The 55,637-nt window shown below is 60.2% G+C and carries 58 protein-coding genes (1 of these 58 only partly in view); 20 read left to right on the forward strand and 38 right to left on the reverse strand.

The genetic code is table 11. The features are described 5' to 3' along the window. The 8 genes from CHR90_RS04260 to ispH form a co-directional block, all read right to left on the reverse strand. Nucleotides 1-449: the 5' end (the start) of an aldo/keto reductase gene (locus CHR90_RS04260; RefSeq protein ID WP_094407744.1), read on the reverse strand. 562 nt of this gene lie to the left of the window's left edge; the window shows 449 of its 1,011 coding nt (coding positions 1-449); it begins with the start codon at nt 447-449; its stop codon lies off the left edge, out of view. Nucleotides 450-526: 77 nt separating this feature from the next. Further along, nucleotides 527-1,396 carry a DUF4743 domain-containing protein gene (locus CHR90_RS04265; protein WP_094407745.1) on the reverse strand — a complete coding sequence of 290 codons (870 nt, stop codon included), beginning with the start codon at nt 1,394-1,396 and terminating at the stop codon, nt 527-529. Next, nucleotides 1,393-2,403, reverse strand: coding sequence for a ribosome small subunit-dependent GTPase A (rsgA, locus tag CHR90_RS04270; protein WP_170941286.1), 1,011 nt, complete (start codon nt 2,401-2,403; stop codon nt 1,393-1,395). Before rsgA ends, CHR90_RS04265 begins: the two co-directional genes overlap by 4 nt. A gap of 10 nt (nt 2,404-2,413) precedes the next feature. Continuing rightward, a complete protein-coding gene (gene rnhA / locus CHR90_RS04275; protein ID WP_094407747.1) occupies nt 2,414-2,881 on the reverse strand; it encodes a ribonuclease HI in 468 nt (155 codons plus the stop codon). Continuing rightward, nucleotides 2,868-3,413, reverse strand: a complete 546-nt coding sequence (locus CHR90_RS04280) for a hypothetical protein (protein ID WP_141210864.1) — start codon at nt 3,411-3,413, stop codon at nt 2,868-2,870. Before CHR90_RS04280 ends, rnhA begins: the two co-directional genes overlap by 14 nt. A 1-nt stretch (nt 3,414) precedes the next feature. After that, nucleotides 3,415-4,518, reverse strand: coding sequence for an AAA family ATPase (locus CHR90_RS04285; RefSeq protein WP_094407749.1), 1,104 nt, complete (start codon nt 4,516-4,518; stop codon nt 3,415-3,417). Next, entirely contained in the window at nt 4,515-5,486 is a 972-nt protein-coding gene (locus tag CHR90_RS04290; RefSeq protein ID WP_094407750.1) for a homoserine kinase, read from the reverse strand. Before CHR90_RS04290 ends, CHR90_RS04285 begins: the two co-directional genes overlap by 4 nt. A 4-nt stretch (nt 5,487-5,490) precedes the next feature. After that, nucleotides 5,491-6,441 (reverse strand): 4-hydroxy-3-methylbut-2-enyl diphosphate reductase, encoded by a 951-nt coding sequence (gene ispH, locus CHR90_RS04295; protein WP_094407751.1) that lies wholly within the window; start codon nt 6,439-6,441, stop codon nt 5,491-5,493. Between the two features lie 139 nt (nt 6,442-6,580). Between ispH and CHR90_RS04300 the strand changes: the two genes are divergently transcribed. From CHR90_RS04300 to CHR90_RS04310, 3 genes are read left to right on the forward strand one after another with little or no spacing between them, the layout of a single operon-like run. Continuing rightward, nucleotides 6,581-7,129, forward strand: a complete 549-nt coding sequence (locus CHR90_RS04300) for a hypothetical protein (RefSeq protein WP_141210865.1) — start codon at nt 6,581-6,583, stop codon at nt 7,127-7,129. Next, nucleotides 7,102-7,377, forward strand: a complete 276-nt coding sequence (locus CHR90_RS04305; RefSeq protein WP_094407753.1) for a hypothetical protein — start codon at nt 7,102-7,104, stop codon at nt 7,375-7,377. Before CHR90_RS04300 ends, CHR90_RS04305 begins: the two co-directional genes overlap by 28 nt. Before the next feature lie 21 nt (nt 7,378-7,398). Next, nucleotides 7,399-8,199 (forward strand): BglII/BstYI family type II restriction endonuclease, encoded by an 801-nt coding sequence (locus tag CHR90_RS04310; protein ID WP_094407754.1) that lies wholly within the window; start codon nt 7,399-7,401, stop codon nt 8,197-8,199. Nucleotides 8,200-8,203: 4 nt separating this feature from the next. Here CHR90_RS04310 and CHR90_RS04315 read toward each other — a convergent pair whose 3' ends face one another. The 5 genes from CHR90_RS04315 to mnmG all read right to left on the reverse strand — a co-directional run bounded on the left by CHR90_RS04315 (nt 8,204) and on the right by mnmG (nt 13,141). Continuing rightward, nucleotides 8,204-8,860 (reverse strand): MT-A70 family methyltransferase, encoded by a 657-nt coding sequence (locus tag CHR90_RS04315; RefSeq protein ID WP_094407755.1) that lies wholly within the window; start codon nt 8,858-8,860, stop codon nt 8,204-8,206. Between the two features lie 97 nt (nt 8,861-8,957). Continuing rightward, nucleotides 8,958-9,881, reverse strand: coding sequence for a ParB/RepB/Spo0J family partition protein (locus CHR90_RS04320; protein WP_229671596.1), 924 nt, complete (start codon nt 9,879-9,881; stop codon nt 8,958-8,960). After that, nucleotides 9,866-10,672 carry a ParA family protein gene (locus CHR90_RS04325; RefSeq protein ID WP_094407756.1) on the reverse strand — a complete coding sequence of 269 codons (807 nt, stop codon included), beginning with the start codon at nt 10,670-10,672 and terminating at the stop codon, nt 9,866-9,868. Before CHR90_RS04325 ends, CHR90_RS04320 begins: the two co-directional genes overlap by 16 nt. Next, on the reverse strand, nt 10,662-11,270 hold the full coding sequence (gene rsmG / locus CHR90_RS04330; RefSeq protein WP_094407757.1) for a 16S rRNA (guanine(527)-N(7))-methyltransferase RsmG: 609 nt from the start codon (nt 11,268-11,270) through the stop codon (nt 10,662-10,664). The genes CHR90_RS04325 and rsmG overlap by 11 nt, the downstream gene beginning before the upstream one ends. Then, on the reverse strand, nt 11,267-13,141 hold the full coding sequence (gene mnmG / locus CHR90_RS04335; protein ID WP_094407805.1) for a tRNA uridine-5-carboxymethylaminomethyl(34) synthesis enzyme MnmG: 1,875 nt from the start codon (nt 13,139-13,141) through the stop codon (nt 11,267-11,269). Before mnmG ends, rsmG begins: the two co-directional genes overlap by 4 nt. A 65-nt stretch (nt 13,142-13,206) precedes the next feature. Between mnmG and fabI the strand changes: the two genes are divergently transcribed. Then, on the forward strand, nt 13,207-14,004 hold the full coding sequence (fabI, locus tag CHR90_RS04340) for an enoyl-ACP reductase FabI (RefSeq protein WP_170941287.1): 798 nt from the start codon (nt 13,207-13,209) through the stop codon (nt 14,002-14,004). Nucleotides 14,005-14,036: 32 nt separating this feature from the next. Here fabI and CHR90_RS04345 read toward each other — a convergent pair whose 3' ends face one another. From CHR90_RS04345 to CHR90_RS04360, 4 genes are all read right to left on the reverse strand, one after another. Then, nucleotides 14,037-14,651 carry a DUF4276 family protein gene (locus tag CHR90_RS04345; RefSeq protein WP_212668609.1) on the reverse strand — a complete coding sequence of 205 codons (615 nt, stop codon included), beginning with the start codon at nt 14,649-14,651 and terminating at the stop codon, nt 14,037-14,039. Further along, entirely contained in the window at nt 14,648-15,889 is a 1,242-nt protein-coding gene (locus CHR90_RS04350) for an AAA family ATPase (RefSeq protein ID WP_212668610.1), read from the reverse strand. Before CHR90_RS04350 ends, CHR90_RS04345 begins: the two co-directional genes overlap by 4 nt. A gap of 104 nt (nt 15,890-15,993) precedes the next feature. Next, the gene (gene mnmE, locus CHR90_RS04355; protein ID WP_094407758.1) at nt 15,994-17,331 is read right to left on the reverse strand and encodes a tRNA uridine-5-carboxymethylaminomethyl(34) synthesis GTPase MnmE; all 1,338 of its coding nucleotides are present in this window, start codon (nt 17,329-17,331) and stop codon (nt 15,994-15,996) included. Next, nucleotides 17,328-17,678: a (2Fe-2S) ferredoxin domain-containing protein gene (locus CHR90_RS04360; protein ID WP_094407759.1), complete on the reverse strand. Its 351-nt coding sequence runs from the start codon at nt 17,676-17,678 to the stop codon at nt 17,328-17,330. Before CHR90_RS04360 ends, mnmE begins: the two co-directional genes overlap by 4 nt. 131 nt (nt 17,679-17,809) lie before the next feature. Between CHR90_RS04360 and CHR90_RS04365 the strand changes: the two genes are divergently transcribed. Further along, entirely contained in the window at nt 17,810-18,505 is a 696-nt protein-coding gene (locus tag CHR90_RS04365; protein ID WP_094407760.1) for a dienelactone hydrolase family protein, read from the forward strand. An 11-nt stretch (nt 18,506-18,516) separates the two neighbouring features. Beyond that, a complete protein-coding gene (locus tag CHR90_RS04370; RefSeq protein WP_094407761.1) occupies nt 18,517-19,494 on the forward strand; it encodes a quinone oxidoreductase family protein in 978 nt (325 codons plus the stop codon). Nucleotides 19,495-19,543: 49 nt separating this feature from the next. Here the strand turns inward: CHR90_RS04370 and CHR90_RS19505 are convergent, their stop codons facing one another. From CHR90_RS19505 to trpD, 7 genes are all read right to left on the reverse strand, one after another. Next, nucleotides 19,544-19,882, reverse strand: coding sequence for a hypothetical protein (locus CHR90_RS19505; protein WP_094407762.1), 339 nt, complete (start codon nt 19,880-19,882; stop codon nt 19,544-19,546). A 98-nt stretch (nt 19,883-19,980) separates the two neighbouring features. After that, nucleotides 19,981-20,349: a hypothetical protein gene (locus CHR90_RS04380; RefSeq protein ID WP_141210866.1), complete on the reverse strand. Its 369-nt coding sequence runs from the start codon at nt 20,347-20,349 to the stop codon at nt 19,981-19,983. Between the two features lie 178 nt (nt 20,350-20,527). Then, nucleotides 20,528-21,139 (reverse strand): phosphoribosylanthranilate isomerase, encoded by a 612-nt coding sequence (locus CHR90_RS04385; RefSeq protein ID WP_094407764.1) that lies wholly within the window; start codon nt 21,137-21,139, stop codon nt 20,528-20,530. Between the two features lie 25 nt (nt 21,140-21,164). Next, on the reverse strand, nt 21,165-21,485 hold the full coding sequence (locus tag CHR90_RS04390; protein WP_094407765.1) for a HigA family addiction module antitoxin: 321 nt from the start codon (nt 21,483-21,485) through the stop codon (nt 21,165-21,167). Continuing rightward, nucleotides 21,457-21,735: a type II toxin-antitoxin system RelE/ParE family toxin gene (locus CHR90_RS04395; protein ID WP_094407766.1), complete on the reverse strand. Its 279-nt coding sequence runs from the start codon at nt 21,733-21,735 to the stop codon at nt 21,457-21,459. The genes CHR90_RS04390 and CHR90_RS04395 overlap by 29 nt, the downstream gene beginning before the upstream one ends. A 64-nt stretch (nt 21,736-21,799) precedes the next feature. Continuing rightward, the gene (gene trpC / locus CHR90_RS04400; protein ID WP_094407767.1) at nt 21,800-22,591 is read right to left on the reverse strand and encodes an indole-3-glycerol phosphate synthase TrpC; all 792 of its coding nucleotides are present in this window, start codon (nt 22,589-22,591) and stop codon (nt 21,800-21,802) included. A gap of 1 nt (nt 22,592) precedes the next feature. Beyond that, on the reverse strand, nt 22,593-23,606 hold the full coding sequence (gene trpD, locus CHR90_RS04405; RefSeq protein WP_094407768.1) for an anthranilate phosphoribosyltransferase: 1,014 nt from the start codon (nt 23,604-23,606) through the stop codon (nt 22,593-22,595). A 168-nt stretch (nt 23,607-23,774) separates the two neighbouring features. Between trpD and CHR90_RS04410 the strand changes: the two genes are divergently transcribed. Beyond that, on the forward strand, nt 23,775-24,416 hold the full coding sequence (locus tag CHR90_RS04410; RefSeq protein WP_094407769.1) for a DsbA family protein: 642 nt from the start codon (nt 23,775-23,777) through the stop codon (nt 24,414-24,416). On the opposite strand, the gene CHR90_RS04415 is transcribed toward CHR90_RS04410, so the two are convergent. Genes CHR90_RS04415 through CHR90_RS04425 form a run of 3 tightly spaced genes read right to left on the reverse strand, consistent with a single transcriptional unit; the run spans nt 24,413 to nt 25,335 of the window. After that, entirely contained in the window at nt 24,413-24,793 is a 381-nt protein-coding gene (locus CHR90_RS04415; RefSeq protein ID WP_094407770.1) for a type II toxin-antitoxin system HicB family antitoxin, read from the reverse strand. The genes CHR90_RS04410 and CHR90_RS04415 overlap by 4 nt on opposite strands. Nucleotides 24,794-24,797: 4 nt before the next feature. Continuing rightward, nucleotides 24,798-25,112 (reverse strand): type II toxin-antitoxin system HicA family toxin, encoded by a 315-nt coding sequence (locus tag CHR90_RS19865; protein WP_308421794.1) that lies wholly within the window; start codon nt 25,110-25,112, stop codon nt 24,798-24,800. Continuing rightward, on the reverse strand, nt 25,045-25,335 hold the full coding sequence (locus CHR90_RS04425) for a 4a-hydroxytetrahydrobiopterin dehydratase (RefSeq protein WP_094407772.1): 291 nt from the start codon (nt 25,333-25,335) through the stop codon (nt 25,045-25,047). Before CHR90_RS04425 ends, CHR90_RS19865 begins: the two co-directional genes overlap by 68 nt. A 117-nt stretch (nt 25,336-25,452) precedes the next feature. Here CHR90_RS04425 and CHR90_RS04430 point away from each other — a divergent pair, with 117 nt between their 5' ends. The 4 genes from CHR90_RS04430 (at nt 25,453) to moaB (ending at nt 30,558) form a co-directional block, all read left to right on the forward strand. Further along, nucleotides 25,453-27,114, forward strand: a complete 1,662-nt coding sequence (locus CHR90_RS04430) for a DUF6311 domain-containing protein (protein ID WP_141210867.1) — start codon at nt 25,453-25,455, stop codon at nt 27,112-27,114. Nucleotides 27,115-27,159: 45 nt separating this feature from the next. After that, nucleotides 27,160-27,996 (forward strand): uracil-DNA glycosylase, encoded by an 837-nt coding sequence (locus CHR90_RS04435; RefSeq protein WP_094407774.1) that lies wholly within the window; start codon nt 27,160-27,162, stop codon nt 27,994-27,996. Nucleotides 27,997-28,106: 110 nt separating this feature from the next. Then, nucleotides 28,107-29,996: a lytic transglycosylase domain-containing protein gene (locus CHR90_RS19745; RefSeq protein WP_094407775.1), complete on the forward strand. Its 1,890-nt coding sequence runs from the start codon at nt 28,107-28,109 to the stop codon at nt 29,994-29,996. Nucleotides 29,997-30,018: 22 nt separating this feature from the next. Continuing rightward, a complete protein-coding gene (gene moaB, locus CHR90_RS04445) occupies nt 30,019-30,558 on the forward strand; it encodes a molybdenum cofactor biosynthesis protein B (protein ID WP_094407776.1) in 540 nt (179 codons plus the stop codon). A 76-nt stretch (nt 30,559-30,634) separates the two neighbouring features. Here moaB and CHR90_RS04450 read toward each other — a convergent pair whose 3' ends face one another. Then, on the reverse strand, nt 30,635-34,519 hold the full coding sequence (locus CHR90_RS04450; RefSeq protein WP_094407777.1) for a beta strand repeat-containing protein: 3,885 nt from the start codon (nt 34,517-34,519) through the stop codon (nt 30,635-30,637). A gap of 438 nt (nt 34,520-34,957) precedes the next feature. On the opposite strand from CHR90_RS04450, the gene CHR90_RS04455 reads away from it, so the two are divergent. Further along, nucleotides 34,958-36,553: an isocitrate lyase gene (locus CHR90_RS04455; RefSeq protein WP_094407778.1), complete on the forward strand. Its 1,596-nt coding sequence runs from the start codon at nt 34,958-34,960 to the stop codon at nt 36,551-36,553. A gap of 95 nt (nt 36,554-36,648) precedes the next feature. On the opposite strand, the gene CHR90_RS04460 is transcribed toward CHR90_RS04455, so the two are convergent. Further along, nucleotides 36,649-37,047 carry a metallopeptidase family protein gene (locus CHR90_RS04460; RefSeq protein WP_094407779.1) on the reverse strand — a complete coding sequence of 133 codons (399 nt, stop codon included), beginning with the start codon at nt 37,045-37,047 and terminating at the stop codon, nt 36,649-36,651. Between the two features lie 167 nt (nt 37,048-37,214). On the opposite strand from CHR90_RS04460, the gene CHR90_RS04465 reads away from it, so the two are divergent. Continuing rightward, nucleotides 37,215-38,846, forward strand: a complete 1,632-nt coding sequence (locus tag CHR90_RS04465; RefSeq protein WP_094407780.1) for an electron transfer flavoprotein-ubiquinone oxidoreductase — start codon at nt 37,215-37,217, stop codon at nt 38,844-38,846. A gap of 43 nt (nt 38,847-38,889) precedes the next feature. Here CHR90_RS04465 and CHR90_RS04470 read toward each other — a convergent pair whose 3' ends face one another. The 4 genes from CHR90_RS04470 to CHR90_RS04485 all read right to left on the reverse strand — a co-directional run bounded on the left by CHR90_RS04470 (nt 38,890) and on the right by CHR90_RS04485 (nt 44,306). Further along, nucleotides 38,890-40,110 carry a hypothetical protein gene (locus CHR90_RS04470; RefSeq protein ID WP_141210868.1) on the reverse strand — a complete coding sequence of 407 codons (1,221 nt, stop codon included), beginning with the start codon at nt 40,108-40,110 and terminating at the stop codon, nt 38,890-38,892. Between the two features lie 723 nt (nt 40,111-40,833). Continuing rightward, nucleotides 40,834-42,954 (reverse strand): DUF6311 domain-containing protein, encoded by a 2,121-nt coding sequence (locus CHR90_RS04475; protein ID WP_141210869.1) that lies wholly within the window; start codon nt 42,952-42,954, stop codon nt 40,834-40,836. Between the two features lie 22 nt (nt 42,955-42,976). Next, entirely contained in the window at nt 42,977-43,369 is a 393-nt protein-coding gene (locus CHR90_RS04480) for a GtrA family protein (protein WP_094407783.1), read from the reverse strand. Beyond that, entirely contained in the window at nt 43,353-44,306 is a 954-nt protein-coding gene (locus CHR90_RS04485; RefSeq protein WP_229671597.1) for a glycosyltransferase family 2 protein, read from the reverse strand. The genes CHR90_RS04480 and CHR90_RS04485 overlap by 17 nt, the downstream gene beginning before the upstream one ends. A 194-nt stretch (nt 44,307-44,500) precedes the next feature. Between CHR90_RS04485 and CHR90_RS04490 the strand changes: the two genes are divergently transcribed. From CHR90_RS04490 to CHR90_RS04505, 4 genes are read left to right on the forward strand one after another with little or no spacing between them, the layout of a single operon-like run. Next, nucleotides 44,501-45,352, forward strand: a complete 852-nt coding sequence (locus CHR90_RS04490; protein WP_094407785.1) for a decaprenyl-phosphate phosphoribosyltransferase — start codon at nt 44,501-44,503, stop codon at nt 45,350-45,352. Further along, a complete protein-coding gene (locus tag CHR90_RS04495) occupies nt 45,342-46,346 on the forward strand; it encodes a lysylphosphatidylglycerol synthase transmembrane domain-containing protein (RefSeq protein ID WP_094407786.1) in 1,005 nt (334 codons plus the stop codon). Before CHR90_RS04490 ends, CHR90_RS04495 begins: the two co-directional genes overlap by 11 nt. Further along, nucleotides 46,343-47,671, forward strand: a complete 1,329-nt coding sequence (locus CHR90_RS04500) for an FAD-binding oxidoreductase (protein ID WP_094407787.1) — start codon at nt 46,343-46,345, stop codon at nt 47,669-47,671. Before CHR90_RS04495 ends, CHR90_RS04500 begins: the two co-directional genes overlap by 4 nt. Before the next feature lie 7 nt (nt 47,672-47,678). Then, nucleotides 47,679-48,446, forward strand: coding sequence for an SDR family NAD(P)-dependent oxidoreductase (locus CHR90_RS04505; RefSeq protein ID WP_212668611.1), 768 nt, complete (start codon nt 47,679-47,681; stop codon nt 48,444-48,446). Here the strand turns inward: CHR90_RS04505 and CHR90_RS04510 are convergent. Beyond that, on the reverse strand, nt 48,427-48,828 hold the full coding sequence (locus CHR90_RS04510; RefSeq protein WP_094407788.1) for a group III truncated hemoglobin: 402 nt from the start codon (nt 48,826-48,828) through the stop codon (nt 48,427-48,429). The two genes, CHR90_RS04505 and CHR90_RS04510, sit on opposite strands and share 20 nt — an antisense overlap. 106 nt (nt 48,829-48,934) lie before the next feature. Here CHR90_RS04510 and CHR90_RS04515 point away from each other — a divergent pair, with 106 nt between their 5' ends. The 3 genes from CHR90_RS04515 to CHR90_RS04520 all read left to right on the forward strand — a co-directional run bounded on the left by CHR90_RS04515 (nt 48,935) and on the right by CHR90_RS04520 (nt 51,510). Further along, on the forward strand, nt 48,935-49,387 hold the full coding sequence (locus tag CHR90_RS04515; RefSeq protein ID WP_094407789.1) for an RrF2 family transcriptional regulator: 453 nt from the start codon (nt 48,935-48,937) through the stop codon (nt 49,385-49,387). Between the two features lie 212 nt (nt 49,388-49,599). Further along, the gene (locus tag CHR90_RS19125) at nt 49,600-50,064 is read left to right on the forward strand and encodes a globin family protein (RefSeq protein WP_141210870.1); all 465 of its coding nucleotides are present in this window, start codon (nt 49,600-49,602) and stop codon (nt 50,062-50,064) included. 207 nt (nt 50,065-50,271) lie between these two features. Then, nucleotides 50,272-51,510 (forward strand): NO-inducible flavohemoprotein, encoded by a 1,239-nt coding sequence (locus CHR90_RS04520; RefSeq protein ID WP_170941288.1) that lies wholly within the window; start codon nt 50,272-50,274, stop codon nt 51,508-51,510. Nucleotides 51,511-51,606: 96 nt separating this feature from the next. Here CHR90_RS04520 and rho read toward each other — a convergent pair whose 3' ends face one another. The 4 genes from rho to hemE form a co-directional block, all read right to left on the reverse strand. Then, nucleotides 51,607-52,863: a transcription termination factor Rho gene (gene rho / locus CHR90_RS04525; protein WP_094407791.1), complete on the reverse strand. Its 1,257-nt coding sequence runs from the start codon at nt 52,861-52,863 to the stop codon at nt 51,607-51,609. 146 nt (nt 52,864-53,009) lie between these two features. After that, nucleotides 53,010-53,459, reverse strand: a complete 450-nt coding sequence (gene hemJ / locus CHR90_RS04530; protein WP_094407792.1) for a protoporphyrinogen oxidase HemJ — start codon at nt 53,457-53,459, stop codon at nt 53,010-53,012. Between the two features lie 9 nt (nt 53,460-53,468). Then, entirely contained in the window at nt 53,469-54,500 is a 1,032-nt protein-coding gene (gene hemH / locus CHR90_RS04535) for a ferrochelatase (RefSeq protein ID WP_094407793.1), read from the reverse strand. Between the two features lie 48 nt (nt 54,501-54,548). After that, nucleotides 54,549-55,559 (reverse strand): uroporphyrinogen decarboxylase, encoded by a 1,011-nt coding sequence (gene hemE, locus CHR90_RS04540; RefSeq protein WP_094407794.1) that lies wholly within the window; start codon nt 55,557-55,559, stop codon nt 54,549-54,551. Between the last annotated feature and the right edge of the window lie 78 nt (nt 55,560-55,637).

A 55,637-nucleotide genomic window follows, 5' to 3' on the forward strand; every position in this document is an offset into this window, starting at 1 on the left:
TACCCTGCCTGAATAAGATCGGCGACTGCCCCAACCGTCTCTTCAATCGGCACGGCAGGATCAAGGCGCGCGGGCTGGTAGAGGTCGATATAATCGGTCTTCAACCGGCGCAGGGAATAGGCAACGAAGTTCTTAATCGCGGCGGGGCGCCCATCGAAGCCCAGAAACGCCCCAGCCGGGTCGCGCAGCGCGCCGAACTTGACTTGGATGAAGGCTTTGTCGCGTCGGCCTTTCAGGGCATCGGCCAACAGCATTTCATTATCGCCCATCCCATAGAAATCGCCGGTATCGAAGAGGGTTATCCCAGCCTCCAGCGCGGCATGGATGGTCGCAATACTCTCCGTCCGATCCGCTGGACCATAGACGTCGGACATGCCCATGCAGCCGAGGCCAAGGGGGAATTGCGCGGGCAGGCGGGGGGAGAGGGTCCGAAAAGTGGGGGTGGTCATAGCAAGCCTCCAGGGCGTCAGGAACCAGTGCCCTGACCCTATGCTTACGAATGACAAAAATCAATATCTGTTATTTGCTAATCGTCAAACTTCCCACGCCAGCCCCCCGCCAGCGCCAAAGCAAGATCCTCATACCCCGGCGCGTCGCTGGAAATCCGCCCAACCCGGCGGAAATAATCGACGATGACCAAGGGAATGTTGAATTTAAACACATCCTCCACCCGCAGCAGATCATCGACGTAATCGAGCGGCCAGCGGTAGAACGCCTCGTGCTCGCCATCGCCGCTGACCGGCCTAAAATCGGCTGGAACGGTCAGGTCGAAGGTAAACAGAATATGGTCGCGCAGCCCCTTATCGCTGGCCATACGATAGAGGATAGCCCCGGTCGGCTTGGCTTGCTCCGATAAGGCGCTGGGCATGGAGGCTTCTTCGGCGCATTCCTTGATCAAATTTTCCATCGGGCTCAGCCCATAGGGCTGTCCGCCCGCGACGAGGTTATCGAGCTTGCTGGGCGCCACTGCCTTATCGCGGGCGCGGCGGGCAATCCACATTTCCCCCTCACTGATCACATTGAGGTGAACGCCATAGGCGCGAATGCCGAAATAATCCGCCGCCCCCCGGTCCAACAGCGCCACCGGTTCCTGCCCCCAGCGCCGCACAACCGGGTAAAGCTCGCGGCGCACCTTCGGCAGATCGCCGCTGGCGACCAGCCGCTGCACCAGATCGGCCAAAGCGGCGCTCCGCGCGAGCCGGTCAGGCTTAGCGATCAATGCCACCCAATCGGGGGTGACGGTCAAAAGATCATCTTCCACCGCCAACCGGTCCAGCCGGTCGCGGCGAATCGCGCCATAGCGCTGATGATCAATGCGAAAGGGCACATAGTCGGCCGGCGACCAGCGGTTGCAGGCCCCGATATGGTCGAGATAGGCGTCCAGCGTGCGCATCATGATTTCGATCCCCTCTCCCGGCGCAGCTTTTCCGCCTGGTCTTGTTCCTCGCGCAGCTTATGAAAGGCAGCGAGGCGGGCGGGGTCAAGCGCCCCTAAAGTCACAGCGGCGCGCACGGCACACTCGGGTTCTGACTGATGACGGCAATCGCGAAAGCGGCAGTCGGTTGCAAGCGTTTCTATATCGGGGAAGCCTTCGGAAACCTCGGCCTCCCACAGATGAAACTCGCGCATCCCCGGTGTGTCGATCAACACACCGCCGCCGGGCAGCGGCAGCAACTCGCGCCGGGTCGTCGTATGCCGCCCCTTGCCCTGGTCGGAGGTTGCGCCGACGGAGAGTTTCGCCTCCCCCAGCAGCGCATTGGCGAGGGAGGATTTACCAACGCCGGAGGAACCGACGAGCGCCAGACTCTCCCCCGGCCCAATCAGCGCGCGGACCTCGGCGATCCCCGCGCCGCTGATCAAGCTCAGCGGCACACAGGGAAGTTCCGGCGCCACCGCCCGCACCGCCGTTAGCCGCACGTCAAGATCGTCGGCCAGATCGGCTTTGGTCAGCAGCAGGATCGGCGCCACATCGGCATTGGCGCAGGCGGTCAGATAGCGTTCCAACCGGCGCGGGTTGAAATCCTCGCTCACCGCCATCGCGATGAAAATCTTATCGAGATTGGCGGCCACGATCTGCCGCACCGCCCGGTCACCCGCTGTCTTGCGCACGAAGGCCGAGCGGCGGGGCAGCAGCGCCGCAATCGGGTGTAGGCCCTTATCGGCGGGCCGCAGCGCCACCCAATCGCCGACCGCGAGGCTCTCCCCCTGCGCCGCTAGATCGCGCCGCAACCGCCCCGGCAGAACCGCCGCAACGGGGCGCAGCCCGCCCTTCATCTCGCATAGCGCGTCATAGCCGCGCCGATGTTCGACGGCAAGGCGGGCGGGGATGAGGCCCGAGGCGCCAAGATCCCGAAAGGCTTGGGCGAGGACGGGGGTCCAGCCCAGGGCGGCGAGGGCGGTCATCGCCCCGGCCTCACAGGGCCATGCCTTTATTCTGCTCCGCCCCTGCGCGCGCCAGCGCATCGGCGCGCTCGTTTTCCGGGTGGCCGTTATGGCCCTTGACCCAGTTCCAAGAAAGCTGATGCGGCTTCATCGCCGCCAGCATGCGTTCCCAGAGATCGACATTCTTGACCGGCTTCTTATCGGCCGTGCGCCAGGAGTTTTTTTTCCAGGTCGGCATATATTTGGTGATGCCGTCGATCACATATTTACTGTCGGTAAAAATATCGACCGTCACGGGGCGCTTCAGCGCTTCGAGCCCCTGGATGATCGCCATCATCTCCATACGGTTGTTCGTCGTATCCGGCTCGCCGCCAAAAAGCTCCTTCTCGACGCCCTTAAACCGCAAGATCGCCCCCCAGCCGCCCGGGCCGGGATTGCCGCTACAGGCGCCATCGGTGAAAAGGTGGACGGTTTCGGGGGGAGGGTTAGAGTCGGTCACGGATTTTCTCGAATTCTTGGCAGGCGGCGGCGAGGGAGGGGGGCATATTCTCGATTTTTTGCCGTGTTTGGCATTTTTGCGCGAAGGTCTTGATCTCACTTACGTATTTTTCAATTTTAGGATGATTTTTTTTGTAATCTACTTTTTCATCGACCGCCGCACCCGTTAAAAAATGAAGCCAACTTTCTATATTCCGTGCCGGAATAAATACTCCCACACCATCTTCATCAGGCAAGGCTTGATTGTTTAACTCTTTGCGCAGAAGGTTGATTTTTTGATCCACCTCAATCACATCGGCATCAAAAATAGCGATTAGAATATTGGATTTGCTATGATTTTTGCGGCTTTCCCAATATTTTAGCTCGCTTGGAAAGGATCGAATGACAGCGCTGTCCCCTGCCCCGGCGCCCTTTTCTTTCATCCGAAAGTCCATTTCGCGGTTACCAACGCCAAAGACTTCAAGGATTCTGCGAACGAAATACCTCTGTGCTTTATCCTCACATAAAATGATAATCCGGTTATCTCCTGGCATTTTAAGCCTCGCGCGAAAAACGATCAGACAGCAACAACCCATACCCCGCCGCAATATCTTCGCGGGATTTTAGGCGGGTCGGCCCACCATTCTCACGCTCAAGCCAGACAAGAGAGTCATCCCCTTCGTAGTTCATGGTTTCGGGATGATGGGAAATGAGAATAATTTGGCCATTCCCTTCTTCAACCCAATCTTCGACTTTGCGAAGCCAAGGTTGGATTTCTTTGAGAGAGATAAAATTTTCGGGCTCATCAAAAACTAAAACTTTCCTAAGTACATCTTTTGCCGCGTTAAAATTTAGAAGGGAATATAGCAAGATAAGACATTTTTGACCTTCGGAGAGATAATCAAAATCAATGGAAGCACCATTCGAAAAATCACACATGAGCGCGCGCCGACCCTCTTCGCCACTAAGACGAAACTGGGTAAAGCCAGGCATAAAATCAGCAATCTCAGAAAATAGCCCCGGTAGTATCAGTGGATTTTCAGCAGCATAATGCCGATACCATGCCGAAAAATTATCTCCTTGGCGATTTAAAAAGCGGCTTTCCTCTATTGAAAACCCATTTACAGAAAAAGGATTTATTTGATGGGTGTTTATTCTTGTCGCCATTGTCTCAAAAACTCTGGCAGTTTTATCTTCTGGCGTAAACCCCATAATATAATAGAGAGCAAGCTTCTCTTCCAATCTTGCCATCCCCGCTATAACCGCATCACGATTTTTATCAATATGCTTTATTGTATCATCGTTTCTTTCGAAAAAAACCTCCCCATTTACAATTAAAATCTCTCTAATACGAGAAAAACCATCTCCTGAGAGTTTGTGGTGCAACTCAAGACGGTACTCATATTTATCATTATCTATATCAAAAAACACCCCAATGGCCTGTTGTTGTTTTTTATTAATAGATTTTGATAAAGTTTCTTTTGGAAAAAAAGAGCGCAGTTCTGCTTTCCCTCGCGCAAGTAAGCTAAGCGCGTTCAATATCTCCGTAATCGCACTCTTTCCAGTCCCATTCCCCCCCACAATCAGGGTCAGGGGCTCGAACTCAACCGTGAAATCAACAAGCGTCTTATAGTTATCAACATAGAGCTTCGTAATCATACCGCCCCCTCCAGCCCATAGGCCGCCGCATCGGTCACCAACCGGTGAAAGCGCAGCTTAGTCCAATATTCCATCGGGTCTTTAGGCTTCACCAGCGCCCCCGGCGGTACGTTCAGCCAATCATAGAGCCGGGTGAGCAGGAAGCGCAGGGCGGACCCCCGGCAGAAGATCGGCAGGGCAGCAATCTCCGCCGCGCTTAGGGGGCGCACGGCCTGATAGCGGCGCAGAAAGCCCATCGCCTTGGTCATATTGAAGCTGCCGTCCGCCTCGAAGCACCAGGCATTCAGGCAGATCGAAACGTCATAGACCAAGGCATCGGTGCAGGCGAAATAGAAGTCGATCAGCCCGCTGACCTTATCGCCGATAAAGAAGACGTTATCGGGGAAGAGATCGGCATGAATCACCCCGCGCGGCAAATCCTGCGGCCAATGGGCTTTGAGAAAGGCGAACTCCTCCGCTAGCGCCGCCGAGAGACCGGGGCGGACGCTATCGGCGCGCGCCGCCGTCGCCGCGACCAGCTTTTCCCACCCATCGACCGATAGAGCATTCACCCGCTGCATCGGAAAATCGGCCCCCGCCAGATGCAGCTTCGCCAGCGCCTCGCCCAGTTCCGCCGTATGCACCGGCGCAATGCGGCGCGGCCAGACGCCGGGCAGGAAGCTGACCATCGCGGCAGGCCGGTCGCGCAGGGTGCGCAGGCGCTGCCCATCTTGCGTGGTCAGCGGGATCGGGCAAGAGAGACCCTGCGCCGCCAGATGATCCATCAACCCAATGAAGAAGGGCAGATCGTCCGGGTTCACCCGCTTTTCGTAGAGGGTCAGGATATAGCGGCCCTCGGTCGTGTAGATCAGGAAGTTGGAATTCTCCACCCCCTCGGCGATGCCCATATAGGACGTAACCTCGCCGATGCCGTACTCGGCCACAAAGGCGCGCAATTCTTCGTCGGGAATATCGGTATAAACGGCCATCGGATCAGTCTGCCAGCGCTTTAGGGAGTTTGAAGACCACGGTTTCGTCGGTGACGCGGATCTCGCGGATGGTGACCGTGCGATGGACGCGGGCGGCGGCGATTACCTCGTCCACCAGCACTTCCGGCGCCGACGCCCCGGCGGACAGGCCAAGGGTCTCGACATCCGCATAGGCTACCCAATCGATCTCGCTGGCCCGCTGGATCAGCCCGGCGCGCGCGCAGCCCGACCGTTCCGCCACCTCCACCAACCGGCGGGAGTTGGAGGAATTGGGCGCGCCGATCACCAGCAGCGCTTGGCTCTGTTCGGCAATCGCCTTCACTGCCGCCTGCCTGTTGGTCGTGGCGTAGCAAATATCGCCCTTGCGCGGCCCCTGGATCGCCGGGAAGCGGCTTTCCAGCACCGCGACGATGTCCTTCGTGTCATCGACCGAGAGGGTGGTTTGCGTGATATAGGCGAGGCGCGCGGGATCGGGCACCGCAATGGCTTCCGCCTGCGCCCGATCCTCCACCAGCGTCACCGAGCCCGCAGGAAGCTGGCCCATCGTGCCGATCACTTCCGGGTGGCCCTTATGGCCGATCAACAGGATATGCAGCCCCTCGGCATGGTGGCGCTCGGCTTCCAGATGCACTTTGGAGACCAGCGGGCACGTGGCGTCGAGGTAGATCATCTGGCGCCGTTCCGCTTCCGCCGGAACCGCCTTTGGCACCCCATGCGCCGAAAAGATCACGGGCCGGTCATCCGGCACCTGATCCAGTTCCTGCACAAAGACGGCGCCCTGCGCCTCCAGGCTTTCGACGACAAAGCGGTTATGCACGATCTCGTGCCGCACATAGACCGGCGCCCCGAATTTCTTCAACGCTTGCTCGACAATCTGAATGGCCCGGTCCACCCCAGCGCAGAAACCGCGTGGGCCGGCCAGCAGCAAGGTAAGGGGGGCAAGCGTCTCGGTCATCCGTCTCTTCCTTTGAACCCGCGCGCACCGTAAAGCCGTTTTTCGCCAAACGGAAGCCCGCCCTTCGTTCGCGGCAGTAGGAAGCGGGCGCCTGGGCTGCTATGTAAGGGGCCTTGGTTTTTTGGAAAGGGTTCTGAGAATGCGGATGGGTTCGGCGGTGCGGCTCGGGGCGACGGGTCTTAGCGCAGCGCTTCTTCTGGCGGCCTGTAGCGGCCAGAGCGAGACGGCGACGATCCCGCCATGCCCGCGCGTTGGCATTCTGGCCGATGCCGCGCGCCTGACCGTCTTCCGCGACGGGCCGGGCCGCGATGTGACCGACGTGCAATCGATCTCCAACGTCAGCGGCTTTTCCGGCTCCTGCTATTATGAAAACAAGCAGCGCACCGTCGTCGTCGACCTGCGCATCGAGCTGACGTCCGAACGCGGCCCGGCGGCGGGCGGCCCACGCTTTGCCGACCTGCCCTATTTCGTGTCGATCCTCGATAAGAACCGCAATATCCTGGTGCAGCAGGATTTCACCCTGCGCGCCGATTATCCCGCCAATAGCGCCCGCGTCGGCCTGTTCGACGAGTTGGAGCAGCGCATCAATCTGAAGGACGGCGAGTTCGGCAACGCTTACGAAGTGCTGATCGGCTTCCGCCTGACGCCGGACCAGTTGGAATGGAACCGCCAGAACCGCCGCCGCTAGTTTTGCTGGTCTGCACCAACCGCCGCTTCGGCTGGGACCGCCCGTCCTGCGCCGGGCGGGGGGCGCGGAAACTTCTGAAAGCCCTGCGTGCCGAAGCGGCAGCGCGCGCCTTGCCGATCACCATCACCGAAGCCCCCTGCCAAGGCCGATGCAGCCGGGGGCCGGTGGTCCGTCTGCCGGATGGGGAAGTCCGATCTATCCCAAAGGTTGTTCCTGACGCGATTGCGCATCTATTATTGGGCTTTTAACGCTGCACTGCGAGTTTTCGAATGTCTAGTCCCGGTTCTGAGCGCGAGCTGTCCGCAAAAGATGTTCGGATCAGTGAAATTTTTACGTCGGACTTCCTGGAACGATTTGAGGTCCATAGCTACCGCAATGCCAGCCATATTCTTGCAGCAGCCAATCCGGTGGAAATTGCCGAGCTGATCTATGCCCTCACCCGGTTTCATATTGATATGGCGGATATTTTAACGCCGGGTGGTAATAAATCAGACATTGCAAAGCGTATGGATAAATTATTGAACCCGTTGGGATGGTGGGAAACCCGAGTCCAAGGGGATCTCTTGGTCCGCAAAATTGCCCTTGTCCCAGCGTCGGAGCGCGCAAAAAGCAACCAGAAGGCTGATGATACGTCGGTAGAAACCGAGGATACATTCCGTATCGCCAGCTTCATTGACGGACATAAAATCGATTTTGTTAAAAACCGTGTCGCGTTTGATATGGAATGGAATAGCAAAGATCAAACCTTTGACCGCGATCTCTATGCCGCCCGAACCTTTTATGACTGTGGCCTGATCGATGGGTGCATCTTATTGACGCGCTCCCGCGAATTGAACCACGTCTTCGATGAAATTGGCCGCCGGACCTCTAGGGGCGATTTCCGCGCCAAATATGGTGCCAGCACCACCTGGATGGGCAAACTATTGTATCGGTTAGACGCCGGGCGTGCGGGTGGCTGCCCAATCCTTGCCCTTGGCATTCGACCGGCCGTCATTCGTGACTTCCAGTCTTGGATGGACGCAAACCCAATTTCACCAAAAACGCCTAATGATCCCGTCTCGGCGGGGTAAGATATTATTCTGCGGCCAAGACTGTTGCTGAATTATGCGCATAGGTTTCCCAGGTTGGCGCATAGGATTCATCCGCTTGGTTCCCCCAAACGGTCCAGCCGGGCCGAACACCCCGGGAAAAAAGTTCTAAGAACGGACCAGGGCTGCAGGCTTCGATAAGCGGATATTGTTCATCGGGTTTCCGGCTGTGCTCACGTTTGCGGGTGCCAAGGTAGTTCACCTGCGTCCGTCCTGCATGCAAGGTCCGGGCGTTCTTACCGCGCACGCCGAAGAGGAGAATTTCCGTGACATTGCGAAAGTAGAAACCAACTCCCCGACCATCCGACCCACCGTCTTTACGGATCTTATGCCAGATAATGTTGGTTTTATACTGGAAGCCCCAAGCCTGCATCACGGCCAACCCTTCAGGGAGCAGAGCATTGGGTACCCATAGATAGAGATGAGCGGTTGGTTGCAAAACCTCGGCAACCGGAAGGGCCATTATCTCCGGCAGCGACAAAGTGCCGTAGCGGTTGAGGCGCCGATGCTCCGGGGCCATTTTTCCCGTTCGATTGGTGAATTGCCACGGTGGATCAGCCAAAACGGTCGCGAACTTCCGTTCACGCAAGCTCTGGCGAAACTCCAGCGCGACTTCCGTCGATCCTTGCGTGCTCACCGTCATATGGCCCTATCCTTAGCCGTTGCGTCGGTCAAAACCGTCGCCTTGTACATATAGTGTTCTCATAAAACCGAATTACGGAAAACCGTAAATCTGCTCCTTACCCAATCCGCTGTAACAGATCGTCGAGCTGCTCCAGGGTCGCGTAATGCAGCACCAACTGCCCGGCTTCGCCATCGGTCACGATTTCCACGGCAACGCCGAGCTTGTGGGACAAATCGGCTTCCAGCGCCAGCGTATCCGGGTCTTTCGCACCACCTGCAACCGCCTTCACACGCCGGGGTTTGGCCACCGGGGCGGGGGTAAGCGGCTTCCCGTCCTTGGCGCGCTGGGCCATTTGTTCGACCGCGCGGACAGAGAGTTTTTTGGCGATGATCTGCTCCGCCACCGCTTCCGGGTTCGGTAGGGTCAGCAAGGCGCGGGCGTGCCCGGCGGAGAGGGAACCGCTTTCGACCAATTCCCGCACGCTTTCCGGCAGGTTCAGCAAACGCAGGGTATTGGCGATATGGCTGCGGCTTTTACCGAGGTGGTTGGCCAGCGCTTCTTGCGTATGGCCGAACTCATCCATCAAACGGCGGTAACCGTCGGCTTCTTCCAGCGGCGTTAAGTCTTGGCGCTGGATGTTTTCCAGCAGCGAGACTTCCAACGCCTGCCGGTCGGTCATATCGCGGATGACGACCGGAACTTCGTGCAGTTGGACCGCTTGGGCCGCGCGCCAGCGCCGTTCCCCGGCGACGATTTCGTAACGGTTATCGCCCAGCGGGCGGACGATCAGCGGCTGGACCACCCCTTGTTCGCGGACGGAGGTGATGAGCTGTTCCATCGCCTCGGCCTCGAACCGCCGACGCGGCTGATAGCGGCCGGGCGTGAGGTAGGAGGTCGGCAGGCTGCGCGGCAGGGGTGGGGTGCCGGTCGGCGTGGCTTCCGCCGCCGGGGCATCCGGCTCATCGTCGCCGAAGATAGCGCTGAGGCCCTTCCCCAACCGGCGGGGTTTCTTCTTATCGTCGATCATGCCGCCGCCCATTCCTCTTCCTGCTTCAGCACTTCCCGCGCCAGATTAAGATAGGCTTGGCTGCCGGGGGACTTAAGATCATAGATCAGCACGGGCTTACCGTGGCTGGGCGCTTCCGACACGCGGACATTGCGCGGGATCATCGCTTGATAAACGAGATCGCCCATATGCTCCCGCACGTCCGACGCCACCAGGTCCGACAGATTGTTGCGCTTATCGTACATGGTCAGCACGATGCCCTGGATGGCGAGATCGGGGTTGAAGCTCTTTTTCACCCGCTCCACCGTGCGCAACAGATGCCCGAGGCCTTCCAGCGCATAGAATTCGCATTGCAGCGGCACCAACACCGCATCCGCCGCCACCAGGGCGTTCAGGGTTAGCAGGCCAAGCGACGGCGGGCAGTCGATCAAAATGTAATCATAGGGCAGGGGCTGTTTTTCCAGCGCCTCGCGCAGCTTCTGCTCCCGCCCGTCCTCATCGACCAACTCAAACTCCGCCCCCGCCAGATCGACGGAGGAGGTGACGACGAAGAGGCCCGGCACTTCCGTTCCCACCGCCGCATCGGCGACCGGGGCCGCGCCGGTCAGTACTTGATACGATCCGGTTTTGCGGTAACGCCGGTCGATGCCGAAGCCGGTGGAGGCATTGCCCTGCGGGTCGAGATCGAGCACCAGCACGCGCTTCTCGCAGGCGGCGAGGGCCGTCGCCAGATTGACCGCCGTCGTCGTCTTACCAACGCCGCCCTTCTGATTAGCAACGGCGATGACCCGGCCCAGCGGGGCGGCGGAAGCTTCAAGCGACATGATGAACATCCTTGATCGACAAGATCATAGCCGAAGGGTGGGTGCGGCTGGGCGTTTCCGCTAAGGTGAAAGCGTAAGTCTGCTGCGCCGCAGCAACCTCATTCTGCCAGGATTCGCCCTTCAGGAACAATCCCCGCCAACCGCTTGCGGCTCCGATGCGCGCGGCATGACCAAGAAGCTCGGTCAGCGGCGCGAGGGCGCGGGCGGTAATCAAATCAGCGCCGAGGCTCGGCATGGCTTCGAGGCGTTTCGTGTGCAGCGTCACCGGCGCGTCGGTTAGTCGCGCCGCTTCGCGCAGGAAGGCACCCTTGCGGCTGTCGCTTTCGATCAGATGGGTTTCGATGCCCGTCAGGATCGCCAATACCAACCCAGGGAAACCGCCGCCGCTGCCCATATCGGCAATACGTTTAGTGCCTTCGGGGACCAACGGCAGCAGTTGTGCCGAATCCTCGAAATGCCGCGCCCAGAGGTCGGGGAGGGTGGAAGGGGCGATCAGGTTGATCTTCGGCTGCCACTTGCGCAGCAGATCGGCATAGACCTCTAACCGCCCGCGTGTTTCACGTGAAACAGCGTTGAGGATTCCGGGGTTTCCGCTCACGCCGCCACCGGCTTTTGTTTCACATGCCGTAGCAAAGCGATCACCGCTGCCGGGGTCACGCCCGGCACGCGCGCCGCCGCGCCCAGGGTTTCGGGCCGGGCGGCGATCAGCTTCTGCCGCACTTCCGCCGACAGGCTGCCAACCTGGGTATAATCGAGATCAGCGGGCAAGGTCAGCGCCTCGTCCTTACGGAAGGCTTTTATGTCGGCGTCTTGGCGCTGGAGGTACCCGGCATAGCCCGCGTCGATCACCAATTGCTCCGCCACATCAGCCCGCAGATCAGCCAGTTCGGGCCATAGGGCCGTCAGCCGGTCCAGCGTCACATCAGGGAAGCGCAAGAGTTCCGTTACCGAGCGCGCCACCCCATCTTGGGTGATGGTGAAGCCGCGCTTAGCAAGTTCGGTCGGCGTCATCTTCAGCCGCGCCGCCAGTGCCCGCGCCTCCGTCAGCGCCGTTTCCTTTGCGGCATAGAAGCGCGCCCGGTCAGACCCAACCGCCCCAATACCGATGCCGAGCGCGGTCAGCCGCTGGTCGGCATTATCGGCGCGCAGGGACAGGCGATATTCCGCCCGGCTGGTGAACATGCGGTAGGGCTCGGCGGTGCCGCGCGTCGTAAGATCGTCGATCATCACGCCGATATAGGCCTGGCTGCGGTCGAGCGTAAACTCCGTCCCGCCGCCGCCCGCACGCAGCGCCGCATTAATCCCGGCGATCAGCCCCTGCGCCCCGGCTTCCTCATACCCCGTCGTGCCATTGATCTGCCCGGCGAAGAACAGGCCGGTGACGCGCTTGGTTTCTAGCGTCGCCCGCAACTCGCGCGGATCGACGTAATCATATTCGATGGCATAGCCGGGCCGCAGGATGACGGTCTTTTCAAGGCCGGGGATGGCCGCGATCATCGCCCGCTGTACGTCTTCCGGCAGGGAGGTGGAGATGCCGTTCGGGTAGACGGTCGGATCGTCCAACCCCTCCGGCTCCAGGAAAATCTGATGGGCCGTGCGGTCGGCGAAGCGCACCACCTTATCCTCGATGGACGGGCAATAGCGCGGGCCGGTGCTGGCGATCTGGCCGCTATACATCGGCGCGCGGTGCAAATTCTCCCGGATGATGCTGTGCATCGCCTCGGTCGTATAGGTGATGCCGCAGGCGATTTGCGGCACCGTGATCCGGTCGGTCAGGTAGGAGAAGGGGGGCGGCGGATCGTCGCCCTGCTGCATCTCCAAACTGGCCCAATCGATGGTGCGCCCATCCAGCCGGGCGGGCGTGCCGGTCTTCAGACGCCCCAGTGCAAAGCCGCGCGCGCTAAGGGCTTCGGACAGGCCGAGCGCCGGGGGTTCGCCCACCCGCCCCGCCGGAATCTGGGTTTCGCCGATATGAATGAGGCCATTTAGGAAAGTCCCCGTGGTCAACACCACGGCGCCCGCCTGCACCTCCGTCCCATCGGCCAGCACCACGCCGGTCACGCACTCGTCCACGCCGGGGGTGCCGGTGAAGCGCAGATCGACCGCGCCGCCTTCCAGAATGGTCAGGTTCGGCGTTTCGGCCAGCAGGTCTTGCACGGCGGCCGCATAGAGCTTGCGATCGGCCTGGGCGCGCGGGCCGCGCACCGCTGGGCCTTTCGACTGGTTGAGAATGCGGAACTGGATGCCGCCCTTGTCGATGGCGCGGGCCATGATGCCGTCGAGCGCGTCGATCTCGCGGACCAGATGGCCTTTGCCCAAACCGCCGATGGCCGGATTGCACGACATCGCGCCGACCGTATCGCGGCGATGGGTGAGCAGAAGGGTGCGCGCGCCCAGGCGGGCCGCAGCAGCCGCAGCTTCCGTGCCGGCGTGTCCGCCGCCCACGACAATGACATCGATCTTGTGCATCATGGCGCGGACCTTACGCAAAATGCCGCCCCCCGGCAAGAACGGACCCCTCCCGGAGCCATGCCATGACCGCAAGTGTTAACCCCTTCGACCCCGCCCGACTGCGCTTAGACGGTAAGAAAGGGCTGATCGTCGGCATCGCCAACGCCCAATCCATCGCCTATGGCTGCGCCCAAGCCACCCGCGCGCTGGGGGCGGACCTCGCGATTACCTATCTCAATGACAAAGCGAAACCCCATGTCGCCCCCTTGGCGGAGGGGTTAGGGGCCGCGCTTCTGCTGCCCTTAAATGTCGCGGAGGAAGGGGCGCTGGAGGCGGTCTTCGAGGCCGTGCGCACCCGCTGGGGAAAGCTGGACTTCCTCATCCATTCCATCGCCTTCGCGCCGAAAGCCGATCTACAAGGCCGGTTGACCGATAGCTCCGGGCCAGGGTTTGCCGAGGCGATGGATGTCTCCTGCCATTCCTTCATCCGCATGGCACGACTGGCAGAACCTTTGATGACGGACGGCGGAACGCTGTTCGCCATGTCCTACCTCGGGGCACAAAAAGTCGTGGAACATTATAATCTAATGGGGCCGGTGAAGGCGGCGCTGGAGAGTGCCGGGCGCTATCTAGCGGCGGAGCTGGCACCAAAGAACATCCGCGTCCACATCGTTTCCCCCGGTCCGATCCATACGCGCGCCGCGTCGGGCTTGGCAGAGTTTGACACACTGGTCGAAGAAACTCAGGAGAAGACCCCCGGTCATCGGTTGGCCACCATCGAAGATGTCGGCCTGGTGGTCGCCCTATTGGCGACCGATGCCGCCCGGATCGTGACCGGCGATACCATCTTCATCGATGGCGGCTATCATCTGATGGGGTAGGGGAGGTGCCGTGTTTCACGTGAAACATGCGCTCATTCTGCGAGATCGCCCGCTCCCTCAAACCAGGCCTGCTTCAACCATTCTGAGCAGAGTTTTCGAAACGACCGGCTACCATCAAAAGCCTGCTGCATATCAAACCTTTGCGAGAACCCCGGCTGATGCAGGACTTCACTATAGCTAACCCCACCCATCTGACGCTCAATCCAGCCTTTAGCATTGCGGATCGCTTCGGCATCAACCGTATACCCAGGAGAAAGGGAAAAGCCTCGATACCCATGAAGTGATTGTGCCGCAGCAACGAACCAAGCTTCGTATTCACGATTAGCGAAGACTACCGATATACGACGATAGGGTATATACGACTGCGCCCGCTCTAGGACTTCAGCACCACGCGTCGCAGGGCAATCATCGTCCGCGTCAAGCAGCAGCAGTATCCACCCCTGCTCCCCACATTTATCCGCAGCAAGAACAAGATGCCTCTGAAACTCCCGTTCGTTGTTTAGAAAGCGATCCCTGCGGACCCGAATTGGGGGAAGTATCGAAGCATAGAGATTCGGGGTCTGCCATTCTGCCAACCGCCTTAGAAGAAGGGGCAACGCCTCCACCTCACCGTGCCCCTCGACGATAGGCGCAACCGTGGTCATCATTCGTCGATATCCGCGAAGAGATCAGGTTGATTTTTAGCCTGATTAGCCAGGGCATCGCGATCAGGCGCAAGCTGACCGATACGCATTAATTCACCGGCGGAGAAAAGATGATCCCGCATTGTTCGGCGCGATGCCGTATCAAGTGGCGCTATCTTGGTTTCCCCCCCTTCCGACACAACTGCCAACAACAGATCAGGTTCGATATTCAGGTCATCCAACAAATCGGGACTATGGCTCGTGACAATGACCTGGGTTTGTTGCGCCGCTTTCATCAAGGCATCCCGCAACGCCGCACTTGCAGCAGGGTGCAAGGCCGTCTCAGGCTCCTCAATCGCAATCAGGGTTGGCGAAAAATCACGATTGCCCTGAAAGAGAGCCGTCAGCACTCCCAAAGCGCGCAGGGTTCCATCGGACATGCTCTGCGCTAGAAATCGCCAAGGATGCGCAGAGCCAGCCATATCCTGTCTGAACAAGAGCGTCTCGACCGGACCGATTCCCGTGCGCTCAAAACCATGCACCATTGGGACCACCGTCTGAAGATAGCCGTCGATGTTAGCAATTTGCTCGGGGGCGTTTTTCTCCAGATGCCCGATCACACTGGCGATATTTTCGCCGACAGGCTTGAGCAACCGCCCGTCTTGCGGTTTTTGTAGCTCGCGCATTAGCTTCGGGTTGAGATTATAGAATCCCATTGATGCCAAAGCGTCGAAAACCGGACGGAACGCAGCAAGACCAGAAACAGCTACCAGAGCAAGACGATCAGAGGTCACGACCGGAAAAGTCTCTTCGCTGCTCTCCTCCAGCTTACCCCGAACAATTCGATAGAAAGGCCCCTTGCCCCTACCACCGATAGAGCATTCTTCGGTCTGCACTTCATAGCCGCCGTTTTTTAACGCCCCGACATTGAAGGCGAAGTACCCTGTTTTACCGCTTCCAGGGAGACGGAATTCCAGTCGGATACCGAAATGCGTCGGATGCCCACTGGATCGGCGCCTAACTTCCGTCAAGCCGCCACGCTCACTCAGCGCATTATCCAGTGACCCCATCAAGGCATCCCGGACGAGGTGAAGTGCATCGAGAAAATTGCTTTTCCCTGAACCATTAGCGCCGACTAAATAGGTCAAGGGCTTCAAGCGTACATCGCAATTCCCAATACTTTTATAATTCCTCAGGACGACGCGGGTTAAAAATATAGACCCCATGCTAGAGAGAGATTCGGTTTGGCTGGAGGTATGCATCAGAATCCCAATCCTAAGGCTCGCCCTGAATCTAGATGCTCTCTCGACAAAAGGAGAGAGGAACAATCGATGCAGAATAGCACTGGGAACGCATCACGCCTATATCACTTCCCGATGCAAAACTCGGCGAAGATCAGCCCGAGAATATCCTCGACATCGACCCGCCCGACGATCCGTCCCAGGCCGCGCAGGGCGAGGCGCACATCTTCGGTGATCAACTCCGGCAGCGTCCCAGACAAAGCCCGGTCGAGTGCCGCGCAGGTTTCATCCAAGGCGGCGCGATGGCGCGCGCGGGTCAGCAGTGGATCGGCCCCGGTCGAAAGCAGGGCGGCGGCGCGTTCGGTCAGCGCCTGCATGAGCGCGTCGAACCCAATGCCGTCCTGCACGGAGAGCGGTAGCCAGCCCCGGGCATCGGCGGGGGGCGCGATCCCCGCGTCGCACTTCGTTAGCAGGCGCAGCGTTCCTGGCTGATCGAGCCAGGGCGCGACATCATCGGGCACGCGCGGCCAATCGGCGCGGTCGAGCAGCACCAGCGCCAGATCGGCCTGATCGGCGCGGGCGCGGGCGCGGCGGATACCCTCCGCCTCAATCGGATCATCGGTGGCGCGCAGCCCGGCGGTATCGACCAGCGTCACCGGGTAGCCGCCAAGGTCAAGATGCAGTTCGATAACGTCGCGCGTCGTCCCGGCGCGGTCGGAGACAATCGCCGCCTCCCGCCCCGCCAGCGCATTCAACAGGCTGGACTTTCCGGCGTTGGGCGGCCCCAAGATGACGATGGTCAAGCCCTGGCGCAGCCGCTCGCCACGCCCATCAGCCGCCTGCCCCCGCATCTCCGCCAGTAGTGCCGTCAGGTCGGGGCGGGTGGCGGACAGAAGATCGTCCGGCACATCCTCTTCCTCGACGAAATCAATCGTTGCCTCGCAATGGGCCAGCGCGCGCATCAGCCGCGCTTGCCACCCGAGGATAATCTGCCCCAAGGCGCCGTCGAGTTGCCGCACTGCCTGCCGCCGCTGCGCTTCGGTTTCGGCGTCGATCAAGTCGGCCAGGCCCTCCACCTCGGTCAGGTCGAGCTTGCCGTTATCGAAGGCGCGGCGGGTAAATTCCCCCGGCTCGGCCAAGCGCACGCCGGGAAAGCCGGTTGCCGCCGCCAGCAGGGCGGCCAACACTGCCCGGCTGCCGTGAACCTGAAACTCCGCCACATCCTCGCCGGTGAAACTGGCCGGGCCGGGGAACCAGAGCAACAGCCCACGGTCCAACAGCGCCCCAGTGGCGGGATCGCTGAAACTCGCATAGGCGGCCAAGCGCGGGGCGGGCAGGGGGCGGCGCCCGGTCAGCGCCACCGTCAGCGGCCCGGCCTCGGGGCCGGAGACGCGCAGCACAGCAACCCCCGCCCGACCGGGGGCTGTGGCGACGGCGATAATCGTTTCGGCGCGGGCGGTCACAGGCTCTTCTGATCCGGCTGCAGCATCAGGCGTTCGACACGCCCGCCGCCCTGCAGATGGGTGATCAAAATCTCGTCGATATCCTCGGCGGTGCGAGCATGGTACCAGATACCTTCCGGATAGATCACCATGGTCGGCCCCAGCTCGCACCGGTCTAGGCAGGCGGCGCCATTGACGCGCAGGCCCCGGATGCCGAGTTCCTTAGCGCGGGCTTTGGCATAGTCGCGCAGCTTTTCCGACCCCGACCCAGCGCAGGAGCCGCGCGGATGCCCGTCCGGGCGGCGGTTGGTGCAGACGAAAAAATGAGCATCGAAATATAGGGCGGGATCGGTCGGCAGACGGGGCATTCGCATCTCGGGCAAAGGGGTCGAAAACAGCCGATAGAAGGTCGGCTTAACTCTGTTAAATTTCAAGTCTTGCGCGGATGCGAGACTATCGGTCCAATGCGGGCAACGCAATCTTTCGGGGGGAATACCCAATGGCGGGCACGGTCACGATTACGACGGCAGCGGGCGAGAGCTTTACGGCCTATGAAGCGAAACCGGACGGCGCCCCGAAAGGTGGGCTGGTGCTGATCCAGGAAATCTTCGGCGTCAATCAGGTGATGCGCGATCTGGCGGAAGGTTTTGCCGCGCAGGGCTATCACGTCCTGGCGCCGGACCTGTTTTGGCGGCAGGAGCCGGGTGTCGATATTACCGATAAGACGGAAGCCGAATGGCAGAAGGCTTTCGCCCTGCTGAACGGTTTTGATCAAGACAAGGGCGTTGCCGACATTCAGGCGACGATCAGCCATCTGCGCGGCTTGGGTGTTGGGAAGGTCGGCACGGTCGGCTATTGCCTGGGCGGGCGCTTGGCGCTGTTAACGGCCCTGCGCACCGATGCCGATGCCGCCGTGTCCTACTACGGCATCATGCTGGCACCGCTGGTGCCGGAGTTCGAGAAGATCAGCGCCCCGCTGCTGATGCATATCGCCGAGTTGGATAAATACGTGCCGCCCGCCGACCGGGAAGCGGTGCTGGCTGCGCTGGCCAGCCGCCCCGCCGCGTCCGCCTATGTCTACGACGGGCAGGAACACGCTTTCGCCCGCGTCGGTGGTCAGCATTACAATGCCGATGCCGCGACGCTCGCCAATGGACGGACGGAGGCTTTCCTGGCGAAAGCCTTGGCGGCGTAAGGATCCTCACGATGACCAAGACCCATGCCATTCGCCTGCACGCCTTCGGCGGCCCCGAGGTTTTACAGTGGGAAGAAATCGAGCTTCCTGCCCCCGGCCCGAACGAGGCGTTGATCCGCCAGACCGCCATCGGCCTTAACTTTATCGAAATCTACCAGCGCACCGGGCTTTATCCGCTGCCGCTACCGCTCGTGCTGGGGCAGGAGGGCGCGGGCGTCGTCGAGGCGGTCGGCCCAGGGGTCACAGTCGTGAAACCGGGTGACCGGGTTGGCTATGCCAGCGGCCCCTCCGGCGCCTATGCCGAAAAGCGGCTCTATCCCGCCGACCGGCTGGTCCCGCTGCCGGATGCGCTCGACGATAAGACAGCGGCGGCCATCCTGCTCGGCGGCATGACGGCGCGCTATCTGGTCAAGGAAACCTTCCCGCTGAAACCGGGGCATACGATCCTGTTCCACGCCGCAGCGGGCGGGGTTGGGCAGATTGCCGTGCAATGGGCCAAGCATTTGGGCGCCACGGTGATCGGCACCGTCTCCGCCGGGAAAGTCGATCTCGCTAAATCCCTGGGCTGCGATCATGTGTTGGTGAGCGGCCAGGACGATATCGCCGCCCAAGTGAAGGCCCTCACCGGCGGACGCGGCGTCGATGTCGTCTACGATTCGGTTGGCAAGGATACGTGGGATGCCTCGCTCGACGCGCTGGCCCCGCGCGGCATGATGGTGACCTATGGCAATGCCTCCGGTCCGGTTCCGGCGGTTGCCCCGCTGACCCTCGCCAGCAAAGGGTCGCTGTTCCTGACCCGCCCGACCCTCGGCCATTACATCGATACCCGGGAAAGGTTGCTGGCGAACGCCGAGGATCTGTTCGACGTGGTCCTGTCGGGGAAGGTCAAGATTCACGTGAACCAGACCTTCGCGCTCAAGGATGTTGCCCAAGCCCATATCGCCCTCGCCGAACGGCGGACGACGGGCGCAACGGTGCTGCTGCCGTAACCGGCAAAACCCCCTCGGGGAGGCCCGAGGGGGTTTCTAGGCGGCTTGGTTAGTTCGTCGTCGTCTTCGCCGCCGGGGCTACCGTCGTCGCGGCGGCGCCCTGGGCGGCCTTATCCTCGACCTTCTTCACCGGCGCGGTTTCGGCCTTCACATCGGTCTTGCCAGCCTCGGGCTTCACGGTCGGGGCGACCTTGGTGTCGGCAGTGCCCGACACGTGGGTCGGCGTCTGCACCTTATTCACATGCGCCTTCACCGGGGCAGCCGGGGTCGCGGCGGTAACAGCCGGTTTCGTCGGGGCAACCGGGGCGGTCGGGGTCGTCCCCGATGCCAGGGCAACGCCCGAGACAGTCAGAACCAGAGCGGCAAAGCCAGCAGCAATCTTCGACATGATCAAGATCCTTCAAGACGCGAGGGGAGGGGCGCAGGCGGGCTGGATGCCGCCGCCTGCGCTGAACAGAGGGAAGACTTAGGAAGGGAGAACGACGCTTAGTTGGTCGTCGTCTTCACTGGGGCGCCGGTCTGTGCGCCGGTCGCGGCGGCACCCTGCACAGCCTTATCGTCGGTCTTCTTGACCGGGGCGACTTCGGTTTTCACCTCCGGCTTTACCTCGGTCTTGCTAGCGTCAGGGGCAACCGGCTTCACGGTCGGTGCGGCTTTGGTTTCAGCAGCGCCCGAGGCTTGCACCGGGGCCTGGACCTTACCGGCCTGTTCCTTGACCGGCGCCGCCGGGGTGGTGGCCGCAGCCTTCACCGGGGCTTCCGGCGCGGGGGCAGGCAGGGTGGTCGCGCCAGACGCGAGGGCCATGCCCGACACCGAGAGAACCAGAGCAGCAAAACCGGCAGCAATCTTCGTCATGATTCGATCCTTACTTGTATCAGGCAAGTCGTTGTTTGGTTTTTCTTTCGGGGTTTCGGTCGCTTTCTCCGTCCCCCGTGCCAATAGACTTACGCCTGACACCGCATCAAATCAAATTACAACGGGCAGAACCTCAGTTTAGCTCCCCGTAACCTTGGGGCAGGATTAAGGCAGACTCTTATTCGACTGCCGCTTTCGCATGGGCGATGAAGGCGCGCACCTTGTCGGGGTCTTTGATCCCCGGCGCCGCCTCCGTCCCGCTAGCAACATCCACCGCATAGGGGCGAGTGCGGCGCACGGCATCGGCCACCGTCTCCGGCGTCAGCCCGCCCGCCAGAATCAGCCGCCCGGTCGCGGCCAGTGCTTCGACCGTTGCCGTATCGGCGACAACGCCCGACCCGCCGTAATGCCCTGCCGCCGCGCCATCGGCCAGAAAGCCCATTGCCTCCCAAGCGTCGAGATCGGCCGCCAGAGGCGGGGCTCGGAAGGCTTTGATAACCGGCATCGGCAGGCCGCGATACGCTGCTGGCGTTTCATCGCCATGAAGCTGCACGGCGCTTACGCCGGTTTTCGTCCAAAGATCGACCAGCTCGGCGGGCGTTGCATTGACCGTCACCGCCACCGTCTGCACGAAGGGCGGCAGTTCCCGCCGCAGCCGGGCAAGGTCCGCCACCGCAATCGCCCGCTTCGACCCCGGCCACGTGACGAACCCTAAAGCATCCGCCCCACAGGCCGCCGCGTGCAACGCATCGCCCAAGCGCGTCAGACCGCAAATTTTTACCCGGACCATGTGCTGTTTACCTTACTTAACGCCTCTATGCGGCGCGGGACCGAACAACGGCGGCGATATGCCCGCCATCCTTGGCTTCCGTGACGGCGAGATCGTAGGCCGACTGCAAATTCAGCCAGAGGCGTGCCGACGTGCCGAAATAAGCCGCCAATCGCAGGGCGGTATCGGCGGTTATCCCGCGTTTACCCGCGATAATATCCGCCATCCGGCTCTGCGGCACGTCCAAAGCGCGGGCAAGGGCGGAAACCGACAGGCCAGCCTCGGCCACTTCATCGGCTAGAACTTCACCGGGATGGATCGCCGGAAGGTTAACCTTCTCAATGGTAATCGACGATTTCGACATCATAGGCGTCCCCCTCGCTGAAAATGAAGCAAATCCGCCACTGGACATTGATGCGGATGCTGAACTGGCCCTTTCGATCCCCTTGCAAGGCTTCAAACCGATTAGACGGAAACTCCATCAAATCGGCTAAGCAAGACGCCTCGTGCAGCAACGCCAGCCGCCGTTGGGCTTGCCGTTCAAAAGCCTGAAACTCCGCCACCCGCTCACCCGCGAGAAACCGAGCCGTTCGCTTGTCTGCGGCAGTTTTGATCATATGGGTATCATAAACCGATTATCAGTATCTGATAAACGGATAATCCACACGGCAGACCGGCTATCTACCGCCCCAACAAATAACGCAACTGCGCCCCCGGTTCTGGCGCGCGCATCAGAGCGGAGCCGATCAGCACCGCTTGGGCGTCGATAGCGCGCATGCGGGCGAAATCCTCCGGCGTCTCAAGCCCGCTTTCGGCGACGAAGCCAGTGCCGGGCGGCACCATCGGGCGCAGCCGTTCGGCGTTCTTGAGGTCGATAATGAAGGTGGTGAGGTCGCGGTTATTGACGCCGATCAGATCAGCACCGGACTTCAACGCAATCGCCATTTCCGCGTCATCATGCACTTCCACCAGCGCATCCAGCCCATAGGCGCGCGCTTGAGCGAGGTAATCGGCGGTTGCCTCGCCCAAGACGGCAACGATCAGCAGGCAGGCGTCAGCAATCAGGCGGGTTTCGGCAAGCTGCCAGGGATCGACGACGAAATCCTTGCGCAATACCGGGATCGAAACCTGGGCGCGGGCAGCCTGTAATTCTTCATCCTTCCCATGAAACCAATGGGGCTCGGTCAGGATCGACAGGGCGGAAGCCCCCGCCGCCTCATAGGATTTGGCAATCGCCACCGGGTCACTGTCCGCCCGGATCGTTCCGGCGGAGGGGGAGGCGCGCTTGATCTCGGCGATCACACGCAGGTCGCCCGGCGCGGTTACCGCCCGGGTGAAGCCGCGCGTCGGGGGGAGGGTGGCAATCGCCCGCTCAAGCTCGGCCAGAGACCGTTTAGCCTTTGCAGCGGCGACATCCTCCGCCCGGCGGTCGCAGATCGGCTTCAGGCGGTTGGGAAGGGTGGTGGTCGTCATCTTAGGCCTCATTCTTCAGGGCGCGCAGCCCATCGAGCTTCGCCAGCGCCGCGCCGGAGGCAATTGCCTGGTCCGCCAGGGCAACGCCTTCCTTGAAATCGCCGGCCGCATCGGCGGCAACCAGGGCGGCCGCAGCATTCATCAGTACCGCCGGGCGGCCTGGGTGATCCTCGCCGCGCAGGATCGCCAACAAAGCCGCCGCATTCTCCTGCGGGGTGCCGCCCTTGATACTGTCGAGCGGTCGTTCCTCAAACCCGAAATCGGCGGGGGTGACGGTGAAAACCTCGATCTCGCCCTTCTTCAGCGCGGCGACATGGGTGCGCCCAAGCGGCGCCACCTCGTCCAACCCCACCTCGGCCGAGATGACCAAGCCACGCTCGCACTCTAGCCCGGCCAAGGCTTCGGCCATCGTCCGCAGCTTCGACGGGTGATAGACGCCAACGCACTGCGTGCGGACATGAGCGGGATTGGTCAGCGGCCCGAGCAGATTGAATAGGGTCCGCACGCCCAAGGTCCGCCGGATCGTCACCACGGCCTTGGTGGCTGGGTGATAAAGCGGCGCGAAGAGGAAGCCGATCCCGATGGTTTCGATGCCGCGCGCCGTCGCCTCGATCGACAGATCGACCGGAACGCCCAGGGCTTCCAGCACGTCGGAACTACCGCTTTTCGACGACACCGCGCGGTTACCGTGCTTGGCGACGCTGACCCCGGCCCCCGCCGCGATGATCGCCGCCGTGGTCGAAAGGTTCAGCCCCCCCGCGCCATCGCCGCCGGTTCCGGCGGTACACAGGGTCGGGCGCGTCTTCAATGGCAGTTTGAGGGCGCGGGCGCGCAGGACGGAGGCGGCGCCGATCAACTCTTCGACCGTCTCCCCCTTCACCCGCAGGCCCATCAACAAACCGGCGAATTGCAGATCGGGGCAGCCGCCATCAATCAGATCATCCAGCGCGAAGGCCAGTTCCTGCCGGGTCAAATCCTGCCCACGCCCGACTTTTTCCAAAAGCTCCGTAATCATCGCGCCGCCTGCCTCGATACCATTCGCCTCAAAAGGGCTAAGACTGTGCCGGGCGGGGGGGAGAAGGGTCAAGGGCCGACCGCGCGGGGCGGGAATGTCTAAGGCTTGGCCTTTATCGCTGCCGCCGCTAGGGTAACACCGTTCTTGTGCCCCCTCGGAGCTGCTGCGATGCCCGCCACCCTAACTTATCTTTTCGATCCGCTGTGCGGTTGGTGCTATGGGGCGGCCCCGGCCCTGGCGGTTTTGGCGGCGCGGCCCGATGTGACCTTGCGGCTGCTGCCCACCGGCCTGTTCGCCGGGGCGGGCGCCCGCCCGATGAGCGCGGAGTTTGCGGCCTATGCCTGGTCGAACGATCAGCGCATCGCCCAATTAACCGGGCAGGTTTTTTCCGACGCCTATCGCACGCGGGTGCTGACCGATAGCGATCAGCCTTTCGATTCAGGCCCGGCAACCTTCGCCCTTACCGCCGTTGCCTTAACGGCGCCGGAGGAAGAATTGACGGCGCTGAAAGCCATCCAAAGTGCCCGCTACGTCGATGGTCGCGCGATTACGCTGCCAGAAACTTTAGCGAATATTCTGCGCAGCCTCGATCTCGATGCTGCGGCAGATGTTTTCCTGACGCAAGGGGCCGACCTGCTGAACGCCGTGGATCAGCGGATCGGCGAGGGGCAACGGCTTCTAAACCAGCTCCGCGCCCAAGGCGTCCCCACCCTTGCGCGGACCGAGGCGGGGCAGGCGCCCCGGCAAATCCCAAGCGCGCTTCTGTTCGGACCGCGGGCCGACTTGGAAGCGTTTCTCATTGCCCCTTAAGCCAGTTTAGCTTCCGCCGCCTCCACCAAAAACCGGGACCGATTACCGCCACTAACCGCATCGATCCGCCCCAACAGAGGACGCGGTATCATGACGTTCACCCGCTCTGCCTTCAAGAAATCCTGGGGCAGGTCAATCAAGACCAAAACAGCCCCCGCCTGCTGGGGGTCGTCTTTCAAAGCTTCCAGGCTTGATGGTTGGGGAATCGGTTCGCCCAGCGTCTCTAGAACCGCGAGATGACCGGCCAAGGCTTCTGCCGCCATGGCGCGCGCCTCATCCAACGTTCGCCCGGCGCTGACACATCCAGGAAGGTCTGGAAACTCTACCCCGTAGTCGCTGTCCGTCTCTTTGCGGATATAGGCCACGTAATAGGTCATGGCATTACCTCGTTAACTTCAGCCCGCTCTGCCGTTCGATAGATTTGATTGTACCCGACGGAAAATCCCGTTTGGGGTGCGGAACAGTCACAAGGCCGGGCTTCGTTGGATGCTTGAAGTGCCAGTGACTGCCGGTTGTCCGAACATGCACCCAGCCATCGGCTTCTAGAAGAGCAATAAGTGCCCGGCTATCCATATGTGTAACGCTACACACAAACCGCGTCGACGTCAAACGACCTAACGGCGCGCGCTTAACCCGCCACGGCCTCCATCGCCTGCGCCAAAGCCACATCGCGGGCGGATAGGCCAGTGCAGTCATGGGTGGTCAGCAGCACATCGACGCGGTTATAGACGTTGAACCATTCTGGGTGATGGTCGGCCTTTTCCGCCAGAATGGCGACCCGGCTCATAAAGCCCCAGGCCTCGACAAAATCCGTGAAGCGGAAGCTTTTGGTGATCGCATCCCGGGTCGGCTCGTAGGTCCAGCCGGGCAAGCGGGCCAGGGCTTCCGCCCGTTCCTGTTCGGTCAACACGCGCAGCATCCAATACCTCCCTGTCGCTGACTCTTTGTTCATATTTTTCAGCCGCTTATCATATTGAACCCTTCATGATGTTTCTATAATTTTCCGAAACGAGAAGATTTTGCGGGACTTAAGCCCATGCGCGTCCATGCAGTTGATGGCTTCTTTGAAAAATACTTAACAGTGATTTCGATTATTATTGGAAGCATTCTTGTTTTTATAATTGTACCAATACCCTCTCTCACAGCATCCGTTTCCGACTGGCATGCCAGTACTCATCCAGACTACAGCATGAACCTAAACGGTTTCCTGTATTTTTGGGCGGAGCCGTGGCATTTCCCGCTCCTCAGCGTCAAGGGTCTTGGGATTCCATTTGGATTCAATATTTTTTACACTGACTCTTATCCCCTCGCTGCCTTAATCACCAAAATTCTGCCCCTATCGCAGGCCCCCAATATCTATCCGGCGTGCATTGCAGCGGCGATTCTCCTGCAAATGGTTTCAGGAACCTATCTTGCCCGCTGCTGCGGCCTGCGGAGTCCAGCCGCCTTGATGGTCGGCATAATGCTTATCTTCATGCCGTTTTTTTTATTTCGCTTCGTCCATATTGCCTTAGCGAACCACTGGATCATTCTGATTGGTCTTGCGGAAACCATCCGCCATCGCCCAGGCCATCAAGGACGGCTTGTGCTGCTCTCGCTCATCGCCCTGCTCACCCATGCCTATCTTCTCGCGATGATCTTCCCCCTATTCCTCATCGCATCGCTGCGGGCCGCCCTGCTGACCCCAACCCCTGCCCGAAAGTTCTTGGTCGAGAGTATGGGCACAGTCGGCCTCATGGTCGGGCTTGCGTATAGCATCGGCCTGGTCGGACACGGCCTTACGCCGCTGCCGCCCGATAACTTCGGACAGGCTTCCCTCAATCTGCTGAGCCCCTTCATCCCTCAACGCAGCGGCCTACTGCCGGGGCGAGACATCATCGATGCAACCGGATACCAGTATGAAGGATATGCCTATCTCGGCGCGGGCAGTCTGGTGCTGATGCTGGCCGCAGCTTGGATCGCCGTTCGGAAGGGTATCCCGAAGCTCAGCGGCCCGGTCGTGTTGCTGCCTCTCCTGTTAGGCCTCTTTTGGCTTTATGCCCTGTCGAACAGAATTTACCTTGGCCATCATCTGTTACTGACGGTGGATTTGCCGGAAGTAATTCTAAAAATCGCCGCACAGATGCGAAATTCAGGGCGCTTTTTCTGGCCCGTTGGGTATGCGCTGGTCGGGCTATCCCTGTTTCTGCTGCAGAAGCATCTTCGTCCTGCCGCGCTCTATGGGCTGCTGGGCGCGGCGCTAGTGCTGCAAATCATTGATGCCGGACCCATGAGAAAGGTCGCCCGGCACGACCTGAGCGATCGTCGAACCCCTGGAATTGACGCCACACTTTGGGACCGTAACTTCGCCCAAAGCCAACGCATCCTCGTCGAACCGCCTTTCGGCTGCGCCCCCATGCCCGATTGGCCGGTGATCGTTGATTTACAGAATGTTGCTGCCCGCAAGAATGTTCCGATCAACAGCCTCTACGCAGCGCGTGCCATGCGGACGTGCGATGACGTGCGGACTGCCACCGAAGCCGAACCGCGCGTTCCAGGAACCCTGTTTGTGTTTGTGGGGCCTCAGGCTGCATCAGTCCCTCGCCCGGATCTTTCCTGCCATAGTCTCCGCATCCCCCGGCAACTCCATAAGCTTTGGATGCCGCACGACGCTTCAGGGGAAACTGAACTGACGATCTGTTCGGCCAAACCAACCTGATCGGCAATAGCGCCGCGTCAGCCCATTCGGTAAGCTGTCGCTCCCATGTTGGAAACTGATCTCGCCCGCAAGCTCTTGGATTTCTACCTCGCCCTCGGGGTGGACGAGGCTATGGGCGACCAGCCGTTGGATCGCCGCCGGGCCGAACCGCCACCGGCGCCGGATCGCGGCCGCCCGCCTGCCCCAGGGCTGCGCGCGGCGGGACAGGCCGAGGCGCCCCCCAGCCGGGCCCCGGCGCCACCTGCCGATCTTGCGGCGCTGGCCCCCGACCGGGGGATCGCCGACGCCCGCACCCGGGCGGCTGAGTGTGGCACACTTGCCGCACTCGATGCCGCTATTCGGGGTTTTGACGGCTGCGCACTCAAACAAACCGCCATGTCGACGGTGATTTACGACGGTGCCGTCGACGCGCCGCTGCTGGTCATCGGCGAGGCACCGGGCGGCGAAGAAGATCGGCTGGGAAAGCCTTTCGTCGGCCCTGCCGGGCAGATGCTAGATCGGATGCTGGCGGCCATCGGCCTCGATCGTACACGGGCGTGCATTACCAATATGGTTTATTGGCGCCCGCCCGGAAATCGCAAGCCCACCGACGCCGAATTGGCGGTGTGTTTGCCCTTCGTCGAACGCTTTATTTCCCTTGTGAATCCTAAGGTTATCCTCTTGGCGGGGGGGACCCCGGCCCAGACGCTTTTGGGCCGGACGGACGGTATTACTAAGCTGCGTGGGCGCTGGTTCGATTGGACGGATTCACGCGGCGTAACAATACCTATGTTGCCCTCATATCATCCTTCGTATTTGCTGCGATCCCCAGGTCAAAAGCGCGATGCTTGGAAGGATTTCCTTGTTTTGGCGGATAGACTAGAAGGGCTTATACAGTCGTAGAAAAGCCATAAATTCTGGCGGTTTACGCGGTTCGTGTGGCGTATCACGCACACCTGTTGCAGATTTTCCTACTTGTCATCAAACTGTCTCGGCTCTATCTAAGCGGGACTATGACCAACATTCGCACGACCAAAGGGGGCTTTGGCACCCGTGGGCGCGGCTTTTTGCTTTTTGCGAGCGCGCTAACGGTTCCGGTTCTCCTTCTCGGCCCAATGCTGGCCCCCACCCGCCCCGCGCTTGCCGCGGCGCCCGCCCCCTTGCGGGACGAGGTTGCGGTCTATACGCCGGGTCCGACCGTCCCCACCGACGAAACCTCTCAAACCCTGCCGGACGTGCTGCGCGACGGCGATGTGGTGCTCTACCGCAAGATTCTGGAAGCCCAGGAAGCGGCCGACTGGCCGACCGCCGATAAACTGATCGGCGCACTCAGCGATCGCCAACTCGTCGGCCATATCCTCGCGCACCGCTACCTACAGACGCCCTATAAGGCGACCTATGACGAGCTTCGGCGCTGGCTTCTCGCCTTCATGGATCAGACCGAAGCGCCGCGCCTCTACGCCCTCGCCCAAAGCCGTAAGCCGAAAACCGGCGGCCCAGCGCTACCAAAGCTGAAGCAGAACGCCAGCTTCGACCGCTCCGGCGACGAGGATATGAGCTGGCGCGACAAGCCCTATACCTCCGCCCATCCCGGCAAAGGCTGGCCCGCGTTGGCCGCTAAGCTCAAGCGCGTCGATACCGCCGATGAAGCCCGGGATGCACTGCACCTCCTCGCGGCGGCGGAAGAAACCGTCGATCCGGTCCTGCTGGATCAGGCCCGCGCCCGGCTGGCACAACTGCTGTTTCTCGCCGGGCAGGATAGTACAGCCCTCACCGCCGCCAGTGCCGCCGCTCGCTCCGCCGATAAGGTGCCGGACGCCGCCTGGACCGGTGGGCTCGCCGCCTGGCGTCTCGGCCGCAAAACCGACGCGCTGGGGTTCTTCACCCAGGTTTGGGACTCGCCCGCCGCCTCCGACTGGACAAAAGCCGGGGCCGCCTTCTGGGCCTATCGCTCGGCAAAAGCCACCGGCAAGACGGTCGAGGCCGATCAATGGCTGAACCGTGCCGCCGAAGCGCCCTATACCTATTACGGGCTGCTGGCCCGCCGCACGTTGCAGTGGGATATTTCGCTGGATTGGGAACTGCCCAACCTCGCGGCGCGAGACCTTGCCAGCCTAAAGCGCTTTCCCGGCGTCACCCGCGCCCTGGCGCTGACCCAGATCGGCCTGAAAAGCCGAGCGGAAGCCGAACTGCGCGCCGTGTTGCCGCGCCTGCCCGCTGATCTCTATCTGCCGATGCTCACCCTGGCCGAACGCGGCGGTAGCCCCGGTCTGGCCATGAGCCTTGCGGGCGGTATTCAGCGGGTTCGGGGGGAACGCTATGACGCGGGCCTCTACCCGATCCCTCACTGGACGCCGCGCCAGGGGTTTGCCGTCAATCCCGCCTTGCTCTATGCCATCGCCCGACACGAATCCCATTTCACCGTCGGGGCAAAGAACCCATCGGGCGCGCGCGGGCTGCTGCAAATCATGCCAGAAACCGCGTCGGCGATGGCGCGCAAGGGCGGCGATGAAGATGATGCCCGCGATTTGGGCGACCCGACCGTCAATATGACGCTCGGCCAGCGCCTCGCCGCCACGCTGCTGCGCCATGATCTGGTCAATGGTAACCTGTTGCGCTTTTCGGTCGGCTATTCCGCCGGGATCGGCCAGCTCGATAAGATGCTGAAAGGCGAAGGGACGACGAAGGCCGCGATGACCGCTGCCACCCGCGATCCGCTGCTGTTCGTCGAAAGCATTCCCTATGTCGAAAGCCGCAACTTCACCAAACGGCTTCTGGCCAACTATTGGATCTATCAGAAGCGCCTGAACCAGCCGACCGATAGCCTAACCGCGCTTGCCGCCGGTAAGATCCCGTCCTATCGTCCGGGGCAATATGCGCCGGTGGATTTGGCCGGGCGCTGACATCGCACCCCCGGAGACGGTTATGAGCAAGATCGACGAAACCCGCGCCTTCCGCCCGGTCAATATCGCCCTGCTCACCGTCTCCGACCGGCGCAGTTTGGCGGAAGATACGTCCGGCGATCTGCTGCAACAGCGCCTGACCGATGCTGGGCACGTCCTGGCGGCGCGGGCGCTGCTGAAGGACGATCTTCCCGCGATCATCGCCCAACTGACCGCTTGGATCGATGATCCCGAGGTGGATTGCGTCATCACCACCGGCGGCACCGGCCTGACCGGGCGCGACGTTATGCCGGAAGCCTTCGCCACCGTCGTGGAAAAGGATATCCCCGGCTTCGGCGAACTCTTTCGCTGGATCAGCTTTCAGAAGATCGGCACCTCGACGATCCAAAGCCGCGCCACCGGCGGTCTAGCGCGCGGCACCTATCTTTTCGCGTTGCCCGGCTCCACCAGCGCCTGCCGCGACGGCTGGGATGAAATCCTGCGCTGGCAGCTCGATGCGCGGCATAAGCCCTGCAATCTCGTGGAACTGATGCCGCGCCTGCGGGAGCACGAGGGAGTTTAATCCCCCTCAAGGAAGCTCGGACCGTCTGCCATTCGGTTTGGGGCACAGAAAAGGCCCCACACAGTCCGGGAAATTGCTAAGCGATAAGGTCCGTTACGGCAAAATTGGTGACGCCCATCAGGATCACTGCACCGCTCTGCGTTGCTGCATCCAATGCCCCCGCGACAGCTTCGGTAATGAGAAGCGTATCGGGGCCTGCATCATTCACGGTGAAAACCCCGCCAGCGAAGCTGCCGCGCAGACCATAATGATGGTTGGCCGTTAAGGCCGATCCATTGCTGCCAGTGCTTAGCAGCGTATAAGAATTGACAGCAGAAACCCCCAGTTTATCAGATCCGGTGGCAAAATCAGTGATGATGTCCACACCATTGCCAAAGGTCATGGTTTCGCCAGCACCGATCGATGTTGCCGTCACGGTTTCGGCTGTCCGGGCAATGCCCTCACTCCGATAATGATAAAAAGTATCAAGGCCGGTCCCGCCTGTCAGGCTATCAGCGCCTGCCCCACCCCGAAGGAAATCATCCGCCCCGCCGCCCGCTAACGTGTCGATACCATCGCCACCATTCAAGGCATCGGCGAGCGCACCCCCAACGATCGAGTCGGTACCCGCACCACCAACAACAGTCATCCCATGGCCTGTTACTTGGGATGCATCAAAAGTGAGATTGTTCCCCGCCGTTAATCCCGCCCCCGAGACGGTTACGGTCGTTGTATCTGTGGCATGGGTCGAGGCGGCGGTAATAACATACTGATAGCTTGCCCCATCGGTCAGGGTGATGGTCTCGACCTCTTTCACCCCATCCAAATCGCTATTGGCGTTCCGGGCGGTTAGCGTCAGCGTATCGTTCCCGGTGCCGCCGGTCACCTGATCACCCGACGTCAGATTGCCACCCAATATGAACGTATCATTATCGGCCCCACCGGTTAGCGCATCGTTGCCGATGCCCGCCGTCAGCGTATCATTCCCCGCGCTACCATCGAGCGCATCATTCCCGTCGTTGCCAAAGAGTTCGTCGTTTCCACTATCGCCGAAAATATAATCGTTCCCGTCACTACCGATCAGACTGTCATTACCCAGGCCTCCATCTAAACTATCGTCACCAAGGCCACCGTCCAGAGTATCATTTTCGGAACCACTGGCCAGGAAGTCATTCCCGACCCCACCGACCAAACTATCGGTGCCAGCATGGCCATGGAGGGTATCATTTCCATCCCCCCCTAATAGAGTATCGCTACCCCCGCCCCCGCCCAGCGAGTCGTTTCCATCGCCGCCGAGCAGACTATCCGCTAAGTCTCCACCATTGATGGAGTCGACCCCAGCGCCGCCCGTAATCGTCATCGCATGCCCCGTAATCAGCAGACCATCAAAGGTCAGCGTCGAGGCACCCGTCAACGCGCTGGCATCGAGGGTAACGTTCGTCGTATCGGTTGCATGGACCGATCCAGTGCTGATGGTCCACGTGTAGCTCGCGCCATTTGCCAATCGGATCGTCTCAAACTGCGAAACGCCATTGAGGCTGGTTGCGCCGAGCGACGACGTCACCGTCAAAAGATCATTGCCTGTGCCGCCGGTCAGGGTTGTCGTTGCCGAAACATTGCCGCCGCCCACAATCGTATCGTCACCGCCGCCGGTGAGTACGCTCAGGCCACCGCCGCCAAGGGTAATCGTATCATTGCCCGATCCCGATTGGACCGAAACGCCAACCGGCACGGTAAAGGTCAGCGCCCCGGTCATGGCACTCCCGTTAAGCAACGTTGCCCCGCCGAAACTGCCCAGCGTCAACGCCCCTGCGCCAGTCACGGTGACAGTGCCGCCGCCCGCCATCAGGGTTCCCAAGGTGCTGGTCGAGCGAACCTCCAAACTCACCCCGTTGCGACCGGTTGTAATAACCGATCCGGCGGCTGACCCGTCGAGGCCGAATTTTTGGAGGGTGTTGCTATTGTCGGTCAGCGTCTTGGCATAACCGCTACCCAGAACGAACACCGTATTCGCCGCCAAATCGGTGCTGGGGGTTTGGACCGTCAGATTGCCGGTGCCCGTCAGGATAACCTCGCCGATCGCGGTAAAGCCGGTACCGTTCAAAACCGTTCCGCTCGCCGTCTGAAGGGCGATCCGATCAATGTCCGTGACCGTAGCGGTTCCAGCGGAATTGATCGTCCCCGTCTGCGCGGTCAGGGTCAGGCTATCGGTGCCGCCCCGCCCATTGATCACATCGGTGCCGTTCAATGTTCCGGCACCACCGCTGAAGGTCTCATTCGTCCCGGTTCCCGTCGGCACCAGACTATCGGTCAAACCGGTGGTCAGCACTAAGGAGACCGCCGGGGTCGGGGTGACAGGGGTCGTGACCGGCGTCGTCACCGGCGGCGGTGTCACAACGGGAATTTTGATGGTGCCATCGGCGTTCAAGCTAGCACTATCGCCCGCCGTCACCCCCGACTGTGAATAGATCAGAAACGGCGATACTTGATTGAGCGCGCTATTCGCCGCCGACACTGTATACCCGCCGGAGATGCGGGCGCCGTTCTGGTCGGTAACCTCGGTGCCCGGCGACAGCAGCAAGCTGATCGCCCCTGGGGTAAAGAAAGCGGCGGAGGTTGCCGTTAGCCGGGAAAAATCGATTGTCAGGCGCGATCCTTCCGTCAGGCCGCGCGCATCGAAAATCAGCCCGGCATCGCGGCCATTGGCCGCCAAAAAAGCATCGGTCAGCACGAGGCGGAACTGATTGGGCCGACCGTCCGCCGCCGCATTCACAAAGGCCAGCGCATCGAGATTGCGCAGAGTCGCCGCCCCGGTATCGATCACCAGCGGCGTCGTGCCCCCCGCGAGATAGAGAAGATCCTGCCCCTCCTCGCCGTCGATCACATCGCCCGCGACAAGGCTACCGTCCGACACGGTGAACCGATCATTCCCCGCGCCGCCAATCAGGGTTTCGAGGCCCAAATTGGCCACCAGCGTATCATTGCCGTCATCGCCATAGGCCTGATTGCGGCCTTCGCCCAGGTCAATCCAATCGCTGCCCGCATCGCCATGGGCCAAATCATCGCCGCCCGCGTCGCGGATAGTATCATTGCCGGTACCGCTCCATTGGCTATCGTTGCCGATGCCGCCCGACAGCGTATCGTTCCCCGCGCCGCCGACAATCGAATCGTTCCCAGCATTGCCGATCAGACTATCGGCCCCGTCCGAACCCGCCAGCGTATCGCGGCCCGACCCGCCGATGAGCACGCTGCCGGTTTGCGCGGCCCCCGCCTCGGTGCGCAGGACGCCGGTCAGCGCTAGGCCGATCAGGGCGCGGCTACCGTCGATATTCTCGAAACCGGTCAAGGTCGGTCCCGTCTCGGCGCCGGTGATCGTCTGCGTTCGGTTTTGATCGTCCCCCTGGGTCAGGTCAATCACGGCGAGATCGGGGGCCGCCGCCGCAGAAATCAGCAGCGTATCGCCCGCTCGGCCCTGCCCGCCTGCGGCGATCTTGACCGTGGGCGCTAGTCCGGCGCTGGGAAGCACCAGGTCGTCCGTCGCCGCCAAGGTGGCGCTCCCCGCTAGAACCGGCTGAAGCGATGCCGCAACGGTCCGGCCTTCCAGCAGCCCATAGGTAACGTAATGGCCCAGAACGGTCTGGAGTGTGTAACCCGCGCGGATCAGATCGGGGTTCGCCGCCAGATAGGCCGCCGCATCAAAGCCAAGCTGGTCACTGCTCGGTTGCCGGCCCTCCGTCGCCCCGAAGGCGAGGTAATGATCCCAAGCGCTGGCAAAAAAGCCCGCCGTTACCGCTGCCCGCACATCGGGGTTCTGCGTCAGGTAATAGGCGGCATCGAAAGCAGCATTCGGGTTCCGCCCCTCCCGCGCGCCGAAGCGTTCGAAATGATCCAGCGCGCTGCGGATCGTCCCTTGGGCCAGTGCTGCCGCAACATCGCGGTTAGCAGACAGATAGTAGGCAGCATCAAAGCCAAGCGCGCTCATTCCAAACCCCTGAAGCCTGTTTCAGGAGTGCGTTTTAACAAGGATTTATCCGGTAAACGATGAAAATATAAAGAAAATATAAATGTATTCAGTCCCTGGTAATGATTCGTTATCGAAAGACTGCGGCGGTTCTGGAGCGGCCAGGCCGCCCTCCGATGACCCATGCGGGCATACTTAGGTGGTCTCTAAATCCTCGATCAGCACGCAAATCCCCAATACGCGGCGCGCCTCCTCTTGCGGAATACAATGGGTGCGCGTGCGGTGAGGGCTGCCCGGAGCGGTTTCGGGCATCAAGTAAAGTTTCCTTTTTCAGAAAATTCATTACAGTCTCACAACATTGCTTTGTAACTATTAATACAAATTACGATTCTCTCTCGCTTTCGCACCGCAGCATCTGTAGCCTTCAGGTATCAGATGCCCCTTACTGCGGAGTGAGCCATGTCCTACCGGTCGATCGTCGAAGAAGCCCAAAAGACAATCCAGCCGAATACATCCTGGAACGGTATCGAAGCCGAAGCTGTGGCGCGGATGCGCCTGCAAAATCGCTTCCGCACCGGTCTCGATATTGCGCGTTACACGGCCCGCATCATGCGCCAGGACATGGAAGCCTATGACCGCGACCCCAGCCAATACACCCAGTCCTTGGGCTGTTGGCACGGGTTCATCGGTCAGCAGAAGCTGATCTCCATCAAAAAGCATTTCGGCACCACCGATAAGCGCTACCTCTATCTCTCCGGCTGGATGATCGCCGCGCTGCGCTCGGATTTCGGCCCGCTGCCCGACCAATCGATGCACGAAAAGACCAGCGTTCCGGCACTGATCGAAGAACTCTATACCTTCCTGCGTCAGGCCGATGCCCGCGAACTCGGTATGCTGTTCCGCGACATCGATAAGGCGCGCGAAGCGGGGGACGAGCTGCGCGAACGCAAGCTGCTACAGCAGGTCGATAGCTACCAGACCCACGTCGTGCCGATCATCGCCGATATCGATGCCGGGTTCGGCAATGCCGAAGCCACCTATCTGCTGGCGAAGAAGATGATCGAAGCCGGGGCCTGCGCCCTGCAGATCGAAAACCAAGTGTCGGACGAAAAGCAGTGCGGCCATCAGGACGGCAAAGTCACCGTTCCGCACGAAGATTTCGTCGCGAAGATCCGCGCCATCCGCTACGCCTTCCTGGAGCTTGGCGTTGACGACGGCATCATCGTGGCACGCACCGACTCGCTGGGCGCGGGCCTGACCAAGCAGATCGCCTTCAGCCACACGCCGGGCGACATTGGCGATCAGTATAACTCTTTCCTCGATTGCGAAGAAATCCAGCCGGGCACCCATCTGAACGGCGATGTCGTGCTGATGCGCGACGGTAAGCTGATGCGCCCGAAGCGTCTGCCGTCCAACCTGTTCCAGTTCCGCCCGAATACCGGCGCCGACCGCTGCGTGCTGGACTGCGTTAACGCCCTGCAACATGGCGCCGACCTGCTGTGGATCGAAACCGAAAAGCCGCATATCGAGCAGATCGCCAGCATGGTGGACCGTATCCGTGAGGTCATCCCGAACGCGAAGCTGGTCTACAACAACTCGCCGTCGTTCAACTGGACGCTGAACTTCCGCCAGCAGGTCTATGATGCCTGGCAGGCTGCCGGTAAGGATGTGTCGGCCTACGACCGCGCCAAGCTGATGAGCGTCGATTACGACACCACCGCGCTGGGGATCGAAGCCGACGAACGTATCCGCACCTTCCAGCGCGATGCCGCCGCCCGGGCCGGGATCTTCCATCACCTGATCACCCTGCCGACCTACCATACGGCAGCGCTGTCCACCGATAATCTCGCCAAGGAATATTTCGGCGAACAGGCGATGCTGGGCTATGTCGCCAACGTCCAGCGCCAGGAAATCCGCCAGGGTATTGCCTGCGTGAAGCATCAGAACATGGCCGGGTCGGACATGGGCGATGATCACAAGGAATATTTCGCCCGCGAAGCGGCCCTAAAGGCGGGCGGTGCCCATAACACGATGAACCAGTTCGCGGCGGTGTAAAGCGATCCGGGGCGCGTTCGACGAGCGCGCCCTAACGCTCAACCCCTCAAGGCGTTCACGGGTGGCCTCGGCCTTCTGTGGGCGCTTTTTGGGTTTTAGTCGCTGTCCCCGTCACCCTCGATCCGGTCCATATCCTCGTCGGAAAAGCCGAAATGGTGGCCGATTTCATGGATCAACACGTGGCGAACGATATCGTCCAGCGCCTCGCCGGTTTCGCACCAATAGTCGAGGATTGGGCGGCGATAGAGGAACACCCGGTCGGGTTCCGCCCGCACCAACCCGACGCTTTGGAACGGCATGGCGACGCCTTGATAGAGGCCAAGGAGGTCGAAGGGGCTTTCCAGCTCCATTTCCTCAACGATCTCATCGTCGGGCAAATCTTCGATCTTCAGTACCAGATCACGGGTGTACTGGCGCAGCTCATTGGGGATCTCGTGCAGGGCCGTTTCGGCCAGGCGGGCGATGTCGTCGAGACTGGGGGCGATCAGAATCATAGGGCCTATTTAAGCATGCGGCCCCGCTATTACCACAGGGGTCTTGCCAGCCGGGCCAAGCTGCCGCACTTTGCCGACTACGGGCAGAACCGGAAAAGCGGCAGGCTCGACAAACAAGAGTGCTTCCCTTAACGTAAAGGGAAGGGTTCAGCCAGGGGGATCGGGGAATGACCAGGGACGTAATGCCCTATGATGTGGTGATCGTTGGCGGCGGGCCTGCGGGCTTGGCCACGGCCATCCGGTTGAAGCAGCGCGCGGCAGAAGCAGGCGAGGAGCTTGCGGTCTGCGTTGTCGAAAAAGGGTCGGAAATCGGGGCGCATATCCTGTCGGGCGCCGTCTTCGAACCGCGCGCCCTGAACGAGTTGATCCCCGATTGGAAAGAAAAGGGCGCACCGCTGAATACCCCGGCGGTGGAGGACAACTTCCTGTTCCTGACGGAAAAAGGCTCCTTCAAGCTGCCCACCCCGCCGCAGATGCATAATCACGGCAATTACATCATCTCGCTCGGCAACCTCTGCCGGTGGCTGGGCCAGCAGGCCGAAGAACTGGGGGTGGAAATCTACCCGGGCTTCGCCGCCGCCGAAGTGCTCTACGACGACGACGGCGCCGTAAAAGGCATTGCCACCGGCGATATGGGCATTGGCCGCGATGGGGAGCAGACGGCCAATTATCAGCCGGGCGTGGAACTGCACGCGCGCCAGACGATCTTCGCCGAAGGCTGCCGGGGATCCCTCAGCAAAGGGCTGATGGAGAAATTTTCGCTTCGCGACGGCGTCGATCCGCAAACCTACGGCATCGGTATTAAGGAACTTTGGGAAATCGATCCGGCCAAGCATAAAGCCGGTAAGATCATCCATACCATCGGCTGGCCGGTGAAGAGCGATACCTACGGCGGCTCGTTCCTCTATCACCTTGAGAACAATCAAATCGTCGTCGGTTACGTCATTGGGCTGGATTACACCAACCCGCACCTGTCGCCGTTCGAAGAGTTTCAGCGCTTTAAGCAACACCCGGCCGTGCGGCCTTTCTTTGAAGGCGGGCGGCGCATCGCCTATGGCGCGCGCGCCATCAACGAAGGCGGCTGGCAGTCGCTGCCGAAGCTGACCTTCCCGGGCGGCTGCCTGATCGGCTGCGCGGCGGGTTTTCTGAATGTGCCGAAGATCAAGGGCAGCCATCTCGCCATGAAATCGGGCATGCTGGCGGCGGATGCGGTGTTCGATCACCTCACGTCCGGCGCGGACAGCAAGGAAGCCACGGCCTATTCGGCGGCGATTGAAAACTCCTGGGTGGCGGAAGAACTAAAGGCGGTGCGCAACATCCGCCCGTCCTTCCACTATGGCCTGTGGGCAGGCCTCGCTTATTCGGCCATCGACACCTATCTGTTCAGAGGCAAGGCGCCCTGGACCTTCCGCAACCACGCGGACCACGACAAGCTTAAAAAAGCCAGCGAGGCGCCGCGCATCGAGTATCCGAAGCCCGATGGTAAGATCAGCTTCGACCGGCTGTCCTCCGTCTTCCTCTCGGCCACCAACCATGAGGAAGATCAGCCGATTCACCTGCAGTTGAAAGACCCAAGCAAGGCGATTGCCGTCAATTGGTCGCTCTATGAATCGCCGGAAACGCGCTATTGCCCGGCAGGCGTCTATGAAGTGTTAGACGATCCCACGACCGGCAAGCGCTTACAGATCAACGCGCAAAACTGCGTTCACTGCAAAACCTGCGACATCAAAGACCCGACGCAGAATATCAACTGGGTGGTGCCGCAGGGCGGCGGCGGGCCGAACTATCCGAACATGTAAGGGCGTGGGTCAGGCGCCGTTTAGTGCCTGGCCCCAACCGCGATCACTGCCAGCTTAACCGGCAAAAATCGACCGATACCTCCGGCCTAAACCAGGGCAGAAAACCGCCCTCGGGGGCCTCGATACGCACGGCGGTCACCCGATCTTCTGCTCGGAACGTCCCAGCCAGGAACGCCGCATCGGCCTCCGGGATGGCAAGCATCGGCGATAGGAAAAACCCAACCGACCCGGCTTCCTGAAGAAAACGGAAGGACGCGGTGTAGCCTGACGCCAGTGTGACACTCATCCCAATCTTGGGGGGAACCAACCCCAGGCCCGCTAGATGGCCGAACCCCGTTGACTGGACTCTGACCCGCGCCCAGAGGGCCTGATCGGCAGCCGTCTCCGGCACGGCGATGTCGGCATTGAGTTTTGTCTCGTGCGACGCGCAGCTTTCGTTCTCCGACCGGGGAACCGCACGGCGGGTTAGCAGCATCCAATCGCCTTGCCGGTCGGCCAGATCATAATAGCGCCGAAATGCACGGCGACTGAGCGGGTCTTCGAGCGCCGGATAGCGGCCATCGATGGCGAAGGGGCGATACAGGATCGACGCGGCCGCCCGATCACTCGCCAAAAACGCTGCGTTTCGCTCCGTCATCAGGCGCGACGTGGCGAAATAAGCCTGAAACGCCGGACGCGGGGCCATCGGTAGCCCCAGGGCATAGGCCGTTCCCAGATCAATCGGAAAGGCATCGACCGGCCCCGTCAGCGTTTTAAACGGCATATCGGCGCGCATGGCGGCCAGATGATCGGTAAACTCCCGCTGTAACCGGGCCTGTACCCCATCGCGATACGCGCTATCGACGAAAAAGCGAACGTTGGTCACCATATCCTGCGCTATCCGCCCAAACGCCGTCCCGTCCGGCCAGATCGGCACCAGGGACTGACTCGCAAAAAAGGTGGCACCGATGCTGACGCCCGCGAGCGCGGCCCGATGGCCCCACCCGAAAAAGCGACTTTCCGTCGTCCACAATTGCGCTGCCGCCAAAAAGGCAAGGCTGAGCGCCGCCGCATCGATCAAGGGGCCGTTGCGGATGAAGCTGGCCTTATAGGCGATCATCAAGGCCCCCAGGAGGAGAACGCCGAGATACCAGCCCTGCCGCCGCGCCAGCGGCACGCTGGACAGCACCAGCGCCGCCCCAATCCCCCAGGCGATCTGGTACGATAGGGGGGCGGGCAGCCCCATATCGGCCTGATAGGCCCGGGTAATATCCAGATAAGACAAGAGAAATGGAACCCAATGTTCGGGCGCCTGTCCCGTCGCAATCAGCAGACCAATATTTAAACACGGGAATGCAATAAGATAATAAGGTCGGTAATCACGCCGATGAATATTGTAAAGCGTGATAATCAAAACAACAGGGATAGAGAGTAAAAGGGCAGATGATTTGGCCATTGAGGCGATGGCCATAAGCGCGAGCATGATAAACGAAACCGATCGAGCCTTGCGGTCGCCCGGTTGCCGGTGGATCTCATTATAGATAAACCCAAAAACGGGAAGAAAACGCTCAACATCCCGAACCATATTCAAAAATAGAATCAATATTGAAAAACATAATAACCGTTTGAAGGTCGAAATTTTAAAAGAGATCAATAACCCAAAAATCAGAAAAATATCGATTATCAATTTTAAAACGATTTTACTCATATAATTATCAGGAAAATATATCAGGGAATATAGATATCCAAGCGGACCAAAGTTAAAAATCACATCCGACCCATACTGAAAGTTCTTCCAATAAAAATAACTCATCATAAAATTCCAAGACGCATCTAAACTTTTTATATCAGTAAAAAGATCGACCTCCGTGATATAAAAAGATAACAACACCCCCAAAGCAGTAAAAATTATCAATTTACCTGCGTTCATTAACCATTCTCCGCCAAGAAAATTCATTCCTGACTGTGCTCATAAGGTTAAACTCAAGCCTCTTCTCCGGTCCTTCTTTTAGGGCGATAGAGGCTCGATATTCAGACCGACGAGACCGATCCCCAGTGTGCGGGGATCCGGTCCGTGTCCCAGTTGCGCGGGCGAGGTTGGCGTTGGAACGACGATCGTCAGCACCTGGGACGGCGTAGCGCTTTCCATTTCCAGGGTAACATCCGTCGTCGCGTCCGACAGACGGAACGGATAGGTCCGATCCCCGAACTGAAGTTGAAACTCCTGTTCTTTATTTGGCCCGAAAGCATGCGCCGTCAGGCGCAAGCGGACCCGCCCCGGCAAAAGATCGCGGAAGACGAGCACCGCCCTCTTCCCGCGCGACCAAACGCCCCAGGGTTCTGGCGTATACCACCCCATGGCAAGGAACGGGGCGCTGGCCGGGTCACCAAGCCGAATATCCTGATGAAGCGGCGCGGGCAAGAAAAGGGTTTCCGGCTTCAGAGGCTCAATCGGCGTACAGGTGGCGCACGCCCGCCAGCCAGGGGCCAGAACAACAAACCCATCAATCCGCGCCAGAAGGTCGGTTTCACTGCGGATCGTCGCCAAAGCCGCACTCAAACTCGCTTCATCGAGAAGATAAAGGGTATCCGGGTCATAGCGCCCCGTCGCCAGCGCCTCGCTCGCCCGGTCACGCGCTGCTTCGAGCTTTTTCTGATCGAGCCGGGCGAAATAAACAATGTCGGTTTCCATCCGGCTGCGCAAAGCATACCCCGCCCCAATGACCCAGTCCCCCATCCCATTTTCGGGGGCGCCACGGCGGATCTGCGGGTGATTTTCCGGCATGATAACGCGCAGCTTGTGGTAACGCTTGGCCGCCTCCGCCCAAAAGCCAGAGGTTAGCGGAAGGTTCCATGCCGCTGATGGGGTACGATCAAGGTGACCGCTACGGAAAGTCCAACCGGGGGTAATGTCCCAGATCTGTAGTATTAGGGCCAAGGCTATGATCCCACGCCCACCCCAGCCGCGCCAGCGCTGCGCGACGAAAATAATCAGTGTCAGAAAAATAGCGTAATAAACTGGCCAGAAAAATCGCCCGGAAGATTGAAAAAAGTTTGCTATTCGCTTCAAAACATCGGCAAGAGGAATAGTATATGTTACAGTCCCAATGCCAATCTTGTTTGATAGGGCAAACAAAACCAGCGCAAATACCATTAACGTCATTGCTGGATGGGCAGCGATGACTGCAGGCAATCCGCGTAGCGCCCTAGCACCCCGGGGAATCGCTAGAACCGCAAGGGCCAATCCCCCCAATCCCAAGTATGAAAAACCTTCGTAATCGCCATCGGCTCCAGCGATATCCGGCAGAACACGCGACCAACCGTTGGCGTCGATCAGCGACAGAAGGTTCATCCGGTAAAAGCCAAAGCCCCCCGCCATAACCCCTGAACCGCCGGAAAAATACCCGGCCTGCCACGCCACTGACATAATCAACGCCAGCCCGGCAACGGCCTCTGTCACGGTGCGTTTCCAACCTAAACGATAGACGATCACGCCATCGCCGAGGCTCGCGACCCACAGACCGCCGGTTATCGCCAGCAAATAGGGATGAACCAACGCCGTCACGCCCAGCAGCAAAAGCCAATAGCCAGGGCGGCGAGCGGTGCGACCACTGATATAAAGATAGAGTGCGGCAAGAATGACGAAATGGGAGAATAGGCTGGTATGGCCATGCAAGCGCCACAGCATTGGCGGGGCAGTTACGAAAAACCCCGTTGCCAGCACACAGACCCAACGATCTTCAACAAAGTACCGCAGAATTTTCCAAGAAAAGAACGTCTGAAGCATAAAACATATTAAAATCCAAAGGCCGAAATACTGGAATGTTTCCGGTAGCCACTGCGAAAATATTTTAAAGAACAAAGCAAAAATCGGAAGAGAGTCCGTGAAAATGATCGAGCTACGGAGTTCCAATCCCCAACCCGTGTTAAGACCAATTGGGAAGCTCCAAGGCGCATTCCGAAAAAACGCCCAGCCGGCATAATGCTGTGATGAATCCCAAACAAAAAGCCAAGACGTATTATCAAATAGCAGTATAGATCCTCCTGTTATTATATAAAATGCAGAAATTCCTATTAAAAATAGAAAAATATACTCTGACTTGAACAAAGACGAATTTTCAATTTTCATAATCATATCCTAAAGACTGGCTCTACGCCGAGGGGCGCCGTGTGTAAACCCACAAGCGACTCACGGCGAACGACAGCACCGGCACCACAAGAACCATCCCCGGCAGAGAAGCCGCCCAGGGCAAACCATAGGCGGCGACCAAGCGCACATTGAGGGCGTTCAGACCAAAGCCCAGCAGAGACATACCAATGAAGCGCCCCGCCATCCGCCAATCGGGGGCAACCCGAAACGTCAGCCGGGCGTTGCCGAAATAAGACACCGGCAAAGCACAGAAGAAGGCAACGAGGTTCGCCAGATCAACGGCTAGACCCAGGCTCGCTGTTGCAGAAAAAACCGCAGCATGCACAAGCGTCGCCAGGATACCGATCAGGCCGAAGCTGCCAACCTGACGAAAAAGCTCAGTCCTGCGCAGCATTGTCTTGATCGTTCCGATAGATCGAGCGGATCAAATAGATCGGCCGTCGCTTCACTTCGGTAAAAACCTGCGACAAATATTCCCCGATCACACCGAGACCGATTAGCACAATACCATTGGTGAACAGCATGACGGTCATCAAGGAGGCATAACCGGGCACGCTGCGATCCCCAAGGACGAGAACCTTAAAGATGATAAAGCCGCCGTAGACCAGCGCCCCCAAGGCAACGATCATCCCAATCAAGCTCCAAACCCGCAGGGGCAGCGAGCTGAAAGAGATGATGCCATCCATCGCAAAGCGCAGCAGCTTGCGATACTTCCATTTCGTTGTACCCGCGTGCCGTTCAGGTCGTTCGTACTGGATAGCGACCGTTCGGAAGCCAACCCAGGAGAAGATTCCCTTATTAAACCGGCTGCGTTCCGGCATGGCGCGGATCGCTTCGATCACCCGCCGGTCCATCAAGCGGAAATCCCCGGCGTTGGCCGGAATAGTGATTTCCCCCAGCAAGTTGATAACCCGGTAAAAAGCCCCTGCTGTTTTGCGCTTGAACCAGGAATCGCTGGCGCGCAGGGACCGCACGGCCAACACGACTTCCGCCCCGCGCCGCCAATGGTCAATCATTTGCGGGATCAACTCCGGCGGATCCTGCAAATCAGCATCCATCGGGATCACCGCTTGCCCGACCGCTTCGAAAATCCCGGCGGTTAGCGCGGCTTCCTTCCCGAAATTGCGGCTAAGCTCGACGATGGCGATTTCGGGGTGCTGTGCTTGCAGCGCCTGCAGGCGGTTAACGGTTTCGTCGGTGCTGCCGTCATCGACGCACACAACTTCGAAACTGACCGCGGTAGCCCGCAAGATCGGCATAAGAATTTCAAACAGCCGATCTACCCCATCGGCCTCATTCATCATCGGAATGACGATGGATAGATCTGTCACCGTACCATTCCCCTTTACATCGCCCCTCGGGAGTAAGGGGGCTGTATAACAAAGCGATTTTGGCAAGCCAACCCTATCGTCAGCCGGATACCGCTGTTTAAACCCTACAAAGAGTTCACTGGACTGTATCCCCGCACGCCCGTTAGAGAAGCGCAAGCCTGCTGTCTGCTGCGCCCGAAAGGCCCGATGCCCGAATGATCCTGCTTGAAACCCTAAAGCTGCTGCGCCCGCATCAGTGGGTGAAAAACGCCTTCATCCTGGCGCCGCTATTCTTCACCCCCGCCGCCATGACGGTTGGGAATGTCGAAAAAGTATGGCTTGGCGTGCTGTGTTTCAGCGCGCTCGCCTCCGCCATCTATATCCTCAACGATACGATGGATCGGGCGTCGGACCGGCAGCATCCAACCAAATGCAAGCGCCCGCTGGCTGCCAGAACCGTGCCGCTGCCACTGGCGCTGGTTGTGATGACGGTACTGGCCACCGGCGGCTTGATCCTGGCCTATGCCCTAACGCCGGGGTTTCTGATCCTCAGCCTGATCTATCTCGGCGTGAACCTGGGCTATTCCCTGGGTCTTAAGAAAATTTCGATCCTCGATGTCATGCTGGTCTCGCTCGGCTATGTGTTGCGCGTTTTCGGCGGGGCGGAGCTGATTGGCGTGCGCGCATCGGAATGGATCATCGTCTGCACCGGCCTTGTGTCGCTGTTCATCGCCCTGGCCAAGCGCCGCGACGATATTGTGAAAGACCTGGGCAAGGATCACCGCAAGGCGCTGGCAGGCTATAATCTGCCCTTCCTCGATACAGCCATTGCCATGATGCTGGCCGGGCTGCTGGTATCCTACCTGCTCTACACGGTCGAAGCCGGTATCCATAACCTCTACCTTACCACCCCCTTCGTCATCATGGGGGTGCTGCGCTACCTGCAAATCGCGCTGGTCGAGCATCGTTCCGGGTCGCCGACGACCATCGTGCTGACCGATAAATTCCTGATCGGTAATGTTCTTGCGTGGATCGCTACCTTCGGAGCGCTGATCTATGGCCGCTAAACCGCAGGGGCTGAACCGGGGCAAGCTGCGCCGTCTGGAATGGATCGTCGTCGGCACAATCCTGGCCTTCGGCGCTGGGATCGTCGGCATTGGCGCCTATGTTGGTTTCGATAAGGTCTGGGGCGCCGTGCAGCGGGTTCCCGCCAGCATTATCTTTGCGCTGCTCGGCCTATCGGTCTTCAACTATGCCCTGCGCGCGCTGCGCTGGCATTGGTTTTCAAAAGGCCTGGGGCTAAAGATCGGCTTTGGCTTCAATGCTGCGGTTTTCATTGGTGGCTTCGCACTGACCACCACCCCCGGCAAAGCGGGGGAAGCCTTGCGCCTGTGGGTGCTGGAGCGCGCTAAGGGCGTTCCCTACGAACGGGCAACGCCGCTGTTCCTGGGCGACCGGCTGTCGGACATGGTGGCGATCATGCTGCTCTGCGTCGCCTGCCTGGGCGCCTTCAGCGGCTATGCGAATGTCACCCTGGGGATCGCCGCCGGGTTGATCGTGCTGATGCTGCCGTTTCTGCGCCCGAAAACCCTGCTGTGGGTTACCAATGCCCTCTATCGGCTGTTTGGCGGGCGGGCGCCGCGGCTGTTTGCCAAAATCCGCGCGGCGCTGCGTGAAACGGCGAAACTTTTTACCTTCCGTCAGTTCGGCGTCGGCTTGGTCCTCGCGCTCGTCGGTTGGGCGGCGGAAGCCTGGTCGTTTCAACTGTTGTTGACCGCCGTTGGCGGGCCGGACGTCAGCTTCCAGCAGGCGGGCTTCGTCTTCACCTTCGCGCTGATTGCCGGAACCATTTCGATGCTGCCCGGCGGTTTGGGCGGGGCCGAAGCCGTGATGCTGCTGCTGCTTACCTCCCTCGGGTTCGCCAGCGATTCGGCCTTGGCGGCGACGGCGATCATTCGGTTGACGACGCTCTGGTTCTCCACCGCTTTGGGCTTTATCGTGCTGCCCTTCCTGCTCGCCGCATTGCGCGGGCGCGGAACGGACGCTTCGGGAGACGCATGATGCGCAGCAAGACCATCCCGCTGGCGGGCTGGGGCCGGTTCCCCACCGCCAAAGCCCCCGCCTTCCGACCGGAACGGGTGAGCGAAGCCGCCGCCTGCTTGAAAGCCGATGGCACTCTGTTGGCGCGCGGGGCGGGGCGGTCCTACGGCGATCAGGCGATCAACAGCAGCGGGTCGGTTGTCCTCACCGGGCGCCTCGACCGGCTGCTGGCGCTGACGACCGGCGATACGCCGCTGTTGGAAGTGGAAGCCGGGGTCAGTCTTGGCACCCTGCAACGCCTCCTGCTCCCGCGCGGCTTTATGCTGCCGGTCACACCCGGCACCGGCTTTGCCACCGTTGGCGGCGCCATCGCCAACGACGTTCACGGTAAAAACCATGATGCCGATGGCAGTTTCGGCCAGCATGTCGCTTGGATTGATCTATTGCGCGCCGATGGGCAGGTGCAGCGCCTAACGCCCGACGCCACCCCGACCGAGTTCTGGGCGACGGTTGGCGGGATCGGCCTGACCGGGATCATTCTGGCCGCCGGGCTGCGGCTGCTGCCGGTGCCTGGGAATGCGGTGTTTTTGAAGGAGGAGCGGATGCCCGATCTCGCCGCCTTCCTCAACGGCCTCCGCACGGCCCGCAGCAGCGCCCGCTTTTCGGTCGGCTGGATTGATGCGCTGGCGAGCGGTGACCGCATCGGTCGCGGGATTCTGGAAACCGCCGATCTATCGCTCGAAAGCCTGCCGCTGCGCACGGATAAGACGAAGCGCATTCCGCTGAACCTGCCGAAAGCCTGCCTGTCGCGCCCAGCGGTCAGCCTGTTCAACTGGGGGTATTATCACCGGATTCCCCGGCGCGGGCGCAGCGGCCTCACGTCGATACCCAAGTTCCTCTATCCGCTAGACGCCGTCCACGATTGGAACCGGCTGTATGGTAAGCCCGGTTTCAGCCAGTTCCAGGCGGTCATTCCCGATGCCGCTGCCGAAAGCGGTTTGCGGGCGCTCTTATCCGCCGCCAATAAGGGGGCCACGGCCTCCTTCCTCGCTGTGCTGAAGACCTTGGGCGCCGAGGGTCAGGGGCTTCTGTCTTTCCCGCAGCCCGGCTTCACCCTGGCGCTCGATCTGCCGCGCCGGGCCGAGACGGAAGCGCTGCTGGCGCGGCTTGAAGCGATTACCCTCGATCACGGTGGGCGCATCTATCTGGCCAAAGACAGTGCCCTATCGGCGGAGGGGTTTGCCCGCATGTACCCGCGCCTCGATGCTTTCCGCGCCGCCGTTACGGCGCTCGACCCCGAGGGTCGTTTTTCCTCCGACCAGGCCCGGCGCCTGGGGATTCGCTGAGGTGCCTATGAGTAAGCCGCTGCCCTCGATGACCGACCGAACCTGGTTGATTCTCGGCGCCTCCTCCCCCATCGCACGGGCGTTCGCCCGATTGGTTGCGGGCCAGGGGGCGCGGCTGATCCTGGCAGGCCGCGACCGCGACGATCTTGCCCGCAGCGCCGCCGATCTGCGCTTGCGCGGGGCGAGCGCTGCCATCGTCGAGATTTTCGATGCCGAGGATATGGCCAGTCTGGATGCGCTGGCCGACCGCGTGAAACAGCAAACCAGCCCCGGCGGCCTCGACATCTTCCTCGCCTTCGGTCTGATGCCCGATCAAAAGGCGATGGAAGCCGACCCGGCCCTCGCCACCCGTTGCCTGACGGCGACCTTCACCGGCGCCGCCCGCCTCTTGCTAGCCCTCGCGCTGCACCTCGAAGCCGGGCGCGCGGGGCGGGTTATCGTCCTCGGGTCGGTCGCCGGCGACCGGGGGCGGTTTAGCAATTATGTGTATGGGTCGGCGAAAGCTGGTCTTGCAGCTTTTTGTTCCGGCCTGCGTGCCCGGCTGTTCCGCCAGGGCGTTACGCTGACCTTTGCCAAGCCCGGCTTTCTTGATACGGCAATGACCTGGGGCCTGCCGGGCATTTTTTATGCCGAAAGCCCCGAACGCGCCGCCGCAACCCTGCTGTACGCCAGCTTGAAGGGCAAAGAGGAGCTGTATGTCCCCGGCTTTTGGGCCTTGATCATGCTGATCATCCGGTCGGTGCCGGAGAAGATTTTCAAGAAACTGTCGATCTAGCCGCAATCACTTTCGCCGGATCATAGTAAAGCCCCAGCCGGAAGGCGCGGGCCATGCGCTGCGCCTTTTCCATGATCACGGCCGACGGGGCCAGTTCGAAGGTTTCCGCGAGTTGATCGGCGAAGAGGCTTAACCAGCGGTCGAACAGGGCTTCTGGGAAGGGCGGCAGTGCCCGGTGTGCCCCCATCGGATTCCCCAGATAGGCGCCGGTCCCGAGCAAGACCCCCGACCAGAAGGCGACCATCTTCGGTAAATGCTGCTCCCATTTGCCATCGAGGGCGCGATTGAACACCGGGCCTAGCGCCGCATCGGCCCGCACCTTATCGTAAAACCCGTAGACCATCGCCTCTATGCTGGTTTCGGTAATCTGCGATGCCCGCATTTTCTGTCTTTCGCTCTAGTCTCATTGGCCAAGAAAACCTATATCTCATAGACAGATTACGGCTCCGCCTTTTCCGGCGGCAAGGCCAGCAACGGACGAAGCTGCCATGCGATTGACGCGCTATACCGACTACGGCCTGCGGACATTGATTTACCTCGGCCTTAAGGGCGAGGGGCTGGCCACGGTGCCCGAGATCGCTAAATGCTATGACATCTCCGAACACCACCTCACCAAGATCGTCGGCGAACTGGCGCGCCTGGGACATATCCGTACCCAGCGCGGGCGCAACGGAGGCTTTGTCCTGGCGCGCGACCCGGCGGAGATTAACCTCGGCAAGCTCGTCCGCGCGCTCGAAGACAATTTTGATATGGTGGAGTGCTTCCAGGCGGAGGGGAATACCTGCCCGCTAACCCCCTGCTGTGCGCTAACGGGTATTCTGCGGGAGGCGATGGAGGCCTTTCTTAGTGTGCTCGACCGCTACACTTTAGTTGATGTCTTGGTGCCCAGTGCGCCGATGAGCAAAATCCTAGGCCTGTTCGCGGGTGTTTCGCGTATCTAAGTGATTTTCCTGAATCACCTTATGTAGCTTACATACATTTTAACCTATCGAATTTTGACCGATGGTCCGGTGGTGAGCACCTACCAAACCGGTTGCGAGGGCCTCGTGAAACTACTGGAGAAACGAAAAGCAATAAATTAAATATTGCTTATATTTTTAGCGACTTATAATATGTACTAAATTTACATCTTTTCCAGCCAACCGAGACACTCATGCTCAGTAGCCAGACAAACGCGATTATAACGGCGACAATGCCCATCTTGCACGCCCACGGCGCCTACATCCTCATACGTATGCACGAAATTATTAGTCCTGACACCAGCCTTCGCGAATTATATGGCATGAACCATCGTAAAATTACTATAGATCATTATGATCTTGCCAATACCATTATTAACCATGCAAAAAATCTGCTTATCTATGCAAGTCCGAATATTGAAATTAAGCATGCCAGATTACGGATTTCGCCAGATCGTCCTGAAGCGCTAGCAAATGCACTTACCCAGGCTCTTCATGACATTCTAGGAAAAACCGCCACGCCAGAGATTATCCGAGCCTGGACTGAGGCTATCGGCCCCAATGGGTTAGCTGTACGGCGCCGCTGTCGGTTTTGGAAACTATGGGAACTTTTCCGCCAAAGTGAGCCGAACGCCTTCCACACGGTTCATAACAGATAACCGGCAAACCAACGACAGCGCTGCGGGAGTCAGAGGTTCGACCGGCCAAGCCCACCGAAAGGTGTTGCACTGCCCGCCATCCAACCGGCCTAGTGCCATAAACAGGCATCGTCGAGATGATATAAAGCGACATTTTCAATATTGCTTATATTTCGTGATGCAAATAACCTGTATCTAATATCCCTATTTTAGCCGACCGAGATGCCCATGCTCAGCAGCCAATCTATCGCGACTGTTAAGGCCACGGCCCCCGCTCTGCGCCCTCACGGGCTAAACCTCGTCGTGCGCACCTATGAGCTTTTGCTCCGCGACCCCAACATTCGCATGTTGTTCGATCCGGCCCGGCAAGTGAACGGCGATCAGCAGCATATATTTGCCGAAACTGTGATTGCTTACGTCAATGCGATGGATAGGCTAGATACCCTTAAAGCCACGGTAAAACATTTAACTATTCAGCAGGCTTTACTAGATGCCCAGCCCCAACACTATGATGCAATCGCTATCGCCTTAATCCAGGCCATACATGAATTGTTTGGGAAAGACGCAGTGCGAGAGATTACTAGCGCATGGACCGAAGCCCTTGACGTTCTGCATCAAGAGAGCCCAGGTGGCACAGAAGAACTCTATCACGCTAGCGAGCCCACCCCCGCCGGTTGGCGCGGCTATCGCCCGTTCCGGCTACAACGGATTATCCCCGAAAGCAGCCAGATCAATAGTTTCTACCTCGCCCCGGTCGATGGGCAACCACTGCCCGCCTTCAAAGCCGGGCAATATCTAACCCTGCGTCTGACCGTGCCGGACTATGGGCCGCTGCTGCGTCATTATTCGATTTCCTCCGCCGCGACGGAGCAGGCCTATTACCGGATCTCCGTCAAGCGCGAAGACGCGCCCGACACGAGCATTCCCACAGGCCTTGGCAGCGGTTACCTGCACCGTCAAGCGATGCCGGGCATACTGTTCGATGTGGCGCCGCCGGCGGGTGTCTTCACCCTGCCGGAAGGATCGCAGCCGCTGGTGCTCATCGCCGGGGGCATCGGCATTACGCCGCTGCTGTCGATGCTGGAAACGCTGGTGACGAGCCAACCGAACCGGCCCGTGCGCTTTATCCATGCGGTGCGCAATTACGCCCATCATGCTTTTAGCAGCGAAGTTCGCGCCGCGATCCGCAAGCTCGGTCACGCCAGCGCCGATTTCTTTTACGAGGAAGTCGGCGGCGATGCGGTTCCTGGGGTGAATTATACCCAGGTCGGGCGGCCCGATCCGGCCTGGGTGGTGCGGACCAATCCGAACCCGGAGGCGCTTTATCTCGTCTGCGGGCCCCGCAATTTCATGCGCTATATGATCCAGGGGCTACGCCTCCAGGGCGTGCCTGCCGACCGGATCCTTTACGAATTCTTTGGCGCCACCGATGAAGACCTGCTGACGGCAGAACCCATCGCCGCATAACGATAACAAGGAAATGGCCCCAGATTGGGGCCATTTCCCTAGTGTTGGGTTAAGCAAATTCACCGTTGGGGGTGGCACACCCCCTCAGGATTTGCTCTAGGTGTTCATCGCTTCGAAGAAATCGCCATTGGTCTTCGATTGCTTTAATTTTTCGGTCAGGAATTCCATCCCGTCCATCGTGCCCATCTGCATCAGTACGCGGCGCAGCACCCACATTTTGTTGAGCGTGCCCTTTTCGACCAGCATTTCTTCCTTACGGGTACCCGACTTCGTAACATCGATCGCCGGGAAGGTCCGCTTGTCGGAAAGCTTGCGTTCCAGCACGATTTCCGAGTTACCGGTACCCTTGAACTCTTCGAAGATCACTTCGTCCATGCGGCTGCCGGTATCGATCAGCGCGGTCCCGATGATGGTCAGCGAGCCGCCCTCCTCGATATTGCGCGCTGCGCCGAAGAAGCGCTTCGGACGTTGCAGCGCATTGGCATCGACACCGCCGGTCAGCACCTTACCGGAGGACGGCACAACCGTATTGTAAGCCCGGGCGAGGCGGGTGATCGAGTCGAGCAAGATCACCACGTCACGCTTATGCTCGACCAGGCGCTTCGCCTTCTCCAGCACCATTTCCGTCACTTGAACGTGGCGGGTTGCCGGTTCGTCGAAGGTGGAGCTAATGACTTCGCCCTTCACCGAGCGCGCCATATCGGTCACTTCTTCCGGGCGTTCGTCGATCAGCAGAACGATCAGATAGACTTCCGGGTGGTTCTTCGCGATGGCGTGGGCGATGTTCTGCAACATCACCGTTTTACCGGTGCGCGGCGGCGCCACGATCAGCGCACGCTGGCCTTTACCGAGCGGGGCCACCAGATCGATGACGCGGGTGGTCAGATCCTTGCGCGTCGGATCTTCGATTTCGAGCTTCAGGCGCTCGTCCGGGTAGAGCGGCGTCAGATTGTCGAAATTGATGCGATGGCGAACTTTTTCCGGCGCATCGAAGTTAATCGTATTGACCTTCAGCAGCGAGAAATACCGCTCGCCATGCTGCGGAGCACGAATTTCGCCTTCCGCCGTATCGCCCGTGCGCAGACCAAAGCGGCGCACTTGGCTGGGGGAGACGTAAATATCGTCCGGGCCAGGTAGGTAGTTGGCTTCCGGCGAGCGCAGAAAACCGAACCCGTCCGGCATGACTTCCAGAACGCCGCTGCCGAAAATGGCAACATCGTTTCCGGCAAGCTGTTTCAGAATGGCGAACATAATATCCTGCTTACGCAGGGTGCTCGCGTTTTCGATTTGTAATTCTTCGGCGAAGGCCAGCAGTTCCGCCGGCGTCTTACGCTTTAATTCTTCAAGATGCATTAGGTATCCATTGTCGGCCCGGGGCGAATGCGGCGGTCATAGCCTGACGCCTATCGCAAAAACCCAAACGGGACGGGAGCATAGGAAAACGCACAGAGGACCCGGCGTCCCGTCTTCGATACCTCAAGCCGCGCCCGTCTGTCAAATTAGAACGGGCGAACCACCACCATAATCACGATCAGGATCATCAAAACGGTCGGCACTTCATTCATCTGCCGATAGAATTTGGCGCTATGGGTATTGCGATCTTCGGCAAACGCCCGCCGCCAGCGCGACAAGGCACCGTGGAAGGCCCCCATCAGCAGCACGAAGGTCAGTTTCGCGTGCAGCCAGCCCTGCGACCAATCGACGATGCCCGGCGTTGCCAGCAGCAGACCGCCGAAAATGAAGGTCGCAATCATCGCCGGATTGATGATGAAGCGCAGCAGCTTGTATTCCATCACCTTGAAGGTTTCGGACTGCACCGATCCCACCGCCGCGCCGCAATGATAAACATAAAGCCGGGGCAGATAGAACATGCCCGCCATCCAGGCGATGACGCTGATGATGTGCAGCGCTTTGGTCCAGGGATAGACCTTAACCAAAAGATCGAGCATAGGGTTCCTCTAGGCGCGGGCCGGGCATTGGCCGAAAGCGGCGGGGCACAGCCGCCCGCCCCCAGCACAGGACAGGCCGCCTTGCCGGTCTTTTAGCGCAATCGCGCGGGCAAGACCATCAATGAACGCTGGATGGGTTGCCACCACCGGCACACGGAAATAGGCGGGAACACCGCTTTCGTCGGCCAGGTGCTTATACTCGATATCAAGCTCGACCAGGGTTTCCGAATGGTCGGAGACGAAAGCAATGGGGCAGACAATGAGGGGAACTTTGTCTTGACCCGCCCGGCGAATCTCGTCGTCGGTCGCGGGGCCGATCCATTCGAGTGGGCCGACGCGGCTTTGATAGCTGACCAGCCAATCGAGTTGCGGAATTCCCAGCGCCTCGACAACAGCGGCGGCGCTTTTTTCGACCTGAAACTGATAGGGATCGCCGCTGCGAATTACTTTTTTCGGGAGCCCATGCGCCGAGAACAGAACGCGCGGTGTGCCATGCGCGAGCGCGCCCGCATAAGTCTCGCGAACAAGAGCGGCCGCAGCGCTGATGAACCCCGGTTCTTCCGGCCAGCAACAGAGGGTGGAGACGGGCGCGGTCAGCCCCGCAGCCTCGGCGGCTTTCTGCCATTCTTTCAGCGAAGACCCGCTCGTTGTTTTCGAATATTGCGGGTAGAGCGGCACCAAAACCACGCGGTCGGGCTTCCAGGCGGCAACCTCGCGCGCCACATCGTCGGCGCGCGGATGCCAATAGCGCATAGCGATAAAGCAGCGGGTTTCCTCGCCCGGTTGCGTCAAAGCCATTTCCAGGGCGCGGGCCTGGGCCTGCGTATTTGGCAGCAACGGCGAGCCGCCCCCAAGGTTCGCGTAGATTTCCTGCGCAATCGGGGCGCGCCGCCGGGAAATCAGTCGAGCGATCAGATAGCGGATCGGTCCAGGCGCGCCGATGATCGCCGGATCGTTGAAGAGGTTGAAAAGGAACGGTTCAACCGCTTCCGGTTTATCGGGGCCGCCAAGATTGAACAGGATGATCGCGCGCTTACTCATGGCAGCGACTATAGGGCGCGGCGGCTTAAAATCCAGGGGACTCTGCGCCTAAATCCGGCGCAGGAAGTCGCAGAGGGCCGCCACATGCTCCGGCGGGGTCTGTGGAACGATGCCGTGGCCGAGGTTGAAGATGAACGGGCCGCGCCCAAGATGGCCGCAAATATGCTCCGCCGCCGCCAGCATGCTCTTGCCGCCCGCGACGAGAGCCAGCGGATCGAGGTTCCCCTGAACGCAGGCCAGCGGCTGCAACACTTCCGCCGCCCAATCGGGGGGGACTTGGGTGTCAATGGCGATGCAGGTCGGTTGAACGATCTCGGTAAAGCGCTTGTAGAGCGCACCGCTGCCGCGCGGAAAAGCGATAATCGGCGTCTCGGGGTGGCGTGCCCGAAGGGCCGCGACGATTTGCCGATTGGGTTCGATCACCCAGCGCTCGTAATCCAGCGGCGCGAGTGCCCCAGCCCACGAATCGAACAGTTGCACCGCATCGGCGCCCGCGTCGATTTGGGCGGAGAGATAGTCTACCGTCGCTGTCACGATCCCGTTCAGCAAGGCTTCGAAAGCTTTCGGTTGGCTGTAGAAGAAGCTCTTCGTTTTGCCAAAGTCACGACTAGACCCGCCTTCAACCATATAGGTCGCAACGGTCCAGGGGCTTCCGGCGAAGCCAAGGAAGGTCGTTTCACTGGGTAGCGCCGCCTTTACCCGCCGCACGGTCTCGATGACCGGCGCATAGACAACGGCGGCCCCGGTGAAGTCCAGGCTTTCTGGCAGCGGCCCTAAGACCGGCCCTTCCCCTTCGGCGAACTTTAGGCTCTGCCCCAGCGCCATTGGGACGATCAGAATGTCTGAAAACAGGATGGCGCCATCCATCCCATAGCGCCGGATGGGCTGCAGGGTGATCTCTGCCGCGCGGTCCGGGTTCAGGCACATGGCCAGGAACCCGCCCGCTTCCTGCCGCAGGGCACGGTATTCCGGCAGATAACGCCCAGCTTGGCGCATGAACCAGAAGGGTGGGCGGGCGGTGGTCTGACCCTTGAGGGCCGCGAGGAGATGTTTGCTCATGCCCACTCTCTAAAGGGAGTCTTAGGTTATGAAAAGATTGGTGGTGGATGTGAGGGGGTGGAAACCTGGGGATTAAGG

It is taken from the genome of Elstera cyanobacteriorum (assembly GCF_002251735.1).
Classification (GTDB): domain Bacteria; phylum Pseudomonadota; class Alphaproteobacteria; order Elsterales; family Elsteraceae; genus Elstera; species Elstera cyanobacteriorum.

Coding starts and splice junctions, on each gene's coding strand:
- CHR90_RS04265 (WP_094407745.1), bottom strand. CDS start 1,396: ATGATGCGCACGCTGGACGCCTATCTCGACCATATCGGGGCCTGCAAC.
- rsgA (WP_170941286.1), bottom strand. CDS start 2,403: ATGACCGCCCTCGCCGCCCTGGGCTGGACCCCCGTCCTCGCCCAAGCC.
- CHR90_RS04280 (WP_141210864.1), bottom strand. CDS start 3,413: ATGCCAGGAGATAACCGGATTATCATTTTATGTGAGGATAAAGCACAG.
- CHR90_RS04285 (WP_094407749.1), bottom strand. CDS start 4,518: ATGATTACGAAGCTCTATGTTGATAACTATAAGACGCTTGTTGATTTC.
- CHR90_RS04290 (WP_094407750.1), bottom strand. CDS start 5,486: ATGGCCGTTTATACCGATATTCCCGACGAAGAATTGCGCGCCTTTGTG.
- ispH (WP_094407751.1), bottom strand. CDS start 6,441: ATGACCGAGACGCTTGCCCCCCTTACCTTGCTGCTGGCCGGCCCACGC.
- CHR90_RS04300 (WP_141210865.1), top strand. CDS start 6,581: ATGCGGATGGGTTCGGCGGTGCGGCTCGGGGCGACGGGTCTTAGCGCA.
- CHR90_RS04305 (WP_094407753.1), top strand. CDS start 7,102: ATGGAACCGCCAGAACCGCCGCCGCTAGTTTTGCTGGTCTGCACCAAC.
- CHR90_RS04310 (WP_094407754.1), top strand. CDS start 7,399: ATGTCTAGTCCCGGTTCTGAGCGCGAGCTGTCCGCAAAAGATGTTCGG.
- CHR90_RS04315 (WP_094407755.1), bottom strand. CDS start 8,860: ATGACGGTGAGCACGCAAGGATCGACGGAAGTCGCGCTGGAGTTTCGC.
- CHR90_RS04320 (WP_229671596.1), bottom strand. CDS start 9,881: ATGGGCGGCGGCATGATCGACGATAAGAAGAAACCCCGCCGGTTGGGG.
- CHR90_RS04325 (WP_094407756.1), bottom strand. CDS start 10,672: ATGTCGCTTGAAGCTTCCGCCGCCCCGCTGGGCCGGGTCATCGCCGTT.
- mnmG (WP_094407805.1), bottom strand. CDS start 13,141: ATGCACAAGATCGATGTCATTGTCGTGGGCGGCGGACACGCCGGCACG.
- fabI (WP_170941287.1), top strand. CDS start 13,207: ATGACCGCAAGTGTTAACCCCTTCGACCCCGCCCGACTGCGCTTAGAC.
- CHR90_RS04345 (WP_212668609.1), bottom strand. CDS start 14,651: ATGATGACCACGGTTGCGCCTATCGTCGAGGGGCACGGTGAGGTGGAG.
- CHR90_RS04350 (WP_212668610.1), bottom strand. CDS start 15,889: ATGCATACCTCCAGCCAAACCGAATCTCTCTCTAGCATGGGGTCTATA.
- CHR90_RS04360 (WP_094407759.1), bottom strand. CDS start 17,678: ATGCCCCGTCTGCCGACCGATCCCGCCCTATATTTCGATGCTCATTTT.
- CHR90_RS04365 (WP_094407760.1), top strand. CDS start 17,810: ATGGCGGGCACGGTCACGATTACGACGGCAGCGGGCGAGAGCTTTACG.
- CHR90_RS04370 (WP_094407761.1), top strand. CDS start 18,517: ATGACCAAGACCCATGCCATTCGCCTGCACGCCTTCGGCGGCCCCGAG.
- CHR90_RS19505 (WP_094407762.1), bottom strand. CDS start 19,882: ATGTCGAAGATTGCTGCTGGCTTTGCCGCTCTGGTTCTGACTGTCTCG.
- CHR90_RS04380 (WP_141210866.1), bottom strand. CDS start 20,349: ATGACGAAGATTGCTGCCGGTTTTGCTGCTCTGGTTCTCTCGGTGTCG.
- CHR90_RS04385 (WP_094407764.1), bottom strand. CDS start 21,139: ATGGTCCGGGTAAAAATTTGCGGTCTGACGCGCTTGGGCGATGCGTTG.
- CHR90_RS04390 (WP_094407765.1), bottom strand. CDS start 21,485: ATGATGTCGAAATCGTCGATTACCATTGAGAAGGTTAACCTTCCGGCG.
- CHR90_RS04395 (WP_094407766.1), bottom strand. CDS start 21,735: ATGATCAAAACTGCCGCAGACAAGCGAACGGCTCGGTTTCTCGCGGGT.
- trpC (WP_094407767.1), bottom strand. CDS start 22,591: ATGACGACCACCACCCTTCCCAACCGCCTGAAGCCGATCTGCGACCGC.
- trpD (WP_094407768.1), bottom strand. CDS start 23,606: ATGATTACGGAGCTTTTGGAAAAAGTCGGGCGTGGGCAGGATTTGACC.
- CHR90_RS04410 (WP_094407769.1), top strand. CDS start 23,775: ATGCCCGCCACCCTAACTTATCTTTTCGATCCGCTGTGCGGTTGGTGC.
- CHR90_RS04415 (WP_094407770.1), bottom strand. CDS start 24,793: ATGACCTATTACGTGGCCTATATCCGCAAAGAGACGGACAGCGACTAC.
- CHR90_RS19865 (WP_308421794.1), bottom strand. CDS start 25,112: ATGACTGCACTGGCCTATCCGCCCGCGATGTGGCTTTGGCGCAGGCGA.
- CHR90_RS04425 (WP_094407772.1), bottom strand. CDS start 25,335: ATGCTGCGCGTGTTGACCGAACAGGAACGGGCGGAAGCCCTGGCCCGC.
- CHR90_RS04430 (WP_141210867.1), top strand. CDS start 25,453: ATGCGCGTCCATGCAGTTGATGGCTTCTTTGAAAAATACTTAACAGTG.
- CHR90_RS04435 (WP_094407774.1), top strand. CDS start 27,160: ATGTTGGAAACTGATCTCGCCCGCAAGCTCTTGGATTTCTACCTCGCC.
- CHR90_RS19745 (WP_094407775.1), top strand. CDS start 28,107: ATGACCAACATTCGCACGACCAAAGGGGGCTTTGGCACCCGTGGGCGC.
- moaB (WP_094407776.1), top strand. CDS start 30,019: ATGAGCAAGATCGACGAAACCCGCGCCTTCCGCCCGGTCAATATCGCC.
- CHR90_RS04450 (WP_094407777.1), bottom strand. CDS start 34,519: ATGAGCGCGCTTGGCTTTGATGCTGCCTACTATCTGTCTGCTAACCGC.
- CHR90_RS04455 (WP_094407778.1), top strand. CDS start 34,958: ATGTCCTACCGGTCGATCGTCGAAGAAGCCCAAAAGACAATCCAGCCG.
- CHR90_RS04460 (WP_094407779.1), bottom strand. CDS start 37,047: ATGATTCTGATCGCCCCCAGTCTCGACGACATCGCCCGCCTGGCCGAA.
- CHR90_RS04465 (WP_094407780.1), top strand. CDS start 37,215: ATGACCAGGGACGTAATGCCCTATGATGTGGTGATCGTTGGCGGCGGG.
- CHR90_RS04475 (WP_141210869.1), bottom strand. CDS start 42,954: ATGAAAATTGAAAATTCGTCTTTGTTCAAGTCAGAGTATATTTTTCTA.
- CHR90_RS04480 (WP_094407783.1), bottom strand. CDS start 43,369: ATGCTGCGCAGGACTGAGCTTTTTCGTCAGGTTGGCAGCTTCGGCCTG.
- CHR90_RS04490 (WP_094407785.1), top strand. CDS start 44,501: ATGATCCTGCTTGAAACCCTAAAGCTGCTGCGCCCGCATCAGTGGGTG.
- CHR90_RS04495 (WP_094407786.1), top strand. CDS start 45,342: ATGGCCGCTAAACCGCAGGGGCTGAACCGGGGCAAGCTGCGCCGTCTG.
- CHR90_RS04500 (WP_094407787.1), top strand. CDS start 46,343: ATGATGCGCAGCAAGACCATCCCGCTGGCGGGCTGGGGCCGGTTCCCC.
- CHR90_RS04505 (WP_212668611.1), top strand. CDS start 47,679: ATGAGTAAGCCGCTGCCCTCGATGACCGACCGAACCTGGTTGATTCTC.
- CHR90_RS04510 (WP_094407788.1), bottom strand. CDS start 48,828: ATGCGGGCATCGCAGATTACCGAAACCAGCATAGAGGCGATGGTCTAC.
- CHR90_RS04515 (WP_094407789.1), top strand. CDS start 48,935: ATGCGATTGACGCGCTATACCGACTACGGCCTGCGGACATTGATTTAC.
- CHR90_RS19125 (WP_141210870.1), top strand. CDS start 49,600: ATGCTCAGTAGCCAGACAAACGCGATTATAACGGCGACAATGCCCATC.
- CHR90_RS04520 (WP_170941288.1), top strand. CDS start 50,272: ATGCTCAGCAGCCAATCTATCGCGACTGTTAAGGCCACGGCCCCCGCT.
- rho (WP_094407791.1), bottom strand. CDS start 52,863: ATGCATCTTGAAGAATTAAAGCGTAAGACGCCGGCGGAACTGCTGGCC.
- hemJ (WP_094407792.1), bottom strand. CDS start 53,459: ATGCTCGATCTTTTGGTTAAGGTCTATCCCTGGACCAAAGCGCTGCAC.
- hemH (WP_094407793.1), bottom strand. CDS start 54,500: ATGAGTAAGCGCGCGATCATCCTGTTCAATCTTGGCGGCCCCGATAAA.
- hemE (WP_094407794.1), bottom strand. CDS start 55,559: ATGAGCAAACATCTCCTCGCGGCCCTCAAGGGTCAGACCACCGCCCGC.